This is a genomic window from Amycolatopsis halotolerans, from assembly GCF_042647905.1.
In the GTDB taxonomy this organism is placed as follows: Bacteria; Actinomycetota; Actinomycetes; order Mycobacteriales; family Pseudonocardiaceae; genus Amycolatopsis; species Amycolatopsis halotolerans.
This window is the reverse complement of sequence record NZ_JBHRWI010000001.1, coordinates 55,991-113,661: the sequence shown is the minus strand read 5'-3', so window position 1 is coordinate 113,661 and position 57,671 is coordinate 55,991. Positions and strand designations below refer to the sequence as shown.

Sequence of the window (57,671 nt, the reverse complement as noted above, 5' to 3'; positions counted from 1 at the left end):
CGGGGGCTCGCGGACGGTGCCCGGCACGCGTGGCGGGCGCCCAGTGTCACGGCTGGGTTCGTCGCGTTGTTCGCGCATCGCGCCGCGTACGGGATTTCGTTGCTGGTCAGCGTGTTGCTGATGCGCAATTACTTCACTGACGACGGGGTTTTCCGCGCGGGACTGCCTGGGCTTGGGCAGCTGGTCGCGTGTGCGGGGGCAGGAATTCTCGTCGCGGGTCTGGTGACGGCGAGGCTGATCCGGTCGGTCGGGCGGCTTCGGACGGTTCTCGGGTCGCTGCTCATCTCGGCGGTCACGCAGGCCGCGCTCGGGTTGCCGATGTTGCTGCCGTTGGCGGTGGTCGCGTCGTTCCTGATCATGGGGACCGGCCAGGTGCTGAAGCTGTCTGTCGATTCCTCGGTACAGCTGGACGTCGCAGACGAGGCTCGCGGGCGCGTCTTCGCCCTCTACGACACGCTGTTCAACATCACCCAGGTAGTCGCGGTCTCGATCGCGGCGGCGTTCGTCAAGGACAACGGGTACTCGCCGGAGCTGATGGTCGTCGCGACCGTGCTCTATCTGCTGGGCGGGGCCGGATATCTGCTGGCCCGCCGACGCCGCGGCGATTCGCTGCCGCAAACCGTTGAAGCCAAACGGGGGTAGTAACTCACCGTCTGGCATTAGGGTGACTTGTGACCCGGTCGAGTTAATCTCGGCACGCGCAACCGACACGAGGGGCCACCGTGAGCACCATCGGCGACGACCGTGCCCGTCTCGACGCCGCTCCAGCTGTCCTGACCTCGCCCGACGGGCTCGTCCGCGCGACCGCCGGGCCGGCCGGCACGCTCGGCCGGCTCGAATTCGCCCCGGACGCCTTCGAGCGGACAACGCCCGCGCAGCTCGCGTTGACCGTCCAGGCGCTCGTGCAGCACCTGGCCGACGCACCCGAACCGCAGCACACGTCCTCGATGCCTGCCCCGCGGCCGACTCCGCGCCGCGTCCGTCCGCGCGGAACCGTTCCGCAGAACCGCCGTCGCGGGTCCTGATGTCGTCCGCTCCGGACGAAATGATTCACGTGGAACCAACGAGTACCGGTCAGCAGGCGCTCGTCGAGCTCGGTCGGCTGATCAAGGCGCACCGGGCCGATCCGGACGCGGCGGCCGGTATCGGGTTCGCCCAGCTCGGCGACCATTTCGAGGTGCAGGCGCGCAATACCGTCGCCAGCACAGACGTCGTCCAGCGGCTCACCGCGTTGCGGGCTGAGATGTATCAGGAGGGGCGCGGCACCTGGGTTCAGGCGCGCTACGTGCTCACCCCGGACGGCGCGTTCGACTTCGAGTACTTCACCGACGGCGAACCCCCGTGGACCACGCCGCCCGATTCGACCGCCTACCTCGCCGAACTCACCACCTTCCCCCGCGACGACGAGCACCTTCCCGACTGGTGGCGGCTGCACGTCGGACTCCCGCTCGGCGTCAAGTTCCGGCGCGCCGCAGCCGGAGCCGGCGAACCGCTGTCGGAGGAAGAGCTGCCGCTCGTGCTTCGGTACCTCGAACGCGAGGCTGAGGTCGGCGAAAAACACCGCACCGACGGCACCTGGATCTGGCCGGTCGAGGTGGCCGAGCGCTTAAGAGAACACGGCACAGCGCCCGAGCCGGAACTCCTCCAGCACATCCGTGACCTGGGCTTTCACCCGCCGTACGTCGAGCACCTGGTGCGCCGCACAGCGGAAGCCGACCTGGCCGGGAAGCCCCGTCCGCGACCGACCCCGGACGACGTCCAGCGGACCGCGGGCGACATCGCGGCCGAGCGGGAGACCAACCCGGACCCGGTCCTGTCCGACGCCGAACTCCTGGCCCACCTCGGCCACCGGCTCGATTCCTTCGGCATCTGGCGCGACGTCCGCTGCCTCGGCGGCCGGGAAGCCGGAAAATGGAGCCTCTACCAGGGCAAAGCCGATTGGGCAGTGGTCGCGCCGGACGGTCGCGAACAGACCTTCGCCCGCCTCGAAGACGCCGCTCAGCAGCTGCTCGGCGCACTGCTGCTGCATCCCGCCCGCGCGACCGGCGGCCGCGAAACTCCGCTGGAAACCGCGCGGGAGGTCGCCGACTGGCCGGTCCAGCCCGTGCCGGGTGACCCTCCCCTCACGCTGCTGCGGAACAAGAGACTCACTCGGTTGGCGGAAGGTACCGTCGTCCTGCGATTCGGCGAAGAACCCGGCAACCTGGTCCACCACCAGGCGGTACGGTTCGCGACGACGTCCCTGCCACTCGAACGGGAGCGCATGACCAGCACTTTTCGCCTCCGAAGATCACTCCACGTGATCATCGGGGTGACGGTGCCCTGGGCGAACCTTCCCGGCGGCGCGGTGGCGTACGTCTTGCCCAAGCCGATCGCGGAGCACGAGTCCGACGGAAGCCTGGAGAGGATCGAGTAGGTGGAAGCGGCGGAAGCGGTAGACAAGGTCGGGAAGTGGTTGCGCGCCGTGCACGGCCCCGAGGTCTCCGGGCCGGGCGGCCTCCGGGTCGACCACGACCGCGTGCTGCGGGTCCCCGAAGGCTGGTCGATCCCCTACAACACCGTCGCGTTCCTCGACGACGGCCGTCCGGACAAGGAACTCTTCCCCGCTCCGTCGGTGCTCGTGCGCGAGCCGGACGGCGAGCTGCGCCAGGCGCATCCGCATCCGGGCGGGCTCAGCACCCCGGTCGCGTACCCGGGCCAGGAGAGCTGGCGCGAGGTCGTCGACCCGGAGTACGCGAAGGCCGGGCTCGGCGAGCTCGGCGTGCCGCTTCCCGCGGTCGCGGGCTGGGTGAAGGTCGACAACGACGGCCACCAGACCGGTGACGAACGCGAGAACCCGGAGTACAAGGCCGGTCCGATCCGCCGCGGCTACCCGAAGCCGGAAAACCCGCTGGAAACCCTCCTCGCCTTCGCGAGCGTCGGCTGGCTCTCGCGCGAACAGCTGCTGATCGGCCTGCTGCGCTGCGAGGTCTTCGTGCCGTTCGACCTCAAAACCGGCGCGACCGACCGCTTCTACTTCTCCGAGGAACGCAACGAGCTGCGTGTCTTCAGCTCGACCCGGCATCTGCCCTCCCGCGAGCACGCCTGGTGGCGCGTCGATCTGGCGACGCTCGCCGAGTTCGAGCACCCGCCGAACCTGGTGATCAACGGCGGGCCGGCGACGTTCGAGGACGTCGCGGGCGCCGAGCTGACCACGATCGCGAAGCGGTTCCCGCGGCACGAGCCGCGGGTCGACGAGAACGGCCGCTGCCCGGAGATCGAAGAAAACCTGGAGAAGTTCGCCGTCGAAACCGCTGCCCGGATCGGGCTGGAGAAGCCGGTCGACGTGCCGAAGGCGGCCGCGGAACGCGCACGGCGGCACGGTTTCGAGCTGACCGCCGACGAATGCCGCAAGACCGTCCTCGGCCGGTCGTGGCTGCGCCGGTTCGAACAGCCGGAACCGAGCCGCTCACGGCCGAACGACCTGCGCGCCAACGGTCTCGTGCCGTCCTGGGACAACGACGGCCGGGTCGTCCCGAGGCTCGACACCTTCGGCAAGTACCCCGAGACGAGCCTGGAGAACTTCCGCTACGGCTGGCAGCGGGTCGTCGGCGCGTGGGTCGGGTTCGCGCTCGGCGAGGCGCTCGGGTCGGCCGTCGACCGGATGCGGCTGGACGAGATCGTCTCGACCTACGGTCCGGACGGCGTCCGCGAACTGCCGCTCGCGTTCGACCAGCCGGGCCGGATCGGCTCGATGACGCAGCGGCTGCTTTTCCTCACCGAAGCGGTGATCCGCAGCCCGCACCGCGAACAGCCGGAGTCGCGCGACGTCGAGAAGCTGTTCCCCAGCGTGGTCCGCGGCGCGCTCGGCCGCTGGCTGCACACACAGGGCGCGGCGATCCAGAACGCCGACGGTTTCCTGGTCAAGGTGCCCGAACTGCACGCCCGCCGCGCCATCGACGACGCCGAGCTCAACGCGTACCACGCGCTGGTCACCGGCGATCCGCAAGCCGCGCCGCTGTCGGGCCCGGCCGCGCTGGTCGGCGCGCTGCCCGCGGTGCTGACCGCGGCCGGTCCGGGCACCGGGTTCAGCGGCGGCATCGGCCAGGTCGTGCGCGATCTGGCCGGCGTGACGCACCAGCCGGACGACGTGGCTGCCTCTACTTACCTGGCCTGGGTGTTCGAAAAGGCGCTCACGAAAGATTCGTTCAGCTATCCGGTGTGGAATCTGTCCCGCGAAGTCCTCGACGAGCACGACGGTCCGGAGTGGGGTCCGGTGCGCGATCTGGTCGCCGAGGCGGTGCCGTTCTTCGGCGAGCACGGCCTGCCGGACCTGCGGATGCCGGAGCTGATCGGCGACGGGCACAGCACGCTGTCCGTCCTCGGCCGTTCGTTCGCCGCGCTGTCCGGGTTCGAGAACTACCCGGAGCAGGCGATGCTGCGCGCGGTGAACCATTCCGGCCGCAGCGCGCTCAGCGGCGCGTTGACCGGTGCGCTGCTCGGCGCGCGGGTGGGCGTTCCCGGACTGCCCCGAAAGTGGGTCGAGCAGCTTGAACTGCACCACCTGATCGAACAGGTGGCGACCGACGCGCTGTGGCATTTCGACCGCCATTCGGCTCGGAACGCACTCGGCGACGCCTGGGTTCAGCGCTACCCACGGCACTGATCGGTCACCCGAGCAGGTATTTGTGGGCGCATATTCTCCCGTCTCCGGTGACCGATGGTCGGGTCGTGACACGGTCAGATAGGTTCGTTGCGGCTACACGGGGGACTTCGGGGAGGAACCAGACGTGCGGTACCGGGTGGAATCGGGAGAACGCCCAGACGGCCTGTACGCGACGCTCGACGATCGCACTTTCGCGGCACAACGCTCCACCACCGACGGCACGCTGCTGCTGACCGTCATCGGTGACGAGGAAGCGCCCGAGGGCTTCGACCGCGAGCACGAGGGCAAGCCGGCCAGAGTCGTACTCGCGAACGAGGTGCCCGCGACGTTCGACCTGCGCACCTATGTCGAATACGACGACGAGCTGTTCGAGGTCGCGCCGGGCGACCAGGCGAATCTGACCTTGCGCTGGACGCGGCACGATCCGGCGCGCGCGGCGCAGCTCGGGCTCACCGATTTCTCGGTGACCGTCCCGGGCAAGCAGCTCACCGGGCTGTGGCTGACCCGGCACGACTACGGCGAGCCGAAGGCCGAGACCGAGGGCGGCGACCAGACGCGGATCCTGCGCGGGATCGGCCGCACGCTGCGCCAGGTGCCCGGTGGGTGGTCGCGGGTCGCGGCGCAGTTCCGGCAGGTCGGCGACTACTCCGAGCTGGAGGTCCGCGCGGTCGGCGACGAGAACGGCCCGGTTTCGGTGTCGCTGCCCGGCACGCCGCAGCTGAGCACGCTGTTCACCCAGCTGCGCGCGTCGATGTACCAGCCGGAAAGCGGCACCTGGTTCCAAGGCACCTTCACGCTCGACGCCGATTCGCAGTTCGATTTCGACTTCGACGCCGACCAGGAGCCGGACTGGCGGCTGCCGCCCAACGACGGCGGCGAGCCCGCCCGCGAGTCCTACCTCGTCGAGCTGACCCGCTTCCCGCGCCCGGACAAGCACCTGCCGGACTGGCTCGGCGCCAAGGCCGGGCTGCCGCTGACTGTCGGCTTCCGCCAGGCGCGGCCGGTCGACGTGCACAACGAGGGCGAACGGCCCGTGGTGAACCGTCCGCCGGTGCCGCCGGACCAGGTCCGCGGCGTGCTCGACTACCTGTTCCGCTCGCCGGTCGTGCTGCACCGGCCGGTCCCGCAGCCGGACATCTTCGCGCCCGGCGCGCCGCCGGACGTGCCGCAGGCCTTCCACACCGACGGCACCTGGATCTGGCCCGCCGCCGTGCCGCATTACCTGCGCAAATACGGCGTTCCGCCGGAGCCGGAGCTGGTCGAGCACATCCGCGCCGCCGGGTTCCGGCCGCCGATCGTGCGCGATCTGGTGCGCGCGACCGCCGAGGCCGACGTGCTCGGCAAACCGCGCCCGGGGCGTACCGAGGCCGATCTCCCGGACGACAGCTCGCTCGCCCGCGCGGCCCGCGGCGAACAGACCCACGCCCTGCGCGGGGCCGAGACCTTGGCGCTGCTGCAGCAACGGCTCGTCGAGCACGGGGTGCCGTCGTCGGCGTACCGGATCGGCGCGGACGAGGTGCCCGCCGAGGGTGTGTGGACGTTGCGCCGCGCGGAAAACCGCTGGGAGGTTTCGCGTCCGCCCGCGGTGGAGCCGGTCGCGTTCGCCACTCTCGCCGACGCGGCCCGGTTCCTCCTCGGCACGCTGCTGATGCTGCCGCCGCAGGCCCCGGAGGAATCCGATCAGCCCGCGGACTGGCCGATCCTGCCGATGCGCGGCGAACCGCCGCTGTCGTTCTTCCGCGGCAAGCGGATCGTCGCGCTGCCCGCCGGCACGACGGTGGTCCGGTTCGGCCCCGAGGCCGGGAACCTGGTGCACGCGAATTCGGTGCGGTTCCTCGAGACCTCGCTGACGCCGGACCGCGAACGCGACCGGCACGAATACCGCGTGCAGCGCACGATCCGGGTGCTGACCGGCGTCACCACCCCGTGGGGCCAGCAGCCCGGCGGAGCGACGGCGTACCTGCTGCCGCGGCCGATCGCGCAGCACCTGGAGCAGGGAACGCTATCCCGGCTGTGAAGCCGTGATCAGCACGGCGGGCGACCACCAGTAGTCCGCGAGCGGTTCCACGGTCACGTCGGCGAACCCGGCGGCTTCGAGCTGCCGGGTCCACTGCGCGGCCGGATGCTCCCAGTTCGTCCGCGCCTTCCCGGCGGCGACGCCGAGCAGCACGGGCAGCAGAAACCCTTGCGCCACCAGGGAAGCCTGCTCGCCGTATTCGGCGACGCCGCGTTCGTACCGCCGCGCGAGCGACTCCAGGTCGGCAGTGTCCGGCACGTCGAATTCGGCCAGCACCAACCGTTCCGTCCGCGGCCGCAACGCGCTCAGCACCTCGGCCCGGGCGGAAGGTTCGATCGACTGCAGCGCGAACGTCGACTGCGTGAGGTTCCACGTGGAACCAGCCCCGGCGAGAAAGTCCTGCGCGGTCAACGAAAACCGGCGCGCACCAGCGACTTCGACGTCCGCGAGCAGCGCCTCCGACGGCTCCACGAGGTCGATCCGCTCCGGCCGGAACGAGGCCCGCGCCAACGCCGGTTCGATCGCCAACCCGTCGCCGCACCCGAGATCCAGCAACGCGGCCGGACGCCAGGAGTCGTACCGCGCAGCCAGTTCCTCGCTCAACCGCCGGTACAACCCGACGTTCCCGCCCCCGCGAATGAACGCCGTGAACGCGGCGGGCCGGTCATAAACCGGACCGCTCGACCCGTCCGCGAGATACGTCGCCAGCTCAGCGCCCAACGGGGTCCCGGAAGCCGAGGCAAGCGCACCCGCCCGCTCGGCATCGCCGTCCCGATACGCCGCCAGCGCACCGGCCACCCCGCTCACAGCGGCACCCACAACGTCACCCTCGTTCCGCTCCCGGGACTCGATTCGACCAGCGAAGTCCCGCCGACCTCGGACAACCGCGCGGTGATCGACTCGCTGATCCCGAACCCGGCAGGCCGATCCTGCGGACTGAAGCCGGTGCCATGGTCCCGCGTGATCACCGCGATCCCGCCGTTGCGTTCCTCCACGCGTACCACGACTTTGTCGGTCTCCGCGTGCTTCATCGTGTTGCGCATCGCTTCCCGCACCGCGTCGCGGATCGCGATTTGCCGGACCTCGGACAGCGTGTCGTTGTCCAGCTCCGCGATCACCAACTGCGCGCGCAGACCGTCGCGCGCCATCTCCGCGGCCAGCGCCGCGAGCTTCTCGCCGAGCGGCCGTGCGCCCTCCTCGGCCCGCTGCGCGGCGGCGGTCTCGATCGTCTGCCGCAGCTCGATCGCCTGCGCGCGGGCCAGCCGCTGCACCTCGACCAGCCGCTGATCCGAATCGCCCGGACCGCCGAGCGCGATCGCCTCCAGCGTCTGCAACACCGTGTCGTGCAGCATGCGGTGCTGCCGCGCGCGTTCGGCGAGCCGCCCGTTGCGGATCCCGTACGCCAGCGCCAGCCGGATCCCGAGCCCGAGCAGGACCAGCGCGCCGACCGCGGTGAACAGGACGCCGAACAGCGTCGGGTACAGCGACGCGGCCTGCTCGAAATCGAACGTGCCGTGGTTGAGCAGATCCGACAGCAGCCGCACCGGCAGGCTGAGCACCGCCAGCCCGATCCCGGACGGGATGCCGACGGCGAGCGTGAGCAGGGCGACGCTGCCGAGCAGGTGTTTGTCGGCGACACCGACCGCGTCGTGGAACACCGCGGGAGACACCGTCGCGCCGATGAACAGCTCGAAGGTGAGCGTGGCCACGAGGTCGACCAGCAGCAGCCGCCCCGCGAGATCGCTGCGGAACGGGGCTCGCCGCATCATCCAGAACAGGCCGAACGCACTCAGTGCCACCGAGCACACCGCGACGATCGCGACCGACGCCAGCCCGGCCGATCCGTGCTTGACCGCATAGGAAGCGAACGTCACCGGCACCACCAGCAGCCGGTAGACGAGCGGGACCAGCACCACGTACCGAGCCGCACGCAGCAGCAGTCCGTCGCGCTGCCGCTCGTCGACCGGACCGGCCATCCGCGAGATCCGCTGCAGCGCACGCACCGGGGTCGGATCGCCGATTTCGTCGGTCAGCCCGGTCGTCGCCGTCGCCAGCGCGGGCGTACCGCGACGCAGCAACATGACGAGAAAGCTGGCGCTTCGCCGGTTCCCGTCGTGCTGCCGCGTCATCGATCCCCCTGTTCGATTCAAGAAAGGGAGTATCTCGGCTGCCCGGTCGATGATCCAGAGGCCAAAGGGGGATCGTGGCGAACCCGCGATCCCGAATTCACTTCTTGGGACTATTCGCCCGAACCGAGCCCCTCCGCCTTGGCCCACTTCTTGAGCTCGGCGACCGCCTCGTCGTGCTCCAGCGGACCGCGGTCCAGCCGCAGCTCCTTGAGGAACTTCCAGGCCTGCCCGACCTGCGGGCCGGGCGGGAGGCCGAGCAGCCGCATGATCTCGTTGCCGTCGAGGTCCGGCCGGACGCGGTCGAGGTCCTCCTGCTCCTTGATCCGCGCGATGCGGGCCTCGAGGTCGTCATACGTCGCCTGCAGCGCGGCCGCCTTGCGCTTGTTGCGCGTGGTCGAATCGGCGCGGACGAGCTTGTGCAGGCGGGTCAGCAGGTCGCCGGCGTCGGTGACGTAGCGGCGGACCGCCGAATCGGTCCACTCGCCGCCGCCGTACCCGTGAAACCGCAGGTGGAGGAACACGAGCTGGGAGACCTGCTCGATGATCTCCTTCGAGTACTTCAGCGCGCGCAAACGTTTGCGGGCCATTCGCGCGCCGACCACCTCGTGGTGGTGGAAGCTCACGCCGCCGCCGGGAGCGAACTCGCGCGTGGCCGGCTTGCCGATGTCGTGCAGCAGCGCGGCCAGCCGCAGCACCAGGTCCGGCTCGCTCGTCGGCTCGTGCGATTTCTCGAGCGCGATCGCCTGCGCGAGCACGGTGAGCGAATGCTGGTAGACGTCCTTGTGCTGGTGGTGCTCGTCGATCGCCAGCCGCATGCCGGGCAGTTCGGGCAGCACGCGGTCGGCCAGCCCGGTGTCGACCAGCAGCTCCAGGCCCGGCCGCGGGTCCGGGGCGAGCATCAGCTTCGACAGCTCGGTCTGGACCCGCTCGGCGGTGATCCGGTCGATCTCCTCGGCCATCGACGTCATCGCCTCGACCACGCGCGGCGCGGCGGTGAAGCCGAGCTGCGCGGAGAACCGGGCGGCGCGCATCATCCGCAGCGGGTCGTCGGCGAACGACTCCTGCGGCAGCGCCGGGGTGTCGAGCACCTTCAGCCGCAGCGCGTCCATCCCGTCGTGCGGGTCGATGAACGTCTTCCCGACCAGGTCGATCGCCATCGCGTTGACCGTGAAGTCGCGGCGCAGCAGATCGCCCTCGATGGTGTCGCCGAAGGTGACCTCGGGGTTGCGGCCGACGCGGTCGTAGCTGTCCGCGCGGAACGTGGTGATCTCGAGCGTCGTGCCGTTCTTGGTGACGCCGACGGTGCCGAACGCGATGCCGACGTCCCAGACCGCGTCGCCCCACTCGCTCACGATCTGCAGCACCCGGTCCGGGCGCGCGTCCGTGGTGAAGTCGAGATCGTTCGACAGCCTGCCGAGCAGCGCGTCGCGCACGCTGCCGCCCACCAGGTACAAGCTGTGGCCGGCGCGCGCGAAGCGCTCGGCCAGCTCGTCGGCAAGCGGGGACACTCGCATCAGTTCCGTCACCGCGTTCTGCTGGGCGACCAGGTTGTTCACTCGAATCCCACCACGAAAATGGCGCCGCCACCGCGGACGCCGCCGGACACGGACACGGAGAGCCAGAGTACCCGGGCGGCCGTTTGCTCTAGCATCGCAGCATGTCTGGATCTGCCGGTCGCGCCGGACCGCCGACGCCGCGCCGGCGGCGACGGCGCCACCGCGGCAGGCGGCTGACCACGGTCGACGAGACCTCGGCGGGCGGACTGGTCGTCGACCCGGAGCGGGAACGCGCGGTGCTGATCGGGCGGCTCGACCGACACGGCAGACTGCTGTGGTCGTTGCCGAAGGGCCACATCGAGGACGGGGAGACGGTGGAGCAGACCGCGGTGCGCGAGGTGAAGGAGGAAACCGGCATCTCCGCGCGCGTGCTGCACCCGCTTGGCGCCATCGACTACTGGTTCGTCGCGCAGCAGCGCCGGGTGCACAAGACCGTGCACCATTTCCTGCTTGAGGCCACCGGCGGCGAACTGTCGGACGAGGACGTCGAGGTGACCGAGGTCGCCTGGGTCCCGCTGGCCGAGCTGGAGACCACCCTCGCCTACGCGGACGAGCGCAAGCTGGTTCGCGGGGCAGCAGAACTTTTCGCGCCCGACGAGCGCGGCTGAGAGGGAGCACCCGAGTGAAGCGGCCCGCCGCCTTCTTGCTGTCCTTGCTGATCGTCGCCGCCACCGCGTTGTTCGGTGCGCCGGCGGGCGCGCAGGAGAATCCGTCGCCGGAACCCGCCCGGCTGCGGCTCGACCTCGGCCAAGTGGCCCCGCGCCTGATCACCAGCTCGGACCAGGCGATCACGGTGACCGGGACGGTCACCAACACCGGGTCCCGGCGGATCGTCAAGCCGATGGCCCGGCTGCAGATCGGCGAACGGCTGGCCAGCCCGCGCGCGATGGACTCGGTGCTCGCCGGCAACCCGGTGCAGGACACCCCGCTCACCGATTTCGCTCCGCTCGCCGAGGACCTGGAGCCGGGGCAGAGCGCCCCGCTGACCATCACGGTGCCGCTCACCGGGCCGCGCGGCGCGGCGCTGCGACCGGGCGTGTACCCGCTGCTGGTGAACGTGAACGGCACGCCGGAGTACGGCGGCCCGGCCCGGCTCGCCGCAGTGAGCTTGCTCATGCCGGTGCTGTCGACTCCGGGCCACGCGAACAACCAGGCGACGCAGCGGCATTCGAAGCTGGCCGTGCTGTGGCCGATCACCGACAGCACGCCGCACATCCAGTCCGCGCCGTTCGGCGTGCCGATGACGCTCACCGACGATTCGCTCGCCGACGAGCTGGGCCCGGGCGGACGGCTGTATTCCCTGGTCTCGGCGGCGCGGGCGGCACAGGAGAACAACCAGAAGATCGGCGGTTCGCTGTGCTTCGCCCTCGATCCCGACCTGCTGCGCACCGTGGACGCGATGCGCGGCGGCTACCGGGTCAGCGGCGGGGTGACGGGCAAAGGCGCGGACGCCGCGTCGAACTGGCTGGCGTCGCTGCGCGCGCTGGTCACCGGCCGCTGTGTGATCCCGCTGCCGTTCGCCGACGCCGACCTCACCACGCTGGGCAAGATCCGCGGCGCTGACGGCAACCCGGACGCCAGCCTCATGACCACGGCGCTGAACGGCACCGCGACGATCCGCCAGGTGCTCGGCGTCGAATCGCAAAGCGGCGTGCTGTGGCCGGGCGGGACGCCGGACGACAAGGCACTGGCGGCGATTTCGGCGGGCGGCTTCCAGACCGTCCTCACCGACAGCGCGAAGCTGAAGGCAGGCGGTGACGACGAAACCGTCACCGGCGCGGCCACGCTTTCCGACGGCCTGCGCGCGCAGCCGACCAACTCGATGGCCACCACCGGTCTCACCGGATTCGCGCCGAGCCCGCAGACGCCGACCACCTTCAGCGGAGCGTCGCAGCGCGCGGTCTCCACGCAGAACGGGCTCGCCGCGATCGCCTTCGAAGCCGGGCTCGGCCGTACCGACGGCTCGACCGGCGGCCCGATGCTCATCGCTCCGCCGCGCCGCTGGGACGCCACCACCGACGAGCTGAACGCCTTCCTGTCCGGGCTCGGCAAGCTCACCACCGCGGGCGTGACGGCCGGGTCGACGCTCACCGACCTGCTGAGCAGCACTCCCGAAGGCAGCGCTTCGCTGGTCACGGGCACCCGTTCGGACGGCGGCGCCGCGGTCGCCGACCAGCTGTCCAGTCTCGACCAGGACAGCGCCGGCCTGCTGTCGGCGATGCAGATAGACCAGCGGAACCGGGTCGAGCCGAAGGCGATCGTCGGGCCGGTGCGCGACGCGCTGGTCCGCGGCAGTTCGACCGCGTTCGGGCCGTCGGGGACGTCCTCGTCCGCCTCGGCGAACGCGACCGCCGAACTCGCCGCGATCCGCGACCAGGTGACCGTCGAACAGCCGAAGCAAACGATTGCGCTCGCGTCCGGGTCCTCGCCGCTGCCGGTGTACGTGCACAACGACCTGCCGGTCGGCGTCACCGCACAGATCGCGCTCAAGAACAACATGGGCATCCGGCCCGAGAAGGCCAAGGACCTGCTTTTCCCGGCGAAGGGCGGGCAGACCCGATACGTGCAGATCGAGGCGCTGCGGGCCGGGCACCTGTCGGTCGATGTGTCGTTGACCACCCCATCGGGCACCGATCTCGGCGCGACCGCCCGGTTCGAGCTGACCTCGACCGAATACGGCCCGATCACCATCATCGTCACCGTCGCCGCTGGTTGCGCGCTGTTGCTGCTGGCGTCCCGGCGGATCTACCGGCGGATCAAGGAAAGCCGAGGCGGCACGCCCTGACATCCGAAGGGGCCGGGTGCGCGCGCCCGTTCCCGATTACCCTGGGTCGGCGCTGCCACAATGGCAGGGACCATGCGACCGCAGAGGATTGGGCACGCGTTGGACAAAGAGCCGGGTCAACCGCCCGAGCGTGCGGGTCGTCCTCGGCGGGACGGCGCGCCGCCGAGGCGGGACGACCAGCCTCCTCGCCGCGCGGTGCGGGACGCGCGCCGCCAGCCGCCCCCTCCGCCGCCGCCCGCCGACCGCAGGCAGCCGCCGCCCAACGGCACCCGCCGGATGCCGCTGCCCGAAGACCGTCCGCCCGCCCCTTCCGACCGGGCTCAGCCGCGCCGGATCGACCCGCGCGGCGGCGAACCACGGGAGCCCCGTGAACCACGGGACCGCGCGCCGCGCCGCGTCCCGCCGCCGCCTCCGCCGAACGGCCAGCGCCCGGCCCCGACCAGGGCCGCCATGCCGCCGGTGCGCAGGCCGCCCCCGCCGAGGCCGTCCGGTCCGCCGTCGGGCCCGCAGCAACTCCCGCCGTCGGGCCCGCAACCGCTTCCGCCGACGAACCAGCCGCCCAACCGCGGCACGCTTCCGCAGCCGACCCCGCCGCCCGCGAACGCGCCGGGCCCGCAGCCGCCGGTGCATCGCGGCCGCGGTCCGCGTCCCGGCGCGCCGGTCCGGCCGTGGCAGGAAGAAGCGATGCGGGACCCGGACGCCACCCGGTTCATCCCGCGCACCGCGGGCGTCCCGCTCGCGGCTCCTTCGCGCTGGCCGACCGCCGACCCGGACGTGCTGCGCCCGTACGACGCGCTGGCCACCCAGGTCATGCCGCGGATCAAGGACGCGCCGCTCGCGCGTCCGAGCGAGGCTCCGCAGCAGCCGAAGGACGAGGGTCCGTCGGTCGCCAAGGCGTCCGGCCGGATGGCGATCGCGTCGCTGATCAGCCGCATCACCGGCTTCCTGTGGAAGGTGCTGCTGGTCGCGGCGATCGGTTCCGGGATCGCGACCGACTCGTTCAACGTCGCGAACACGATGCCGAACATCATCTTCGAACTGCTGCTCGGCGGCGTGCTCACCAGTGTGGTGGTGCCGCTGCTGGTGCGTTCGCAGGACGACCCGGACCACGGGCAGGCCTACGCGCAGCGGCTGCTGACCACCGGCGTCACCGTGCTGTTCATCGGCACCGTGATCGCGGTGATCGCGGCGCCGGCGTTCACGTCGCTCTACATCGATTCGTCCGGCCACGCGAGCGCGGGCCTGACCACGGCGTTCGCCTACCTGCTGCTGCCGGAGATCTTCTTCTACGGCGTGTTCGCGCTGGTCTCGGCGATGCTGAACGCCAAGCACGTGTTCGGGCCGACCGCGTGGGCCCCGGTGATCAACAACCTGGTGGTCATCTTCACCATCCTCGTGGTGTGGCTGATGCCGGGTTCGATCGACACCGACCATCCGGCGATCACCGATCCGAAGGTGCTCACGCTGGGCCTCGGCGTCACCGGCGGCATCGCCGCGCAGGCGCTCATGCTGATCCCGCCGCTGCTGCGGTCGGGCTTCCGCCCGCGCTGGCGCTGGGGCCTGGACAGCCGGATGAAGGAGTTCGGCGGGCTGGCCCTGTGGGTCGTCGGCTACGTCGCGGTCAGCCAGGTCGGCCTCACGATCACCACCCGCGTGCTCACCAAGGGCACCTCGGGCGGCGTCACCGCTTACAACTACGCGTGGCTGCTGTTCCAGCTGCCCTACGGCGTGCTCGGCGTCTCGCTGCTGACCGCGATCATGCCGCGATTGAGCCGCGCGGCCGCCGACGGCGACACGAAGAAGCTGGTCAGCGACCTGTCCTATGCTTCGCGGATCTCGACGGTCACCCTCGTGCCGATTTCCGCGGTGATGACGATCGTCGGCACCTCGATGGGCATCGCGCTGTTCGCGATGGGCAAGGGGCGGCTCGAGGACGCCGAGCGGATGGGCCAGGCGCTGGCGATCACAGCGTTCGCGCTGCTGCCGTACGCGCTGGTGATGCTCCAGATGCGCGTCTTCTACGCGATGAAGGACGCCCGCACGCCGACGTTGATCATGATCGTGATGACCGTCGTCAAGGTGCCGCTGCTGTTCCTGTGCCCGGTGCTGCTGAACGCGGAGAACGTCGTGCTCGGCGTGATGATGGTCAACGCGCTGACGTATGTGATCGGCGCGATGCTCGGCCAGGTGTGGCTGTGGGTGACGCTCGGCAACCTCCGCAGCAAGCGGGTGATCGGGGTGATCCTGTTCACCGTCGTGGCGAGCGTCCTCGGGGTCGGCGCCGCGTGGGTCGTCGGGCTGATCGTGCCCTCGTCGCTGAGCCCGGTTCCGCATGCCTGGATCAAGCTCGTCCTGCAGGGAATCGTCGGGATCGTGGTCTCGTTCGGGGTGCTCATGGCGCTGAAGGTCGAGGAGCTGAGGCCCGTAACATCGAGGTTCACCCGATTGATCAAGCGCGGGTAACGATTGATTCACGACTCACGACGCTTCTACGGCTGATGATCCGGGTACCCTCGGTGCCGGGAGCGAAGCGGGAGAGAGCGTGGACACGAGACGAAGCGAGCAGGCGGGGGACGCCGCGGGCATTCGCGCCCGGGGCGGATCGCTCGCGCCCGGACGCGTCGTAGGCGACGGCCGGTATCGCCTGCTTGCCCAGTTCGGGGTGGACGAACGAGCCGCCGCGCACCTGTGGCGGGCGCGAGACGGGCAGCTCAAGCGGGATGTCGCACTGACCTTGCTGGTCGGCGATCCGGCGGATCCGGAGGCGGCCCGGCAGGCCCGGCGCACGCTGGAGCGGGCCGCGCACGCGTCCAAGTTCGGGCACGGCGGCGTCGCACGGGTGCTGGACGTGCTCAGCCTCGGCAGCGGCGTCACCTCGAGCGAGGGCTTGCTCGGCGTCGTGGTGGCGGAGTGGACCAAGGGCAGCGACCTGGTGGACCTGGTCGCGCAGCGCCCGGTGGCCCCCGCCGCGGCCGCCCGGATGGTGCAGGCGCTCGCCGAAGCGGTCGACCACGCCCATCAGAACGGTCTCGTCCTCGGCCTCGACCACCCGCAGCGGCTGCGGCTCACCCCGGGCGGCGCGCTCAAGCTCGCGTTCCCCGGCCCGCTGCCGGAAGCCACTCTCCGCGACGACGTCAAGGCGCTCGGCGCGGTGCTGTATTTGCTGCTCACCGGACGCTGGGCGCTGCCAGGCGGACCGCCCGCGATCCCCGCGGCCCCGCTCACCCCGCAGGGGCACGTCGTGCCGCCGCGGTCGCTGGTGCCCGCGGTGCCGCCGGAGCTGTCTTCGCTGGCCGTGCGCACGATCGAGGACGGCGGCAGCGGCGGGATCCGCACCAGCTCGGCGATCCTGCGCGTGCTCGGCCAGGTCGCCGATCAGGAGGAACGCACCCAGCTGATCAACGCGGTCGGCAAGGACGAGGCGGCGGCGGAGACCGACGGCACGATCTGGACCACGAAGAAGCCGGTGAAGGACGTCGCGCGGCGGCGGAAGCTGGCCTTCGGCGTCACCGTGCTGGTGGTCGCCACCGTGGTGATCCTCGCGTGGGGCGGGCTGATGCTGATCAACCTGTTCCAGGGCGACGGCAAGCCCACCGGTCCCGCGATCAACGTCGCGGCCCCGCCGAGCAGTGCTCCGGCGAAACCGGGCAACCAGGCGCCGCCGCCGGCGAACCAGCCGCCCGCGGCGCCGAAGATCGGCGACCCGGTGGCCCCGAAGTCGGCGTCGCTCTACAACCCGCAGGGCTCCGGCGACAACCCGGGCCGCGCGAAGAACACGATCGACGGCGACCCGGGCACGGTCTGGAAGACCGACCAGTACCAGCAGCAGCTGCCGACGCTGAAGCCCGGCGTCGGGATCGCGGTCCAGTTCGACAACCCGGTGAACCTCGCGCAGGTGAAGATCAGCGCGGACAGCCCGGGCACGAAGGTCGAGATCCGGTCGGCGGACAGCAAGAATCCGCAGCTCGACGACACCAAGGTGGTCGGAAGCGGCGACCTGAACGGGCCGGACACGACGATCACCCTGCAGCAGCCGACGCAAAGCCAGTACTTCATCGTCTGGATCACTCAGCTGGGCGACAACGGCGGCAACGGCTTCGTGAGCCAGATCGGAGAACTGAGCTTCCTGCCTGCGGCGTGAGCTGCGAGCACGACTCAGTAGGCTCTGCCGGGTGACGGCTGCAGCTCCCACGGATGCGGATCTGATCGCGGCACACGCCGCGGGCGATCCGCATGCGTTCAGTGAACTGGTCCGGCGGCATCGAGACCGCTTGTGGGCGGTGGCGCTGCGCACGCTGCGAGATCCGGAAGAGGCGGCGGACGCGCTGCAGGAGGCGTTCATCTCGGCGTTCCGCGCGGCGGGCAAGTTCCGCGCGGAGTCGCAGGTCACGACCTGGCTGCACCGGATCGTGGTGAACGCGTGCCTCGACCGGATCCGGCGAAGGCAGGCCCGCCCGACCGTTCCGCTTCCGGAGACCGGGGAGTTCAACGAACCGGCCGCGCCCGGCGATTCGATGGCGGAGAAGGAAACCAGCCTGCTGGTCCGCAAGGCGCTCGACGAGCTGCCCGAAGACCAGCGCGCGCCGATCCTGCTCGTCGACGTCGAGGGCTATTCCGTGGCCGAGACGGCGAAAATGCTCGGCATCGCCGAGGGCACGGTCAAGAGCCGATGCGCGCGCGGGCGGGGAAAACTCGCGAAGGTTCTCGGTCATCTGCGGAACCCGGACGGGGGTGGCGACGTCCCAACTAACGAAAGCAAACGCAAGCACGCCACTTCGGAGGGGTCCCGGAGTGCCGGGCGAGCCCAGCGCTCGCCGGGGAACGGGGAGGGACGATGACGGACGAGAGCCGGGGGGCAGGCGGAACCATCGGGCCGCCCTGGTCTGTCGACCTGCTCGCCGACCTCCACGCCGGGGTCCTCGACGACCAGGAGGCGGAGCGACTCTGGCCGCGGGTGAACGCGGATCCGGAGGCGCGCGCGATCCTCGAGGCCCTCGAAGCGACCACCGCGGACCTGTCCGCGCTCGCCGCGGAACCGGCCCCGCCGATGCCCGCGGAGTTCGCGGCCAGGCTCGACGCCGCGCTCGCCGCGGAGTCGGCGGCCCGGCAGGAGGCCACGTTTCCGGCGGCCGCACCGCAGCCCGCACCCGAGCCCGCTGAGCCGCCGGTCGCGCCGGTGGTGGACCTGTCGGCGGCGCGGAAACGGCGGAACCGGCAGCTCGGCTGGGGCGCGGGGATCCTGACCGCCGCCGCGGCCGCCGCGGTGGCCATCACGCTGACCGTTCCCGGGGCGACCAAGACGGACACGTCCGGCGTCGCCGCGCCCGCACCGTCCGCGGTGGGCGGCCCGTCCGTCGGCAGCGACGGCAGCGGTGCGGAATCGCTGCTGGGCGGCGGTCTTGGCGTGCGGAACTACGGCCCGCTGCAGGACTCGAAGCGGTTCGACGCGTGTGTCACCGCGGCGGGCATGGACCCGAACGTGCGGCCGGAAGGCGTGCGGCCGGTGACCGTCGGGGGCAAGCCGGGCGTGGTGGCGATTTACACCACCGGCAAGCTCGCGCAGTTCCGGCTGGTCGCGTTCGGCGCGGACTGCGGGCCGGGGAACGCGGACAAGCTGTTCGACAAGGTGGTCGGCAAGAAGTAGCGGCCCGGACGTAGCGGACGTCACCGCCGGGAACACCTCCACCTACGATCGTGTTGAGCCTGGAGCACAGGTCATGACGAGCGGAGGGTTGACGGGTGGCTGCCGAGGAAATCAGGAACCTGATCGTCGTCGGGTCGGGTCCTGCCGGTTACACCGCAGCGGTCTACGCGGCGCGCGCACAGCTCGAACCGCTGGTGTTCGAGGGCACGCAGTTCGGCGGCGCGCTGATGACGACCACCGAGGTCGAGAACTTCCCGGGCTTCCGCGACGGGATCCAGGGTCCGGACCTGATGGAGGAGATGCGCAAGCAGGCCGAGCGTTTCGGCGCCGAGCTGCGCGCGGAGGACGTCGAGTCGCTCGAGCTGACCGGCGACGTGAAGTACGTCGTCGCGAACGGCAAGCGCTACGCCGCGCGCGCGGTCGTGCTGGCCATGGGCGCCGCCGCGCGGTACCTGAAGGTGCCGGGCGAGCAGGAGCTGCTCGGCCGCGGCGTGTCCGCCTGTGCGACCTGCGACGGCTTCTTCTTCCGCGACCACGACATCGCGGTCGCGGGCGGCGGCGACTCGGCGATGGAGGAGGCGACCTTCCTGACGAAGTTCGCCAAGTCCGTGACGATCGTGCACCGCCGCGACGAGTTCCGGGCGTCGAAGATCATGCTCGAACGCGCTCGCGCGAACGAGAAGATCAAGTGGCAGCTGAACTCGCAGATCACCGGCGTCGAGGGCGACGGGACGGTGTCCGGCCTGAAGGTGCGCGACACGCGGTCCGGCGACGAGAAGACGCTCGACGTGACCGGGTTCTTCGTCGCGATCGGCCACGACCCGCGCAGCGAACTGGTGCGCGGACAGGTGGACGTGGACGAGGACGGCTACGTGCTCACCCAGGGCCGCACGTCCTACACGAACGTGCCCGGCGTGTTCGCCGCCGGAGACTTGGTGGACCGCACCTACCGGCAGGCGATCACCGCTGCCGGTTCCGGCTGCAGCGCGGCGATCGACGCGGAACGATGGCTCGCGGAGCACGGCGAAAACGAGGCACCGGAACTGGTCGGCGGCGCACCGATTCCCGCAGCCGCCGGCGAGCACTGACTTTCCCACCGAGTTGAAGGAGCAAGCGATGTCCGAACCCGTGAAGGTGACCGACAAGTCGTTCGTGGACGACGTCCTCACCAGCGAGAAGCCCGTTCTCGTCGACTTCTGGGCGACCTGGTGCGGGCCGTGCAAGATGGTCGCCCCGGTGCTCGAGGAGATCGCCAAGGAAAACGGCGACAAGATCACCGTCGCGAAGCTCGACATCGACGAGAACCCGAACACGGCGCGTGACTACCAGGTGATGTCGATTCCGACGCTGATCCTGTTCCAGGGCGGCAAGCCGGTGAAGCAGATCGTGGGCGCGAAGCCGAAGGCCGCGCTGCTGTCCGATCTCGCCGACGTGCTCTGAGCCGGTCCGCCTGCTGAGAACCCGGGCCAGCGACGATCGACTCGCCGGTCCGGGTTCTCGCACGTTCGGGAACCACCCGCACGGGGGTGTGCGCGCAGGTGCACTCGGCGTGTCCGCCGAGGGACCGCGCACCCCTCCGGGGGCGCACCGACCGGGCCTGCGTACTCACCGAGAGTTCACAGGGCACAATAGGTGCCTGGGTACACCCCTACCCAGGTTTCTGTTTCGCATCGAGCCGGTTTCGGTGCCTGAGGAAGAGCGAGGAGTGCATGCGGGTACTCCGCCGCGGTGACGCCGGTCCCGACGTCGCCGAGATCAGGTCGATCCTTGCCGGGATGGATCTGCTCCCGCCGGTGGCGGGGACCGAGCGGTACAACACGTTCGACGTCGCGGTGGAGCAGGCCGTGCGCGCGTTCCAGCAGCGCCGCGGGCTCATCACCGACGGCGTAGTGGGCCAGGCGACGTACCAGGCGCTCAAGGGCGCCAGCTATCACCTCGGGAGCCGCCCGCTCCAGTACCTTTTGTCGGCGCCGGTGAACGGCGACGACGTTTTCACTCTTCAGGAGCGGCTCACCGAGCTGGGCTTCGACGCGGGCCGCCCGGACGGCTACTTCGGCCCCCAGACCGAGCGCGCCCTGCGCACGTTCCAGCGCGACATGCGCCTGACGTCGGACGGCATCTGCGGCCCGGCCACCATCCGCGAACTGCACCGCCTGTCGTCCCCGCGCGCCCGCGGCGGCCGCCCGGTCTTCCTGCGCGAGCAGGAGCAGGTGCGCCAGGCAGGCCCGCGGCTGCGCGGCAAGCGCATCGTGATCGACCCGGGCCACGGCGGCGAGGACCTTGGCGTCGTCGCCGGCGGCCTGCGCGAAGCGGACATCGCCTGGGACCTGGCGCGCCGGCTCGAAGGCCGGATGCAGGCCACCGGCATGGAAGCCTTGATCAGCCGAGGCCCGAACCACAGCCCGACGGACTTCGAACGCGCCCGTTTCGCCAACGACGCTGGCGCGGACCTGTTCCTGTCGCTGCACAGCGACGGCAACCCGTCCCCGCGCGCACAGGGCGTGGCGAGCTTCCACTTCGGCACCGGCAACGGCACGACGTCCACCGTCGGCGAACTGCTGGCCGGCTTCATCCAGCGCGAGGTCGCCGCCCGCACCGGTCTGCTGGACTGCCGCACGCACTACAAGACGTGGGAAATCTTCACCCGCACGCGCTGCCCAGCCGTCCGGGTGGAAATCGGCTACCTGACCAACCCGGACGACGCCGCCCGCCTGGGCGACCCCGCCTTCCGCGACGTCGTGGCCGAGGGCATCCTCATCGCCGTGAAGCGCCTCTACCTCCTGGGCGAGGGCGACCAGCCGACCGGCACCTTCACCTTCGCCGACGTCCTGGCCCACGAACTCGCGAAGGCTGAATAGCGCTCCTTCGCGAGACCTCGGCCTTTCGTCATTGACCCCTGCCTGAGCCCTGAGTCGCCCTGAACCGGACTTTCCCCGCCGAAGACCGCCAGGGCCCCACTCGGCACGCCCCAACCGGCTCGTGCCCGTCTCAGCCCTCCGCGCCCCCTCCCGTTTACCCGTGCTGACCCGACCTCACCTCAGCCACCCACTACCCACAGTCACCACCGCCCGGCGCACCCCCTGCCCGGCACTCCCCAGCCCCACCCCACGCCTTGCACCCCACCCCACACGCCACCAACCGCGGCCCCAGCACCTAACAACCGGAGCCACCCCACCGCTTAACCGGCGCCACAAGAACTTGCGCCCAGCCGCTCCAGCCGCCACCACCCCTGGGGGCAGCCCCCACCCTCACCGGGGGGCGTCCCCAGATCCATTCTATCCATCCACAGCTTTTCCACGGCCTCTATCTGCAATCTGTGGATAACTCGGGGGTTCTTCCACAGTTGTGCACAGGTACCGGGCGTGGGTGTTTTCGCGGCGATCCGGAGGTGGTATGGGGTGCGTCGCGCACCGGCAGGCCACGTCCGGATGCGGAGCGGACCGGCGGGGGATCGGGCGCTGGCTGACCTCGGTCGATGCTGTTCAGGCGGCTGCGAGGCGGGTCAGGGAGGGCCCATCGCGGCGCTCGGAGCGAGGGGTGGGAGCCCCTGGGAAGCTCGGCGGGAAGCCGGGGACACCGGGCGATCGGCACGGAGAGTGACCATGGAGCCAGAGCGGGGCCGGGAGTTACGGATCGCGGCGAGCGAGTCAGGCGGGTTGTTCATGGTGGGTGCCAGCAAGGTCATTCTGGCTGATCTGAACAGACCTGGAATGGCGTAAGCAGCGAGGCGAAGGGTCAAGCGCGGCCGAGGCTCGGCTCCGCGGTCGTGATCGTCACCTGGCCGAGCAGCCGTTCCAGGGCCGCTTCGACGTCTTCCTTCCAGGTGATCGCCGAGCGCAGTTCCAGGCGCAGCCGCGGGTACTTCGGGTGCGGGCGCACCGTTTTGAAGCCCACGCTCTGCAGGAACGCCGCGGGCAGCACGCACGAGTGCTGGCCAAGCGGGTCCTGTTCGTCAGGAGTGGCGTCGCCGAAGGATTCGATCGCGCGGACGCCTCGTTTGGTCAGGTCCTTCGCCACGGCCTGCACCAGCATCCGGCCGAGGCCGCCGCCGCGGAATTCCGGCAGGATCTGGGCCGCGGTGAGCAGCACGGCGTCGGCGCTGGGCGGCGACGTCGGGAAGGCGAGCGAGCGGGGCACCGCGTTCGGCGGGGCGTAGAGCACGAACCCGACCGGCAGCGTGTCGCTGTAGACGATGCGGCCGCAGGAACCCCATTCCAGCAGCACGCTGGACACCCAGGCTTCCTTCTCGACCTCGGTGGAGCCGTATTCCTCAGCCTGCGCCTTCAGGTGCGGCGCGAGCTCCCAGTACACGCACTGCCGGCAGTTCTTGGGCAGGTGCTCGAGATTGTCCAGGGTGACGCCCACCACGCGACGTGACACCTGAAACCTCCCTGGACCCCGCAACTCCGGCCTCAGCGCCCGCAAGAGCGCAGGCAGCACCGGAAGAACCTCCCCGAGGATAGGCCGATGTGACAAGCGCCGGAAGAGCGGGGAGCCGGAAGAGGCCGCGGTTACACTCGATGGATCTACCAGCAGGTACCCACCGAGCCCTCAGGTGTCCGATGACCGAGAACCGCCCAGCCATGCCGCAGACCGGCCGCCACAATCTCGACCCGCATCTCGACCGGTACGCAGCCCGTACCGCCGGGATGACCGCATCCGAGATCCGCGCGCTTTTCGCAGTGGCAAGCCGGCCGGAGGTCGTCTCGCTCGCCGGCGGCATGCCGAACCTCGCCGCGCTGCCGCTCGACACGCTCTCGGCTCAGGTCGGCGAGATCATCGCCGAGGAGGGGCTCGTCGCCCTGCAGTACGGGTCCGCGCACGGAGTTCCGGCGCTGCGTGACCAGATCTGCGAAATCATGGCTCTCGAGGGCATCAAGGCGCACCCCGACGACGTCGTGGTCACCGTCGGTTCCCAGATGGGCCTCGACATGGTGACCCGGCTCTTCTGCGACCCCGGCGACGTCGTGATCGCCGAAGGCCCGTCGTACGTCGGCGCGCTCGGATCTTTCTCCGCGTACCAGGCGAACGTCGTGCACGTCGCGATGGACGAAAACGGTCTCGTGCCCGAAGGGTTGCGGGAAGCCTTGCGCCAGGCCGAAAAGGCCGGACAGCGGGTCAAATTCCTTTACACGATCCCGAATTTCCACAACCCGGCCGGCGTGACCCTGTCTGTCGAACGGCGTCCGGAGATCGTCGAGATCTGCCGCGAGCACGGCGTGCTGATCATCGAGGACAACCCGTACGGCCTGCTCGGTTTCGACGGCCAGGCCTACCCGGCGCTGCGCTCGCTCGACCCGGACAACGTCGTGTACCTCGGCTCCTTCTCGAAGACGTTCGCCTCCGGGCTGCGCGTCGGCTGGGTGCTCGCGCCGCACGCGGTGCGCGAAAAGCTTGTGCTGGCAGCGGAATCCGCGACACTGTGCCCGCCGACCTTCAACCAGATGATCGTCTCGCGCTATCTCGCGACGCACGACTGGAAGGGCCAGATCAAGAAGTTCCGGGAGAACTACCGCGAACGCCGCGACGCGATGTTGTCGGCGCTGCAACAGTATCTGCCGCCCGGCTGCTCCTGGACCAACCCCGACGGCGGCTTCTACGTCTGGGTCACCGTGCCGGAAGGCGTTGACACCAAAGCGATGTTGCCGCGTGCGGTCACCGCTCGGGTGGCGTACGCGTCCGGCACCGGTTTCTACGCCGACGGTTTCGGCTCCCGCCAGATGCGGTTGTCGTACTGCTACCCGACGCCGGAGCGCATCCGGGAAGGCGTGCGCCGCCTCGCCGCGGTGCTCGAGTCCGAAATGGACCTCAGCCGCACCTTCGGTAGCGTGAAGGCGCGCACCATCCCGGGGCCCGAGACCCCGTCTCCGGACACGGTCTGACCGGCCCTGCGACACTAAGGAGTTCCCACGGTGGTCGACCGTACCGTTGCCGTGCTCGCCGGCGGGCTTTCCCACGAACGCGACGTTTCGCTCCGTTCCGGGCGCAGGCTGTCCGCCGCGCTGCGGGCCGAGGGCCTCACCGTGGAGGAGTGGGACACCGACGCCGGACTGCTGGAACGGCTGCGCACGCAGCGTCCGGACGCGGTTGTCGTCGCCCTGCACGGCGGCGAGGGCGAGAACGGCTCGGTGCAGACCGTGCTGGAGATGCTCGACGTGCCGTTCGTCGGCACCCATTCGCAGGGCTGCCGCCGGGCTTGGGACAAGCCGACCGCGAAGGCGTTCGTGCAGCAGGCCGGGTTCTTCACGCCGGACTGGGTTGTGTTGCCGCACAGCACTTTCCGGGAGCTGGGCGCCCAGTCGGTGCTCGACGCGATGGTCGAGCGGCTCGGTCTTCCGCTGATCCTCAAGCCGGATCAGGGCGGGTCCGCGCTCGGCACGCAGGTGGTTCGGGAGGCATCCGAGCTGCCCGCAGCGATGGTCGGCTGCTTCGCCTACGGCGACACCGTGCTCGCGGAACGGTTCGTAGACGGCGTTGAAGTGGCCGTCACGGTCATCGAAGGGGAGAACGGGGCCGAGGCCTTGCCCGCGGTGGAGATCGTGCCGGAGAGCGGCGTCTACGACTACACCGCGCGCTACACCGCGGGTCTTACCGACTTCTTCACCCCGGCGCGGATTTCCGACGAAGCCGCGAAGGCGGTCAGCGAACTCGCCGTCGGCGCGCACCGGTGGCTCGGGCTGCGCGACATCTCGCGCACCGACGCGGTGATCACGCCGGACGGGGGAGTCCACTTCCTCGAAGTGAACCTCTCGCCGGGTCTCACCGAAACCTCGACGGTGCCGATGGCCGTCGAAGCCGCCGGCACCACCCTCGGTTCAGTTTTCGCGGACCTCGTCGCGCGCGCCGTCGCTCGCGCGAACTAAAACCTGGCGGACGGGGGCGGGCGGCGGTCTGCCGCCCCTCCCCGCGCCGGTCGATTCCGGCGGCCACTCCGGGTGACCATGGCCGCCTCGATCCGCAATCATCACCGTGACGAAACGACCCTGGGTGATCCCTAATCGGTTTCGTCGGTCTGATTCGCCGATTTTTCCCCGGAATTCGCGTCGATGATCCCGACGATCCGCTCGAGGTCGTCCACCGAGCCGAACTCGAGGACGATGCGCCCCTTGCGTCGGCCGAGGTCGACCTTCACCCGGGTGTCGAACCGATCGGACAGCCGGTTCGCGAGTTCCTGCAATCCGGGCGCCTGAATCGGCTTGCGGGGAGCGGCCTTCGGCTTGGCCGGCTTCTCGCTCTTCTTCAGCGTGACGGCTTCCTCGGTTGCGCGCACCGACATGCCCTCCGCGACGATCCGCGCCGCCAGTTCCTCCTGGCTTTCCGGATCCTCCAGCGACAGCAGCGCCCGCGCGTGCCCGGCGGACAGGACGCCTGCGGCCACCCGCCGCTGCACGGCGAGGGGGAGTTTGAGCAGCCGGATGGTGTTCGTGATGACCGGACGACTGCGGCCGATGCGGCTGGCCAGCTCCTCGTGCGTCACCGCGAACTCGTCGAGCAGCTGCTGGTAAGCGGCCGCCTCTTCGAGCGGGTTCAGCTGCACGCGGTGGATGTTCTCCAGCAACGCGTCCCGCAGCATCGACTCGTCGGCGGTCTGCCGCACGATCGCGGGGATCGCCTCGAGTTCCGCCTGCTGCGAGGCGCGCAGCCGGCGCTCGCCCATGACGAGTTCGTACTCGTCGTCGCCGAGTTCGCGGACGACGATCGGCTGCATGAGCCCGAACTCGCGGATCGAATGCTCGAGTTCGGCGAGCGCTTCCTCGTCGAAAACCTGGCGAGGCTGCTTCGGGTTCGGCTTGACCGAGCTGACCGGGATCTCGCGGTACACCGCGCCGGCGACCTCGCCGCCCGCGACCGGCTGGCCCGCGGCACCGTTCGCCGCGAACCAGCCCTTGTCCTCGCGCACCGCTTGCTCCGAGGGCGTGGCCTCGGTCGCGGCCGGAGGAGGCGTCGCCGGTCCGGTCGGGATCAGGGCCGCCAGCCCGCGGCCGAGCCCTCCTCTGCGCTCAGTCATGTGGTGCTGCTCCTCTCGTTCACACCCCGCTCGGCGATCTCCTTCGCCGCGTCGAGATAGCTCATGGCACCACGTGAACCGGGGTCGTAGGCGAGGACGGTCTGGCCGTAGCCGGGTGCCTCGGACACCTTCACGCTGCGCGGGATGACGGTCTTCAGCACCGTGTCGCCGAAGTGGTTCCGGACCTCGTTGGTCACCTGGTCGGCCAGCTTGGTGCGACCGTCGTACATGGTGAGCAGAATCGTCGACACGCTGAGTTCGCGGTTCAGGTGCTGCTGCACGAGTTCGATGTTGCTGAGGAGCTGCCCGAGACCTTCGAGTGCGTAGTACTCGCACTGGATCGGGATGAGCACTTCCTGCGCCGCCACCATCGCGTTGACGGTCAGGAGACCGAGCGACGGCGGGCAATCGATGAAGACGTAGTCGACGCCGATCTGGTCGAGCACCTCGGCCGACAGCGCCTCCTTGAGCCGCGTCTCGCGGTTCGCCATGGAGACGAGTTCGATCTCGGCGCCGGCGAGGTCGATCGTCGCGGGCACGCAGAACAGGTTGGGGGACTGCTCGCTCTGCTGCGCTGCCTCAGCGATCGAGACCTCGCCGATGAGCACCTCGTAGATCGAGGGCGTCCCGGAGCGGTGGTCGATGTCGAGCGCGGTGCTGGCGTTGCCCTGGGGGTCGAGGTCGATCACCAACGTTTTCAGCCCGTGCACGGCGAGCGCCGCGGCCAGGTTGACGGTGCTGGTCGTCTTGCCGACCCCGCCCTTCTGGTTGGCGACGGTCAGCACCCGGCGGCGAGACGGCCGGGGGAGCACCCCTTCCTTGGGGTGGAGCACGCTCGCGGCGCGAACGGCTTCTTCAGCGATCGGCGTCCAGCCCATCTCCTGGCTGGCCTGCGCGGAGTCGGACGGCGGGGGATTCACCGGTCTCGACACCTCCTCCTGGTAGACGATTCGGGGCGTTCACACCGCGATGTTTCACGTGGAACGGCGCGGCTCTTGTCGTTCGCTAGCTCCGTCTGCCGCGTGGCCGGGTCGGCTTCGGCGGCAGGCGACGGATCAGGACCACCGTGCTGGGGACTTCGAGTACTGCCTTCCCGCATTCAGCGACCTGTGGTTCGGCACCACCGGCCTTGCGCACCGCGTCGCGGTCACGGGAGATCTCTTCAGCGGCGCTGGCGCCCTTGAGGGCAACCAGTCGACCTTCGGGACGAACCAGGGGAAGGCACCAGCCCGCGAGCCGAGCAAGAGGGGCGACCGCGCGGGCGGTGACGACGTCTGCGCCACTCAGCTGCTCGCGTACGGACCGCTCCTCGGCGCGTCCACGGACGATGGTGATCGGGAGTTCCAGCTTCTCGGCGACCTCGGCTAACCAGTCAACCCGGCGAGCCATGGGTTCCAAGAGCACGATATCGAGGTCCGGTCGAGCGATCGCCAGCGGTACTCCCGGAAGCCCGGCACCCGACCCGACGTCGACCACGCGTGCCTCGGACGGGATCTGCTCGCCGATCACCGCGGAGTTCAGCACGTGCCGCTCCCACAGCCGGTCCACCTCACGCGGACCGATCAACCCTCGCTCGACCCCATGAGTCGCCAGCAGCTCCACGTACCCGGCGGCTTGCTCGACGCGCTCCCCGAACACCTCCACCGCCGCGGTCCGGACCGTCCCGGTGGCGCCGTCCAAGCTCACTACTCCCACTCCTCGCTCCGCGCGTTTCACGTGAAACGCGCTCGGTTGATTGTCCCTGATGCCGACGCCAAATCGAGTCGACAGACCGCAACTGTGGACAACTCCACTCGAGTCGCCGAGCGATCCACAGGTCGTTTCACGTGAAACCCGGCGACCCGGGTGAGAGGGGCGGCGAGTTTCACGTGAAACGCCACGCTTGTAATTCGCTCCGCAGGACCGGCACCCCAACAGCCCGCACATCTCATCAGAGACACCGGGACCACTGACGCTCCACCGTGCCGCCGATCCGGATCTCAGCGGCGGGGCCGAAGCGCGAGTCGGGATGGGGGACACCGGCGCAACGGCGCCCCGGCGGCCGTCCGGATGAGGACGAGAACTTCGCCTTCGCATCCCGCGGCATCGAGGCGGCGGCAACAGCAGCCAAGCAACTGAGCGACGGTCGACTGCCGAACCGGGCCGGTCGTACTTCGGCGGCGCGGGGGAAGACTCTCCTCAGCGAAGGCACCATGCCAATGCGCTTCGAGGGACCGATCGCGGCAGTCGAGAAACTCGACGTGACTCGCCTCCGGAACCGGAGCGCGAAGCAGGCACAAAAGAAGCGGCCCACCGGAATCACTCCGGTGGGCCGCTTCGGCTCAGTGCTCTATGCGGTTCAACGCGTCCGAGAGGCTCAGTCCTCGGGGAAGATCACCACGCGCCGCTTGGGGTCTTCGCCCTCGCTCTCGCTCGTGACGCCCTTGACCGTCGCGACCGCGTCGTGGACGACCTTGCGCTCGAACGGGCTCATCGGCTGCAGGCGCACCCGCTCGCCGCTCGACAGCACCGACTCGGCGGTGGACCGGCCGAGCTCGCGGAGCTCCTCACGGCGGTCCGCGCGCCAGCCGGCGATGTCCAGCATCAGCCGGCTGCGCGAACCGGTCTCCTGCTGGACCGCGAGGCGGGTCAGCTCCTGCAGCGCTTCGAGCACCGTGCCGCGGGGGCCGACCAGCTTCTCCAGGTCGTCGCCGCCGTCGATGCTGACGATCGCGCGGCCCGCCTCGACGTCCAGGTCGATGTCGCCGTCGTAGTCGAGCAGGTCCAGCAGGCGCTCGAGGTAGTCGCCGGCGATGTCGCCCTCTTGCACGAGAGCGTCGTCACCGCCCGCCTTCGGCTCGGCCGGTGCGCTCGTCTCTTCCTGATCGGCGTCGATCGTGTCGACCGTCTCCGACATCTTTAGTCTCCTCTCCGAACCCGAAGCGTCAGCGACGCTTCCGGCCCGACTTCCTGTTCGAGTCCTTGAGGAGCCCGGGCACTCCGGTGCCGTTCTCCTTCGATCCGTTCTGGTTCGACGTCTGCTCCGGCGCGCTCTCCGCCGGTTCGGCTGCCTTCGTCTCGGACGACGCGGTGTTGTCGGACTTCGCGTTGCCGGATTTGCCGCCGGCGGAGGTCTGCGCGAAACCGTGCGCCGAACCCGCCTTGGTCACCTTGCCCTGCTGACCCTGCTGCTGGTTCTTCTTCTGCTGCACCGGCTTCTGCCCGACCTTCGGCGCGGTCGGCTTCTGGCCCGGCTTCGGGCCGAGCGACGCGCGCTTCTCCGCCGCCTCCTCCTTGCGAGCCGCCTCTTCCTTGTCGATCTTCGTGTAGACGAGGCGCTGCTGCATGAGCGTCCAGCCGTTGTTCGCCAGCCAGTAGAAGAGAAGGCCGAGCGGGAAGAACGCACCGAACACGAGCACGCCGAGCGGGAAGACGTACATGGTGAGCTTGTTCATGATCGCGGTCTGCGCGGTGCCCGCGGCCGACGCGTTCTGCCGGGAGACCGAGTGGCGCGCGGTGAGGTGCGTGGCGATCGAGGCGATGATCATCAGCGGCAGCGCGACCGGGAGGACCTCCCAGTGCCACCCGCCGTTCGCGACGTGGCCCGCGACGGCGCCGACGCCGTTGTTGACCGCCTCGCCCATGTTGACGCCGAAGAGCTTGGCGCTCGTGTACGACAACACGTCTTGCGCGTTGAAGAAGTAGTTCTCGGTCTTCGCGCCGCCGCCGGCGGGCGGCATGGTGAACGCGCGCAGCACGTGGTTCAGGCCGATGAAGACCGGGATCTGAAGAATCATCGGAAGGCAGCTGCCGAGCGGGTTGACGCCGTGCTCGCGCTGGAGCTTCTGCATCTCCTGCGCCTGGCGCTGCCGGTCGTTCGCGTACTTCTTCTGGATCTTCTTCATTTCCGGCGCGAAGTCTTGCATCTTCTTCATCGACCGGACCTGGTTCACGAACGGCTTGAACATGATGCCGCGGACGGTGAACGTCAGGAAGATGATGCCGAGGATCCACGAGATCGCGGTCGCTTCCCCGAAGACGAACCCGAAGACCTTGTGCCAACACCACAAGATGAAGGACACGGGGTAGTAGATGAAATCGAGCACTGAGCTACTCCTCGATCGGTGTTTCAGGCGTGCGGTGTCGCCACGAGAACTTCTCGGGCACCGGGTCGCGGCCGGACGGGGTCCACGGGCCGCAGCGAAGCAGCCGGCGCAGCGCGAGGTAGGAGCCCTTGGCCGCGCCGTGGCGGGTCAGGGCTTCGACTGCGTACGCGCTGCAGCTCGGGTAGAACCGGCAGGCCGGGGGAAGGAAGGGCGAGATCGCCTTGCGGTAGAACCGCACGGGAAGGAGCAGCACCCACGCGACCGGTCCCGGCCGGGGCGGCTTGCCTTCCTCGGGTGCTTCGGTGGTGCTGTGCTCGGAGGTGGCGTCCATAGCCGTTTACACCGCTGATCCGTGGTCGGGTGCCGCGCCCTGTTGACGCGGCTGCCGGGGAGCATCGGCCCCGGCCGGGCGGCCGGACGGCGCGAGGCCGAGCCGGCGCAGCGCGGCGTCGAGGTCGGAGTCAAGCTCCGCGCTCGACGCGGACGCCGCCGGAGGCAATGCCCGTACCACCAACGAAGTGCCCGCGGGCAGTGTTCCGAGACGCGCGGAAACAAGGTGGCGCAACCGGCGGGTCACCCGGTGGCGCACCACCGAGTTGCCGACGGCCTTGCTCACCACAAAACCCGCCCTGGCCGCGAACGAGGCGGCCACGGACGGGTCCGTGGTCAACGCATGAACGACGAGGCGGCGCCTGCCGGCTCGGGACCCCCGGCGGAGGACGACCCGGAAGTCCTCGCTCCGCCGCAGACGTGCGCCAGCGGGCAGCACGACGCGGTTGCGCGGAGCCGGATCAGGCGGACAGCTCGGCGCGGCCCTTGCGACGGCGCGCCGCGAGGATGCCGCGACCCGCGCGGGTCCGCATGCGCAGGCGGAAACCGTGGGTCTTCGCGCGACGACGGTTGTTCGGCTGGAAGGTGCGCTTGCCCTTGCTCACTGCTTCTCCTGTGTCTCGGCCGTCGGGCGACGGCGGATTCCCCGGCGCCCGGCGTGTCGTGCGGGTCGCACGGAAGTTCGTGCTGTCTCCTACCACCGGGTGGTCTCGTCACGACGAGCGACGACATACGTAGGCACGCGAAACGCACCCGTCGCATACGGGAGACCTTACGAGGGTACGCACCCCGGTCGTGAACGCCGCAGGCGCCCCTCCGCCACCCTCGGCGACCGGCCCGCGAGACTGCCTCCCGGCACGGCGCGGCACCGAATGGCAACACGCCGTACACCGTGAAATGCTTGCGCAGCACCACGCCTTGTGGCATCGGGCAGGGCTTGTTAGCGTGCCTCTCTCGGCCTCCGGGCAGGACTGATGCCGCTTCGCCGGCGCCGGGGGGTGTGGAGGCGCCCGGGGAGTACGCCGAGCCCGCAGGTGGCGTGGCTGCGGACGGCCGTACATTAGTGCACAGCTGTGGACAACTTTGTGGATATCGCTGTGCCGTCGCGCGGGTGAGTCCGGACCGCGTGCTTCGAGGCGAGCTTCCAGGACGTGCTCGGGGTGGGTCCGAGGCGTGCGCGCCGACGAGGGGAGGGGAGTCAGACCGGTGTCGGAGCACCAGCACAATCTGGGCGTCATCTGGGAGCAGGTGGTGCGGGAGCTGTCCGACGGCACCCTCTCCCCGCAGCAACGAGCCTGGATGCGGGTGACCCGCCCGATCGGTCTCCTCGACGGCACCGCGCTGCTCGCCGCGCCGAGCGACTTCGCGAAGGAAGCCATCGAACGCGCGCTGCGCACTTCGATCACCGAAGCGCTGTCCCGCCGGCTCGGCCGTCCCGTGTCGCTCGCGGTGAAGGTCGACAGCACCGAACCGGTAGCGCCGGTACCCCGTTATGCGGCGTCACCCGCCCGGGTGGAAAACGATGTCCCGCATCCGGAGCCGATGCCGGCGCCGCCCGCGAGCCCGCACACGGGGAACGGCCAGGCCGACCACGTGCGCCCGGAGCGCCCGAAGCCGAAACCGCCGCCGCGACGGCCGCAGGTCGAAGCCGCCGGTCTTCCGCCGGCGCGGGTCGACCCGCCGCCGCCCCCGCCTCAGCAGCCGCTGCACCCGTCCCACCCCGGCCTTGACGACATCGAGGACCCGGACGAAGAAGTCGACGAAGAGGGCGAAGCGCTGGCGACCGCCAACGAGATCTGGCCCCGGTTCGCCGGGCAGCCGATCGCGGGCCAGCCCTACACCGCGCCCGCGCAGCCGCAGACGTCGAAGACGAAGCTGAACGAGAAGTACAACTTCGACACCTTCGTCATCGGCGCGTCCAACCGCTTCGCGCACGCCGCCGCGGTCGCCGTGGCCGAGGCTCCGGCCCGCGCGTACAACCCGCTGTTCATCTGGGGCGAGTCCGGCCTCGGCAAGACGCACCTGCTGCACGCCGTCGGGCATTACGCGCAGCGGCTGTTCCCCGGCATGCGCGTGCGGTACGTCTCGACCGAAGAGTTCACGAACGACTTCATCAACTCGCTGCGCGACGACCGCAAGGTCGCCTTCCAGCGGCGCTACCGCGACGTCGACATCCTGCTGGTGGACGACATCCAGTTCCTGGAGGGCAAGGAAGGCACCCAGGAGGAGTTCTTCCACACCTTCAACACGCTGCACAACCAGAACAAGCAGATCGTGGTCAGCTCCGACCGGCCGCCCAAGCGGCTGGAAACCCTGGAAGACCGGCTGCGGACGCGGTTCGAATGGGGCCTGATCACCGACATCCAGCCGCCTGAGCTGGAAACCCGGATCGCGATCCTCCGCAAGAAGGCGGCGCAGGACCGGCTCGCGGTGCCCGGCGACGTGCTGGAGTTCATCGCGTCGCGGGTCGAGGCGAACATCCGCGAGCTGGAGGGCGCGCTGATCCGCGTCACCGCGTTCGCGTCGCTGAACCAGCAGCCGGTGGAAGCCGGGCTCGCCGAGATCGTGCTGCGCGATCTGATCCCGGATTCGCACACGCCGGAGATCACCGCGCCGACCATCATGGGCGTCACCGCCGAGTTCTTCGACGTGACGCTCGACGAGCTGTGCGGGCCCGGCAAGACGAAGGCGCTCGCCACCGCCCGCCAGATCGCGATGTACCTCTGCCGCGAGCTGACCGAGATGTCGCTGCCGAAGATCGGGCAGACGTTCGGCGGCCGCGACCACACGACCGTCATGCACGCGGACAAGAAGATCCGCAAGGAGATGGCCGAGCGCAGGCGGATTTACGACCAGGTGCAAGAGCTGACGTCGCGGATCAAGCAGCGCGCGCGTCAGTAGCCGACTGCCGCGTTTGGACACTCGCTTGTAGACAGTCCTGTTTCGACGCTCAAGGCCGCCACGGACCCCCGTGGTGGCCTTTTTGTTGCCCTGACGGGCTTCTCGCCCGTACGCAGCTGAAGCGTGTGTACGGAGCGGCGTAGGAGCGAAGCACGCGTACGCATCCACAGACGTCCACAGCCTGTGTACACAAAATTTCTCAAACTCATTGATACACAAGGGGTTTTCCCCAGGGTGTGGGCAGTTTGCCCACAGTGCCAACGGATCCCGGAGCTGCGACGACCCGGATTTGATCCACATCCCACTCACACCGAATCCACAGGTTGTCCCCAGGGTTGTCCACGCTGATTCCCCAGGTTGCCCACAGGTCATCCACAGCTGTGGTTCGTCACTCACCAGGGCGATCCCGAGCGCTCAGACCGCCCCCAGAGCCTGGGTACAACTCGGCCTCAACCTGGGGACAACCCTGGGGACAACTCGGCCCGACTGTGGATGAATCGGGGACCGCCCGAAACCATCCACGGATCGGCCGAACCATCCACCGATCCGCCACCAGGGCTGCCCACAGGCCCGCGCCCGCCACGACCAGCGCGAACGAGCCCTGTCCACACAATCCACAGCCCCTATTACTGCTACTGGTTTTTCATCTCTTCTAAGAAAGAACAGAACAAAAACAGGCGGAGGACGAAACTGGGGACAAGCCGAGATTCGTGTCGTCTTGTCGACAAACTGAAGGGGAGGCCGAGGTGACGGCGACCCCGGCGACGGCCTAACGTGGATGTCTGCAGCTGGTCCGTTCCCGCGCGGGGCGGACCGGACCGGCGGGGACCCGGTCGCACGCGGTGCTCACGACCGGTACCCGGCGACCCCTTCACGAGCCGAGGGGCTCGGCTGTCGAAAGGAAGCGCGCATGAAGATCCGCGTCGAGCGCGACGGGCTCGCCGACGCCGTCGCGTGGGTGGCCAGAAGCCTCCCCTCCCGGCCTCCGGTGCCGGTCCTGGGCGGCGTCCTCCTCGACGCGGGCGCGGACGGGGAGTCCGACGCGCTCACGGTCTCCGGCTTCGACTACGAGGTCTCGGCCACGGTCGGCGTTCCCGCGACCATCGCCGACGGCGGACGGCTGCTCGTCTCCGGCCGCCTCCTCGCCGACATCACCAAGGCGCTGCCCGCGCAGCCGGTGGAGATCTCCGTCGACGGCGCCCGCGCCACCATCACGTGCGGCAGCGCCCGGTTCAGCCTCCCGACCATGCCGGTCGAGGACTACCCGCAGCTGCCGTCCCAGCCCGCCCACGCGGGCGAGCTCACCGGCGACGTCTTCGGCCAGGCGGTCACCCAGGTCGCCACCGCGGCCGGCAAGGACGACACGCTCCCCATGCTCACCGGCATGCGGCTGGAGATCTCCGGCGAGACGCTCACCCTCGTCGCCACCGACCGGTTCCGGCTCGCCATGCGCGAGTTCACCTGGAAGCCGGCCGAGGGCCTGTCCGACGCCGCGGTGCTCGTCCCGGCGCGCACGCTCGCCGAGGCCGCCAAGACGCTCGGCGGCGCGGGCACCACCGTGCAGCTCGCGCTCGCTTCCGGCGACGGCCTGCTCGGCCTGTCCGGCGCGGGCCGCTACACGACCACCCGGCTGCTCGACGCCGAGTTCCCGCCGTACCGCCAGCTGCTGCCCGCGAACCACACCTCGCGCGCGGTCATCGAGGTCAGCGCGCTCACCGAGTCGATCAAGCGCGTGTCGCTGGTCGCCGAGCGCGGCACCCAGGTGCGGCTCGAGTTCGGCGACGGCTCCCTGCGCCTGTCCGCGGGCGGCGACGACGAGGGCAGCGCCGAAGAGGAACTGCAGGTCGACTACGAGGGCGAGCCGGTCACCATCGCGTTCAACCCCGGCTACCTCGTCGACGGGCTCGGCGCGCTGCACAGCGACCGGGCCGAGCTGACCTTCACCACGCCCAACCGGCCGGCGCTGATCAAGCCCGCCGACGCCGAGGGCAACGTCGTCCCCGGATATCTCTACCTGCTCATGCCGGTCCGGCTGCCGGGCTGAGCGGGCGCGTCCAACCGAGGAAAACCGATCCAATCCAAAGGGGATCTCATGGTTCAGCTGGGTCTCGTCGGCCTGGGCAAGATGGGCTTCAACATGCGCGAGCGGCTGCGCGCCGCCGGGCACGAGGTGGTCGGCTACGACCGCAACTCCGGCGTCAGCGACTCGACCTCGCTCGAAGACCTGGTCTCCAAGCTGTCCGGTCCCCGGATCGTGTGGATCATGGTCCCGGCCGGGGAGCCGACCCGGCAGACCGTCACCGCCCTCGGGCAGCTGCTGTCCGAGGGCGATCTGGTGATCGACGGCGGCAACTCGAAGTTCACCGACGACAAGCTGAACGCTGATCTGCTGGCCTCGCACGGGGTCGGCTACCTCGACTGCGGCGTCTCCGGCGGCGTGTGGGGCAAGGACAACGGCTACGGCCTGATGGTCGGCGGCGCGGCGTCCGACGTCCAACGCGCGATGCCGATCTTCGACGCGCTGCGTCCGGAGGGCCCGCGCGAGGAAGGCTTCTCGCACGCCGGCTCGGTCGGTGCCGGGCACTACGCGAAGATGATCCACAACGGCATCGAGTACGGCATCATGCAGGCCTACGCCGAGGGCTTCGAACTGCTCGAAGCCGCGAAGACCGTCGACGACGTGCCCGCCGTGATCAAGGGCTGGCAGCGCGGCACCGTGGTCCGCTCCTGGCTGCTCGACCTGCTGGTGCGCGCCCTGGACGAGGACCCGGAGCTGGACGACCTCGAAGGCTACGTCGAGGACTCCGGCGAAGGCCGCTGGACGCTGGAGGAAGCGGTCAACAACGCGGTTCCGGCCCCGGTGCTGTCGGCGGCGCTGTTCGCCCGGTTCTCCTCGCGGCAGAAGGACTCCGCCGCGATGCGCGCCGTCGCCGCGCTGCGCAACCAGTTCGGCGGCCACGCGGTGAAGAAGGCCGGGAGCTAGCTCCCGCGGTCCCCGCCCGTGTATCTGCGACATCTCCAGGTCACCGACTTCCGGTCCTGGCCGCTGGCCGACCTCGCCCTCGAACCGGGGCCGGTCGTGCTCGTCGGCCAGAACGGCCGGGGGAAGACGAACCTGCTCGAAGCGATCGGCTACGTGGCGACCCTCGGTTCGCACCGGGTCGCCACGGACGCCCCGCTCGTCCGCCATGGCTGTGAACGCGCGCTCGTCCGGGTCGCGGTCGTCAACGAAGACCGCGAGCTGACGGTCGAACTCGAGATCACGCCTGGCCGCGCCAACCGTGCCCGCGTGAATCGGGGCGCGGTCGGCAAGCCGCGCGACGTGCTCGGCATTCTGCGTACGGTGCTGTTCTCTCCCGAGGACCTCTCGCTCGTGCGCGGCGATCCGAGCGAACGCCGTCGGTTCATGGACGAGTTACTCGTGCTTCGCGCACCTCGGTACGCAGGCGTGCGCGCGGACTACGAGAAGGTGCTTAAGCAGCGCAACGCGCTTCTTAAGACTGCGGGCAAACGCCGTACTGGTCGCGAAGATCCGTACGCACTGTCGACGCTCGACGTGTGGGACGACCATCTCTCGGTGGCTGGCGCGCAGCTGCTGGCCGCACGGTTGAACCTCATCGCGGACCTCGCGCCGTACACGGCTGACGCTTATATGGGCGTCGCACCGGACTCTCGCCCGGCGAAGATCGCGTACAAGTCTTCGCTCGGCGACGCGCTTCCGCCGTCGTACGGCGTGCCTGACGGAGAGCGTGCGGACGCAGAGGTACTGCGCGAGCTGTTGCTGAAGGCGTTGGCTGACTCGCGGCGGCAGGAACTGGAGCGAGGCATCAGTCTCGTCGGCCCGCATCGGGACGAACTGGAGCTGATCCTCGGCGAACTCCCGGCGAAGGGGTACGCGAGCCACGGCGAGTCGTGGTCGTTCGCGCTCGCTTTGCGGCTCGGAAGTTACGAGCTTCTGCGTGCCGAAGCGGGCGAACCGGTGTTGTTGCTGGACGATGTCTTTGCCGAACTCGACCGCAAGCGCCGGGCCCGGCTGGCCGAGGTCTCCGCGAGTGCCGAGCAGGTGCTCATCACCGCGGCGGTGGCCGAGGACGTGCCCGCCGAGCTCGCCGGTGCGAGGTTCACGGTGGCCGACGGGGAGGTGAACCGTGCCTGAACAGCCACAACGACCACGCCGGGTGACCGGGGTCACGCGAGTTGCCCACCGATCTGGGGACAAACCTGTGGACAGTGTGGATAAACCCGGAGCCGCGTTATCGCCGCGCGTGACGAACCGGCCGGATGGCCGTCTTGACACCTCGAAAGCGGACGACGCCCCCCGGAATCCCGCGCGTGGCGCGACTGAGCGTGACAGTTCCACTGGGCCGAACGAGACGCCCGCTGGGGACGCTCCGAGCGGCCGCGACCTCGCGCACGCCGCGCTCGAAGCGGCGAAGGCGAAAGCCCGCGAGCGCGGTGCCCCGCCGAACCTCCGCCGCGGCCGGATCACCGGGGGCGGCGGACAGAACCGGGCGCGCCGGCGGTGGTCCGGTCCGGGCGCGGATCCGCGCGACCCCCAGCCGCTCGGCCGGCTCGTGTCGAGGCTGGTCTCCGACAGCGGCTGGCAGAGCACCGTGACCAACGCGCGCGTGTTCGGGCAGTGGGCCCGGCTCGTGGGCGAGGACGTCGCCGAACACGCCCAGCCGATCGCGCTCAAAGACGGCGAGCTGACCGTTCGGGCGAGTTCCACCGCGTGGGCGACGCAGTTGCGGTTGCTGCAGGGCAAGTTGCTGGCGAAGATCGCCGCGGGCGTCGGCAACGGCGTCGTGAAGCGGATGCGGATCCAGGGTCCGACCGCTCCGAGCTGGCGGAAAGGACCCCGGCACGTGCCTGGCCGCGGACCGCGTGACACGTACGGCTGACGGGGGTTGCGGTCGGGCGGGTCATTGCCCCGAGAACCGGGTCGCGCCGGTTCGGATACGACCTGACTCGCCTGAGGGTGATTTCGTGCCTCTGCGACAGACTGAGAGGTGTCCTTGCCGCATGTGAGCGCGCGCGGCCAAGTACACTGTTGTAGTAGCGGGCGTCCGCTCGGGCGAGACGAGGAGAAACAACGCCGGTGACCGAGAACAAGAGCGAGTACAACGCGTCGTCCATCACCGTGCTCGAAGGCCTCGAAGCGGTTCGCAAGCGCCCCGGCATGTACATCGGTTCCACCGGTGAGCGCGGTCTCCACCACCTGGTCCAGGAGGTGGTGGACAACTCCGTGGACGAGGCGATGGCGGGGTACGCCACCAAGGTCGAGGTTACCCTGCTCGCCGACGGCGGGGTGCGGGTAGTCGACGACGGCCGCGGCATCCCGGTCGACATCCACCCCAAGGAGCAGAAGCCGACCCTCGAGGTCGTGCTCACCATCCTGCACGCGGGCGGCAAGTTCGACAGCGACTCCTACGCGGTGTCCGGCGGTCTGCACGGCGTCGGCGTCTCCGTGGTGAACGCGCTCTCCACGAAGCTGCTCGCGGAGATCAAGGTCGGCGGCCGCAGCTGGCGCCAGGAGTACACCGACCAGATCCCCGGCCCGCTCGAAGACCTCGGCCCGGCCACCGACACCGGCACCACCATCACGTTCTGGGCCGACGGCGACATCTTCGAGACCACCACCTACAACTTCGAGACCATCTCGCGCAGGCTGCAGGAGATGGCGTTCCTCAACAAGGGCCTCACACTGTCGCTGCGGGACGAGCGCGTCCCCGACGAGGAGACCGAAGAGGACGCGGCGGGCAAGCCGATCCGGGTCAAGGAAAAGGTCTACTGCTACCCGGGCGGGCTCGAGGACTTCGTCAAGCACATCAACGGCAGCAAGGACCCGATCCACCAGAGCGTGATCTCCTTCGACGCGAAGGGCACCGGCCTCGAGGTCGAGGTCGCGATGCAGTGGAACAACGGGTTCACGCCGTCGGTGTACACCTTCGCCAACACGATCAACACGCACGAGGGCGGCACGCACGAAGAGGGCTTCCGCGCCGCGCTCACCCGCGTGGTCAACGCGTACGCGCGCGAGAAGAAGCTGCTCAAGGAGAAGGACGCGAACCTGACCGGCGACGACGTGCGCGAGGGGCTCGCCGCGATCGTGTCGATCAAGCTGTCCGAACCGCAGTTCGAGGGCCAGACCAAGACCAAGCTGGGCAACAGCGAGGCCAAGACGTTCGTGCAGCAGCAGTCGAACGAATGGCTCGGCGACTGGTTCGAGCGCAACCCGAGCGAAGCCAAGACGATCATCAACAAGTCGATCTCGTCCTCACAGGCCCGGCTCGCCGCCCGCAAGGCGCGCGACCTGGTGCGGCGCAAGGGCGCGCTGGAGATCGGCGGCCTTCCCGGCAAGCTCAAGGACTGCCGCTCGAACGACCCCGGCGAGTGCGAGCTGTACATCGTGGAGGGCGACTCGGCGGGCGGTTCGGCCAAGGAGGGCCGCGACTCGATGTACCAGGCGATCCTGCCGATCCGCGGCAAGATCATCAACGTCGAGAAGGCCCGCATCGACCGCGTCCTCAAGAACACCGAGGTCCAGTCGCTGATCACCGCGCTCGGCACCGGCATCCACGACGACTTCGACATCTCGAAGCTGCGGTACCACAAGATCGTGTTGATGGCCGACGCCGACGTCGACGGCCAGCACATCACCACGCTGCTGCTCACCCTGCTCTTCCGCTTCATGACGCCGCTGATCGAGCACGGCCACGTGTTCCTGTCGCGGCCGCCGCTGTACAAGATCAAGTGGCCACGGTCGGAGCCGGACTACGCGTACTCCGAGAAGGAAAAGGACGTCGTCATCCAGGCCGGGGTCGAGGCGGGCCGCCGTCTCCCGAAGGACGACGCGATCCAGCGGTACAAGGGTCTCGGCGAGATGAACGCCGACGAGCTGTGGGAGACCACGATGGACCCGAGCAACCGGCTGCTCGGGCAGGTCACCCTCGACGACGCGGCACAGGCCGACGAACTGTTCTCCGTGCTGATGGGCGAGGACGTGGAAGCCCGCCGCTCGTTCATCACGCGCAACGCCAAGGACGTGCGCTTCCTGGACGTGTAGGCGTCCCCCGTAACTCACTTCCCCAGGACTGCTCACCGAGAAGGACCCCATGACGGAAACCTTGCCGCCGGAACACGACCGGATCGAACCGGTCGACATCCAGCAGGAGATGCAGCGCTCCTACATCGACTACGCGATGAGCGTCATCGTGTCGCGGGCGCTGCCGGACGTGCGCGACGGCCTCAAGCCGGTGGCGCGCCGGATCCTGTACTCGATGTTCGACTCCGGGTTCCGCCCGGACCGCGGGTACAACAAGTGCTCCCGCGTCGTCGGCGACGTCATGGGCAACTACCACCCGCACGGCGACTCGGCGATCTACGACGCGCTCGTGCGGCTCGCCCAGCCGTGGTCGCTGCGCTACCCGCTGATCGACGGCCAGGGCAACTTCGGCTCGTCGGGCAACGACCCCGCCGCCGCGATGCGGTACACCGAGTCCCGGCTCGCGCCGCTCGCGATGCAGATGCTCGCGGACATCGAAGAGGACACCGTCGATTTCCGCGACAACTACGACGGGCGCACGCAAGAGCCCGACGTGCTGCCGTCGCGGTTCCCGAACCTGCTGGTCAACGGCGGTTCCGGGATCGCGGTCGGGATGGCGACGAACATCCCGCCGCACAACCTGCGCGAGGTGTCCGAAGGCGTCGTGTGGGCGCTGGAGAACCCTGAGGCGACCGACGACGAACTGCTCGCCGCGCTGCTCGTGCGGGTCAAGGGCCCGGACTTCCCGACCAAGGCGATGATCCTCGGCACCTCGGGCATCGAGGACGCCTACCGCACCGGCCGCGGTTCGATCCGGATGCGCGCGGTCGTCGAGGTCGAAGAGGACGCCAAGGGCCGCACCATCCTGGTCGTGTCCGAGCTGCCGTACCAGGTCAACCCGGACAACCTGGTGGAGAACATCGCGCACCTGGTGCGCGACGGCAAGATCACCGGGATCTCGGACATCGCGGACGAGTCCAACAGCCGCTCCGGCATGCGGATCGTCGTCACGATCAAGCGCGACGCGGTGGCGAAGGTGGTGCTGAACAACCTGTTCAAGCACACCCAGCTGCAGCAGAACTTCGGCGTGAACATGCTGGCGCTGGTCGACGACGTGCCGCGCACGCTGCGGCTCGACCAGATCATCCGGCACTACGTGAAGCACCAGGTCGACGTGATCGTGCGGCGCACCCGGTACCGGCTGCGCAAGGCCGAGGAACGGGCCCACATCCTGCGCGGTCTGGTCAAGGCGCTCGACATGCTGGACGAGGTGATCGCCCTGATCCGGCGGTCGCCCTCGGCCGACGAGGCCCGGCCGGGCCTGATGTCGCTGCTCGAGATCGACGAGATCCAGGCCACCGCGATCCTGGACATGCAGCTGCGCCGGCTGGCCGCACTGGAGCGCCAGCGGATCATCGACACCCTGGCCGAGATCGAGCTGGAGATCGCCGACCTCAAGGACATCCTCGCGAAGCCGGAGCGGCAGCGGTCGATCATCCGCGACGAGCTGATGGAGATCGTCGACAAGTACGGCGACGAGCGGCGCACGCAGATCATCCCGTTCGACGGCGACGTGTCGGTCGAGGACCTGATCGCGCAGGAAGACGTCGTCGTCACCATCACCCGCACGGGCTACGCCAAGCGGACGAAAACCGATCTGTACCGGTCGCAGAAGCGCGGCGGCAAGGGCGTGCAGGGCGCGACGCTGAAGCAGGACGACATCGTCCAGCACTTCTTCGTGTGCTCCACGCACGACTGGATCCTGTTCTTCACGAACAAGGGCCGGGTGTACCGGGCGAAGGCCTACGACCTGCCCGAGGCCAACCGCAACGCGCGCGGCCAGCACGTGGCGAACCTGCTCGCGTTCCAGCCGGACGAGCAGATCGCCCAGGTCATCGAGATCCCGAACTACGAGGTCGCGCCGTACCTGGTGCTCGCCACGCAGCGCGGCCTGGTGAAGAAGACGAAGCTCACCGACTTCGACTCCAACCGCGCGGGCGGCCTCATCGCGATCAACCTGCGCGAGGGCGACGAGTTGATGGGCGCGGTGCTGGCGGCGGCCGAGGACGACCTGCTGCTGGTGTCCGCGGGCGGCCAGTCGATCCGCTTCCACGCGACCGACGAGGCGCTGCGCCCGATGGGCCGGCCGACCTCGGGCGTGCTGGGCATGCGGTTCAACGAGGGTGACGAACTGCTCGGCATCAGCGTGGTCAAACCGGACAAGTTCCTGCTGGTCGCCACGGACGGCGCGTATGCGAAGCGGACGCCGATCGAGGACTATCCGGTACAGGGCCGCGGCGGCAAGGGCGTGCTCACCATTCAGCACGACAGCAAACGTGGCAGGCTGGTGGGGGCACTCATCGTCGACGAGGACGACGAGCTGTTCGCCATCACGTCCAGCGGCGGGGTCATCCGCACGCCGGCGCGGGACGTGCGCAAGGCGGGCAGGCAGACCAAGGGCGTTCGGCTGATGAACCTGGGTGACGGAACCACTCTTCTCGCGGTCGCACGCAACGCGGACGAGGGTTCGGACGTCGCCAATGGTGGCGAGGACTCCGCCGAGGACGGTTCCGAGGTTTCGGAAGTTGTGGCTTCCGAGACGGTTTCGGAGGAAGCGGCCGAGGCTACGCCAGAGGAGCCCACAGCAGAAGACGGCACGGCGCCGGAGCAGTGATCGGCGCCCCACGCACGGGTAAGGACTGACTCAACGTGGCACCATCCGACAAGGCCGACGACGCGTCGGCCAACCCGCCCTGGCAGCGCACCGCCAAGGACGGCGGCGGCGACTCCGAGGCCATGGCCACGGCGCGGATCGCGACCGAGGACGTGCCCACCGCGGCTCCGGAACCGGCCGCGGCCGAGAACGACTACCCGGTGACCGGCTCGGCGGCGCCCCGGCTCTTCGGAGGCGAGGCACCGCCGCCGGCGGACGACGTGCCGCCCGCGGGCCGCACCCGGCCGACGCCGAGCGCGCTGCGCCGTCCCGGCCGGGGCCCGCGACGGGCGAGCCTGCAGATCAAGCGGTTCGACCCGTGGTCGGTGCTGAAGCTGGCACTGGTGCTCGGCGTCGCGATGTTCTTCGTCTGGCTGGTCGCGGTCGGCGTGCTCTACACCGTGCTCGACGGCATGGGCGTGTGGGACAAGCTGAACGGCACGTACTCGTCCCTGGTCGGCGGCGAGGGCGCGAACGCGTCCCCGGAACCGCTGATCAGCGCCGGTCGCGTGTTCGGCATCGCGGCCATCCTCGGGGCGATCAACATCGTGCTGGTGTCCGCGCTGGCCACGGTGAGCGCGTTCATCTACAACGTGTCGGCGGACCTCGCGGGCGGGCTGGAAGTCACCCTGTCCGAGCGGGAGTAACCCGGTTGCAAGTGCGGATGGGGAGTCCGGTAAAGTACTCCTCGTTCGACGGGCCCATAGCTCAGGCGGTTAGAGCGCTTCGCTGATAACGAAGAGGTCCCAGGTTCAAGTCCTGGTGGGCCCACATTTCTCGGAAGGCCGGTTCGCAGCTCCTGCGGACCGGCCTTCTGGTATTTCGGATGACTGACCGGTGGTGCGGTCGCCAGAATCAGCCGCATGCAGACCCCGGCGGAGATCCTTTATCGGCTGAGCCTCGGCGTGGTCGCCGCGCAGTGGGACGACTACGAAGGCTTGGCCGAAACCTCGGCCTGGTTCGAGTCGGCGACCGCGCGCGAGCTGCTGCGGATCGACTACTACTCCCGCCAGTCCCGATCCGAGGAACCGGTGATGGGACGGGTGACGGACCGGAAGCTGAAGCGCGCTCCGCTGGTCGCGCTGGTGCTGGCTTCGATGCATCGCGACGGGCGCCTGCGGGAGCGGGCGGTTCGGCTGTTGTGCTCTTCGGACAGTGCGTTGAGCGACCGGGCGCTGGCGATCCGGGTTGCCGACTACGTCGAGGCGGTCCGGGAACTGGCCGAACAAGAGGTGCTGCGGCGGACGACGTTGGCGCAGGCGGCGCGGATCATGCCGCTGCTGCAGCGGATTTCGCAGCGCTGGCGGGGTTCGGAAGTATTCGCGCGCTATCTGCGTGCGCTGGTCGCCGTGCACGGCGAGGCGACAATATGGGCGTGCTTGCGAAACTCCGAGGGCTTCGAGGTCCGGCGGGCAGCGTTCCGGCACAGCTTCGAGTCTGGATTGCTCGGCTTGCCGGACGCGGTCCGGTTGCTGCCTCGGGAACGGGACCAGATCGTCCGGCGGCAGTTGATCGGTGTCGTCGCTGAATCGGCGACGCCGGACGTCATCGCCGAGTTGTTGCTTCGCGGGCGGTCCGCGGAGAGCCGGGTGCTGGGATTGGTGAAGCTGACCGCGGCGCAGCTCGATCCCGTTGAGGTGGAACGACTTCTGGTCGACCGGTCGGTGCTGGTGCGGTTGTGGGCGCGGCTGCGCTGGCGGGAAATGGGGCGACCCGGTCGAGGTTTATACGGCGCTCGCTCGTTCCGCCGCCAAGCCGGTGGTGCGGGCTCGGGCTTACGTCGGGCTCGCGGAGACTGGGACTGAGCTGGACCGTTCGGAGATCGTCGGTCTCGCTCGGAGCGCGGACCTGCCGTTGAAGAAGATCGGGTTGGCGTTGCTCCGGGGCAAGGCGATCGCTTCGGAAGTGCCGTGGCTGCTGCGGGAGATGGCCGGCGATCACTCGCGCGTGGCCCGGTTGGCGGGGGAAGTGCTCAGCAGCAGTCCGCAGCTGTGGTCGCCGGCGGATTTGGCTGTGTTGAAGGGTTCTCCGGAGACAGTGCTTCGGCGTCGGGGATGGTGGTTGCACCGCAGTCGCGGCGGATGGGAGGCGGTGATCGCCGACCTCGAGTTCGGGGAGGTTCGGGGCAGGCTTGCGCTGCCGATGTATTTCCAGCCGACTGACGTGCAGCGGCAACGGATCGTGGACCTGCTCAGCACGCTTTCCCTTGACCGGCACAAGGTTTCGGAGATCGCGTTCGCCGCCGGGATTCCGGGGTGATCAGCGGGTCTGCCGGTACAGGTCGCGCAGCAGGGCGATTTCCGCACCGTGGTGCAGGACTTCCTGGTTGACCCACCAGACGATCTCGAGGAAGGGGCTTTCGGCGTCGCTGCCGTGCGGGTAGGTGCAGTAGCCGACGGTGTCCAGCGCGGCGTCGTCGACGGTCAGCAAGGCTTCGCGCCAGGCTGTCGCACCGGCGTCGAAAGCGGCGACGGCGGTTGTGACGTCGCCGGCGATCGGGTAGTCGTCGCGGGTTTTGGTGTGCGTGCCCGAGGTGTGGTCGGCGCGGAGGGCGAGCATTTCGCTGAGATGGCTGAGCCGCCAAGCGATGGTGGTGAACGGCGGTGGCACCGGTTGCGGGTACGGGGCAGCGTCGCGGCCCCACTCGCCGGTTCCGGCCAGGTGCGTCGCGCGCGGTCCGGGTCCGTCGGCGCGGCGGCGCACCGACCAGTGCCCGGGGACCGGCGGCCAGTGGTACTCGGCGTCGGTCATCGGGCTGACCGGTGTTTCGGAGCCGTCGCCGCTGTCCAAGTACGGACCGGTGAGGCGGTTCGCGAGGCGGGTGCGGGCGAAGTCGAACTGGTCGAGCAGCGGTGCCAAACGGGGTGGCGGCACGGAAAACTCCCTGGGCCGATGCCGGGAAGACCTGGTTCAGTGTGGCATGACCGGCGAGGATTTGGGCGAGGGTTGGGACAGCGTCGCGACGCTTGTCGACGGACGGTGGGTAGAGCGGCGGCCCAAGCGGGACGAGGTGCGTGCTTGGCTGCTTCGGGAGACAACGGTGCTGCCGTGGCTGGCTCCGCAGCTGCCGTTGGCGGTGCCGGTTCCCGTTGTGTGGCAGGAAAATCCGCTGGTCGTGCGGCACGAATTGGTGCCAGGCGAGCCGGGCGAACTGACCGCTGACGATGGCCGCGCGCTCGGCCGATTCCTCCGCGCGTTGCACAACGCGGACGTATCCAAGGCACGCGAACTTGGTGCGGTGCCGGAAGATCTGGCCCTCGATGCCGTTCCGCCGTTGCTCGGTCCGCTGGCAGATCGCGCTCGCGCTTTGCTGGCGGAGGCTGAGGACTATCCAGCAAACACCGTGGTGCACGGAGATCTCGGGCCCGAGCATCTGCTCAAGCAGGACGGCCAGTTGAGCGGAGTGATCGACTGGTCCGACGTGTCGATCGGCGACCCTGCGCGGGACCTGGCGTGGCTGCTGTTCTGGACGTCGGCGGAGTGCGTCGCGGCGTTCTCCGCGGAGTACGAGGTCACGCCCGAACTGCGTCGGCGCGCGGGGGCGTGGAACCAGCTGGGCCCGTGGTACGAGGTGACGTACGGACTGGAGAACGACCGGCCTGACCTGGTCGAATCGGGTCTCGCCGGCACCCGCGCGCGGCTCGGGGAGACGAGTCAGCCCTGCCGGGAAGAGAAGGACCGGCAGGGCTGAGTGATGCGCGGTCACTGGGACCGTCTGATTCAACGGATCGATCACTCCGGATATTCCCGGTGTTCCACGTGGAACGAGAGACGGAACCGCCGGACGGGACGCACGGCGGGTCCGGTAGCATCGAGGGGTAGCGCAAGCACTCAGAAGGGGGCTTCAGGTGAAGAAGCTGTTGGCACTCGCGGTCGTCGCGGGCGGCGTCCTGTTCGTCGTCAAGCGGAACAAGGCCGCCAAGGCCGAGGCTGACCTGTGGCGTGAGGCCACCACGCCTGCCGCCCCGTCGGCGAACGGCAGCGCGCCGGCCAAGGCCGCGGACGCGTCCCGCAACTGACCCACACTCGCGGACCCCGGTCCGCACTGGGCCTGTAGCTCAATTGGTAGAGCACCGCCTTTGCAAGGCGGGGGTCAGGGGTTCGATTCCCCTCAGGTCCACCCGCGATCCCCGTTCGGCCAGCGCCGGGCGGGGATTCGTGCGTTCCGGGGGCGCTGCGGAATCTGCTTCAACCGGTCGATGATCTTCAGGACGGCACCCCCGAACACCTGATTGAGCGCGGGTTCCTGGTAGTCCTCGCTTCGGAAAGCCGACCTGGTGACCAGGTGGCGGCCCACTTTGAAGGACAGATCCCGGTGACGCGCGCGGGTGGCAGGTCGCGTGGTCGGCGTAGGCGGTGCCGTCCTGACACGTTGTACTCGTCCGAGTGGACGAGGCCGCCCATGGTCACGTAGGTCTGCAGGTCGCCGCAGGTCTCGCGGCTGACCGGATGGGACTTGACCGACTTTGCGATTCCGGGTCGGTGGCCAGCCGCCAGACGATGTCCCGGTCACTCGACATGCCGTCGCTCTGGTACTGCTTTTGGCCGATGCCGAGGGACAGTTTTGTACGTTTCGTTCTTGCATCAGGAACGGGTTCATGACCGCGCAGGCGTCGTAGACCGGGTGTCGGCCGGAAGAGCCTTGCCCGCGACCGCGGTGCCGCGTCCGGCTGCCAGCAGTGCTGACGCCGCGAGACAGCCCAAAATCCTGGCCTACTTGGAAACCATCAAGACCCTTGCGCTCGTGCCCGTCAGAGTAACGAATGATCCGGCCGATGGCTTGACTTCAACTTCTCTTGAAGTTCCATCCTTCGGGAGTCATCGCTGAACTCGAAGGGATACCGAAGATTCATGACTGTCAACCAAGTCGCGCGTCCTGACTTTGCCCGCCAGGACGTTCGAGCTGTACTGGTCGCAGAGACAGCCGTCGGGGCGACGGATGTGCTTGCAGAGCTGAAAAACGAGCAGTGGCCTGGGGGGCTGATTTCGTTTAGTGCGTTGGCCAGTACCGACGGGGAAGCGTCGTTGGTCTACACCCAGTGGGCGGAGGGAACCTCGGACCCCGGGTTCGTGCGTCGGGTTTCCGGAGGCGACCCCGTTGAGTATCGCTTGTACCGCAGCGGAATTCGGGAGGATTCGGCGGTTCCGGGGTGCGTTGTCGTGGTGAGTGTCGAGTTCGACGGTGCTGATGCGCAGCGGCAGCGGCGTTGGGTGGACACCGTGTTCGGTGCGTTGGGCAGTGAAGAAACGCCCGCGCCCGGCGGGCTCTCCGGGCACTTCCATGTCAGCGCCGACGGGACTCGGGTGCTCAACTATGCGGAGTGGACTGACGAGCAGGCACATCGCGACGCGTTGGCACGGTCCGGCCGAGGGACCGTCGGGGTGTCTGACGAGTGGCGGAAGGTGCAGGAATTTCCGGGAGTGCGTGGTAGCGGATTCCGGCGTTATCGGATGGTGCGCAGTCTGTCGCTTGGAATGTCCGCGAAGGAATCAACGGTCGCATAGCTTTGTCGGCGTGGGGCTGTCCGGCTAGCGGTTGTATGGGGGCGAAGCCATCGGCAACGGGGTCGGGTTGAGCCGGACCCATGCGACGGCGAGTTCGGACAGCCGCGACAGTTCTTCGTCGGTTCCGTTGCCGGAGCGGGTGCGCTTGGCGAGAGCCTGTGCCTCTTCAAGTTCGGGCAGCGGGGTGCCCGACGCGAAGTAGCCGGGGAGTGCGTCGGCCATCGCGCGGAAGGATCGGTCCCAGTTGCCGCTGCCGTTGTCGAGGATCTCGCGAGCGATTTTCCCGGTCACGCGGATCGCTTCTCCCTGCACGGTTTCCGCCGCGCCCGAGGACGGTACGAGCAGTTCCCACAGCTGATCGTGCTGCTTCTGCCAGGCACCGTCGGGCACCGTGATCGGGGAGGTTCCGTCGTGGATTAGTCGCGGCGGGACCGGTTCGACGTCGAATAGGCGGTACAACTCCTGCAGTCCGGCGTCGGTCTCGTCGAGGAAGTCGCGGTTGAAGCTCTTGCGGTGGAACTCGAAGTTGGTGCCGATCCGGCGGACCAGGTCTCGCGCCGCGTCCGGCACGGGTGCGCCGGCTTCGAGGAGAAGCGCGGCAGTTTCGGCCATGCCCGCGATCCCGATGTTCTCGGTGTGCCGCAGTCCGAACAGGAGCGGCGTGAGGTTCGGCTTGCCGTCGATCGTGGCGTGGACATTCGCGCCGTGTTCGATCAGTACTCGCACGGTTTCCGGTCGCTGTCGGCTGGCCGCGCCGTGCAGTGGGGTGCCGCTGTAGCCGCGTGACCGTTCGATGTCAGCGCCGAGGGAGAGCAACAGCGGGATCTGCGCTGCTGCGCCTCTTGCGGCACGTGTCCACAGTGGAGTTTCGCCGTATTGGTTGGCCGCGTCTACGTCGAGGCCTTGCTCGACTAGCCAGACGATGAGTTCGTCCGGGCAGCCGAGGTATCCGATCGCTGTTTCCTTGCCGTATCCGCCGCGAGCGTCCAACTCGGTGCGTTCGAACACCGCCTGGAGTTCGGCGAGCGACGCGGACGTCAGCATCTCGTCGAAGTTCTTCGGCAGCGTCTTTCGCTTGCGCATCGGCGGTTTCTCCTTGGCAGGGCGTCCAGAGCCGCCAGCTTAGTGATCAGGAGGGCAGTTCGGATTTCAATCGGTGCTGCAGTTCGATGAGCGTCTGCCGGACCAATTCCAGCCGTGCCAGGTCTAGGCCGTCGGTGGTGCGCAGTGCCAGATCGTCGTACGCCGCTTGCATTCGGTGCAAAGCGGCGCGGCCGGTCGGGGTCACCTCGAGCAGTTTGGCGCGTTGGTGCGCGGGATTCGGACGGTAGCTGGCCAGGTCGTCGTCGACGAGCAGGTCGGCGACTCGTTGGACGCTTTGCCTCGTGTGGCCCAGCTGCGTGGCGATGGTCCCGACCGGGGCGGGTTCCGCTTCGACCGCGGCCAGCACTTGGTACCGCGCGACGCTCAGGCCGGTGGGGCGGGCGATGCCGTTTCCGACTGCTTCCAGGACGTCGGAGAGCCGGATGACCTCGTCCATCAGGTCATTGTAGGCGTCGCAGGCCTTCTTGACAGCATGCTGTCGTATCGCTAGCTTGTCGGACATGACAGCATGCTGTCATTCACTGCGGGGCAATGCAACAGCTCGAGAGGATCATCTGGTGCGGATCGGCATAGGACTTCCGAATCAAGTGCGCGACGTCGACCCCACGGTCGTGCCGCGGTGGGCGGCGCGGGCGGAGGAGGCGGGGTTTTCCTCGCTGGCGACGATCGGCCGGTACGCGTATCCGGGCGTGAGCGACACGGTTGCGCTGGCGGCCGCGGCTGGGGCGACGGAGCGGATCGGGCTGCTCAGCGGCGTGTTGCTCGCGCCGACGTGGCCGGCTGCGTTGCTGGCCAAGGAAATCGCGAGTATCGACGGCGTTTCCGGGCACCGGCTGACGTTCGGCGTCGGGGTGGGGCTTCGGGAGGAGGAGTTCACCGTGCCTGGGCTTGGGGCGCGTGGGCGCGGGGCGCGGTTCGATGCTGACCTGGAGATTTACCGCGAGGTGTGGGACGGCGAACCGGTCGGGGAGAACGCGGCGGTGCCGAGCGGGACGCGGCAGGTGCCGATGTTGTTCGGCGGCTATACCGAGCAGGCGTTGCAGCGAATGGTGCGGTGGGGCACGGGTTACATCGCCGGTTCGGGCTCGGTGGCGGCAAGCGCGCCTCGGTTCGAAGCGGCGAAACGTGCCTGGAGCGAGGGTGGTCGGGCTGGGGTGCCGCGGCTGGTTTCGTTGGCCTACTTCGTTTTGGGGGACGTCGACGCTGGGTTGGCGAATGTGCGGGACTTCTATCGGTTGGCTCCGAAGGAAGTCGCGGACAGTGTGGTGCCTTGCTCGTCTCCGGAGCTGGTGCGGAAGTCCATTGCGGATTTCGCCGAGCTGGGTGTGGATGAGTTGATCTTCGTGCCGGTGACTGACGAGGTGGACGAGGTCGCTCGGCTGGCGGACGTCGTCAGCTGACCATCGTCCAGGAAGATGACTCCGACATCGGGGGCTCATCCGGGACATCACCGATGTTCCCGGTGCCGGGCGGCTCCAAGCTGAAGTCATGAGACTACGCGTAATAGCGATCATCGCGGCGATGCTTGTCGTCGTCGGGGCGGGGACCGCGCAGGCGGCACCGAGATTGGCGTTGCCACAGCCTGGCGGGGCCAGTCTGATCGGGACCAGGACCTTTCACTTCACTGACACTTCCCGTGCGGATCCATGGGTTCCTTCGCAGCGGCGGGAAATGATGGTCACGCTCTGGTACCCGGCGCAGTTTCCGGGATGGCGGGGCACGCAGTACCTCACGCAGCGGGAATCGGAGCTGATGGTGAAGGCGGCGGGCGATCCGCCCCTGCCCAAGGACCTGCTGACGAAGGTTCGTACTCATTCCACTGTGGACGCTCTGCCGCAGTTCCGGCGGATGCCGCTGGTGGTGCTCTCTCCTGGGTTTACGTTGCCGCGCGCGACGTTGTCGTCGCTGGCGGAGGAGCTGGCCAGTCGCGGGTACGTCGTGGCGGGGATCGGCCACAACTACGAGGCGGTCGCTACCACCTTCCCGGACGGGCACACGACGGAATGCGTGGCAAATGACATCAAGGACTGGAAGAAGCTCGCCAAAACCCGGGCGGCGGACGTGTCGTTCGTGCTCGATCAGTTCGTCGGACCGCGTCCGGTGTGGGGCGGCGGACGGCTGATCGACGAGCGGCGGATCGCGATGATCGGGCATTCGATCGGCGGAGCCAGCACCGCGCCGGCGATGCTGGCCGACCGGCGGATCCGCGCCGGGGCGATGCTGGACGGCATGTACTACTTCCCGGTGACCGGGCTGGATCGGCCGTTTCTGCAGTTCGGGGCTCCGGTGCATCAGCCGGGCGGGACGGTCGATCCGTCGTGGGACGCGGCGTGGCGCGAGATGACCGGATGGAAGCGGTGGATCACCGTCGACCGTGGCGACCACAGCATGTTCACCGATGAACTGCTGCTCTTCCAGCAGGCTGGGAGGCAGTTGCCGGGGGTCGAGATCGATCCGTTGCGGGGGATCCGGGTCGGCGAGGCGTATCTGACCGCGTTCCTCGACGAGCACCTGCGCGGCGTGCACCAGCGGCTGCTGGACGGCCCGTCGCCGCGGTTCCCTGAAGTGCGGTTTTGGGGCTGAAAGTCGCCGCTGGAAAAGTCCGCGGAATTTCTTCGCAACCCCCTCCGGCGGTGTGCGTCTCTATAGGCAAAGGGAAAGCCAAGAGCTGGTCAGGGGAGAATTGAAATGCTCATGAAGACTGTCAAATTGGCCACCGTCGGAGCGGCTCTCGGCGCGGTCGCGCTGCTTTCCGCGTGCTCTGGCCAGAATTCGGCAGCCCCGGCGAGCAACCAGTCCGCCCCGGTCAACGTCGCGGCTAAGAGCCAGGTCCAGCAGCCGAATACGCCGGTCAAGAAGGGCGGCAGCGGCGGCGGCGGGGCCAGTTCGGAGGACGTTAATTGCAGTGCGCTTGGCGGAACTGTCGGGCCGCGCAAGGTTGATTTGATCGCGGACGCAACCAAAGCCGGTACCGTTGGATGCACTGAGGCGTTCAATGTTATGACTGAATACTTCGACAAAATCGACAAGGCCGTCGGATCCAACTACATGCTGACGGTCCAGGGCTGGCAATGCCTGACCGACACCGGCGCGGAGGGCACGCACGAGATCCGTTGCGCGAAGGACGGTCTCAAGATGCACACGACTCCGCCGAAGGACGAGAACACGCCGGACCCGCAGGAGCAGGGCACGGGGTACAACGGGGTGCCGATCGACCCGCCCACGGCGCAGGACCAGGGGACCGGCTACCACGGGGTTCCGGTTGACCCGCCGAACGCGCAGGACCAGGGGACCGGGTACAACGGCGCGCCGATCGACAATCCGGACCAGAACTGAGTTGCGCCGCTGAGGAAGCAGGGCCAGGCCTTCCGGGGCCTGGCCCTTTTCGTGCGGCGGGTAGCAAGGCGAAGATGGGTTTCGTCCAGCCCGTCGACGCCATCCACCGCAGCTGCCAGGCCAGACTGTCGCGCGCGGCCCGGGCGGAGAACCGGGGCGCGTTTCTCGCGGACGCCGAGGCCAGCGGATTCGTTCCGTCCGCGTCCGTGGAAGTCCGGTTCGAGCAGGCGGATGCCCGAGTGGCGCAGCATCTCGCCATCGACGAAGGCGCCGAAATCACGGTGCGAGATCGGGTCATGCGGGCGGCCGGTTCAGCTCCGGCTCGAAGAGGCTGGTCATCCGCTCGGATCGGTTGCCGAGCAGGTCGGCGCGCGGATGCCGACCGCTGGAGGTCAACGACATGGTCCTCGCCGCTGACCGCTACCGGCTCTCTTATGAATGGCCCGCGGACTGACCCAGCACCGAAGACAGCCCATCCCTCAACACCCGATAAGCCGCCTCCGCTCGCGCAACTGCGTCTGGGTAGGTCTCATCAGCGCTCCGACCAGCACGAATCTCTCGGGCGTTGTGAAACCCCAAGATCCGCTGCGCCCCGAAAATCTGCGCCGCCACCAACCGCGCGGTGAACTCGTCCTCGATGCCGCACGAGGCCTGCAGTTCCTCCACCAGTTCCTGTTCCTTCGCCAGCAAGTAAGTGGCAAGCCGAGCCAACAGCGCTGGCGTTGAGTACAGGAGGGTGTGGCACGTGATCGCGTCCGGCGAGTCGTTCAGGCCGGTCAGCGGGTCTTGTTCGGCCAGACGGTCCAGGAAAGACCGTTCCAAAGCGGACAGCGCCGACACTCCGTCCGGGCGGGCACGGACGATCTCCGCGGGGCCGTTGTCGTCGGCGAACTGGTGGATGACCAGGTCTTCCTTCGTCGGGAAGTACGCGAACAGCGTCGGCTTCGAGATCTCGGCTTCGGCGGCTATGTCGGCCACCGAGACGCCGTCGAAGCCGGATTCCCGGAACAGGCGCAGCGCCGCCGAGGCGATGGTTTCCCTCGTGCGGCGGCGTTTGCGCTCGCGCAGTCCTGACACGGGCGTCAGCCTAGCCGGAACTCCAACCCGGATAAAAACTTGACTCGGTTGTATATTTAACTTAGTCAAGAAACAGGGGGCGGGGAGTGGAACCAGAGATCCGGGCGGAGCGCGAGTATCTCCAGGCCTGTCACGCGGAACTGGACCGTATGCGGGAGGAGATCAAGACCGCCATCGCGACGGGGACGGGCGAGGGCGACGCGGTCGACGACAAGTACTTCAACCACGTCCTCAGGCAGTTTCGCATCGAGATCGCCGAGGAGCTAGCGGATATTGACGAGGCACCGCTCTTCTTCGGTCGGCTCGACTACCCGCCGGGCGAGGTTTACGAGGCGGCGCGCGGGTCGCATACTCGGTCGCCGCGACATGACCTGGTTTACCTGGGGCGCAGAGGAATCCGCGACGACGACGGCGAACCGCTGGTGATCGATTGGCGGGCGCCGCTCGCCAGGGCGTTTTACGAAGCCGATCACGATCATCCGATGGGGGTGCGGGTCCGGCGTCGGTACGGGTTCGACCAGGCCGGGGTGCTCAGCGCGTTTGAGGACGAGCCGCTCGATCGGCCTGGGTCCGCAGCGAATCGGCTGCTCACCGCGGAGATCGAGCGGCCGCGGCAGGGGCCGATGCGGGACATCGTCGCCACGATCCAGCCGGATCAGATGCGGTTGGTTCGTGCGCCGGTTGACCGGACGCTTTGCATTCAAGGCGCGCCGGGGACGGGTAAGACCGCGGTGGGGCTGCATCGGCTCGCGTATCTGCTCTACACCGAGCGGGTGCGGCTGCAGAAGGCCGGCGGGGTCGCGGTGATCGGGCCGAACCGGTCGTTTCTCGCTTACATCGCGGGCGTGCTTCCGGCGCTGGGCGAGGTGGCGGTTTCCCAGGCCACGATTGACGAATTGACCGGGGCGGGGCAGCTGGCCGAGCACATTGACGATCCGTGGACGGCGCGGATCAAGGGTGACGTCCGGATGGCGGAGGTCGTTCGGAGACATCTGTGGGCGCGGATCCAGCCGGTCGATCGGACGCTCGAAGTCAAGTACCAACACCGGACTTGGCGGTTGTATCCCGAGGACATCGCCGAGGAATTAAGGGAAATCCTCAGTCGCGGCGCGGACTACAGCGCGGGGCGCGAATTGCTGGCTCAGCGGCTCGCGCATCGGGTCTTGCGCGAGATGGAGCGGTCCGGCGGCACGAGCGCGACACTCCATCAGCTCCGGCGCAACGCTGCGATCAACAAAGCGGTCCGTGACATGTGGCCTGCGGTTGAGCCTGCGCGGTTGGTTTATGACCTGCTTACGGACCGAACGACGCTTGCTCAAGCGGCCGAAGGGATCCTCACCAATGAGGAACAGGATGCTCTAATCCGGCCAAGGCCGCGCAGTCGTAAGGCGATGACCTGGTCCACGCTCGATCTGGCGTTGCTGGACGAGGTCGCGGCGCTGGTCGAGCGTCCGGCGAAACTTGGGCACGTCGTGGTGGACGAGGCGCAAGACCTCAGCCCGATGCATCTGCGGGCGATCGCGCGCAGATTGGCGGGGGCATGCACGGTTCTCGGCGATGTCGCGCAGGCGACCAGTCCGTCCGCGGTCCGCGAGTGGACCACCGTGCTCACCCATCTCGACCGGCCCGGCGGACGGATCGAAGAACTCACGCACGGCTACCGCGTTCCGGCGGATGTCCTCGACTTCGCTGCTCGGCTGCTTCCGCACATCGCGCCGGAGCTGCGCAGTCCCACGTCGTTCCGGCATTCCGCGGATGCCTTGCACCTGACCGAAACGGACGAGACAGTCGCCGCCGCGGTCGACGCTTGTGCGAAGGCGCTGATCCAAGAGGGATCGATCGGGTTGCTTGCGGCGGACGCGGATGTTCCGGAGTTAAGCCAGGCTCTCGCCGAGCGAGGGTTGGACCACGCGGTGTTGGGTACCGAGGGGACCGCGCGGATCACGGTGGCGCCGGTGAGTTTGGCGAAGGGACTGGAGTACGACACGGTCCTGGTGGTCGAACCGGCGCGCATTGTGGCGGCGGAAGAGCGTGGGCTGCAACGGTTGTACGTCGCGCTCACTCGCGCGGTCAGCACGTTGCACGTCCTCCACACCGATCAGTTGCCGGAGCCGTTGCTGGCTCAGACCGCAGCGGTTTGACGGCGCGTCGAGAAGAACTGCCAGCCGAGGAATCCCAGCGCTAGCAGCAAATAGCTGTTGCCGATCAGGTGCTCGACGGGACCCCAGGACAGCTCAAGGTACCCGTTCTTCGGCAGCCACGAGTGCGGTGCGATCACGAAAATCGCGGCCACGGCAGCCAAACCGGCGACCGCGATCCGGGTGTGGGCGCGAGCGGCGAACAGGACGATCGCGGGCACGATCCACACCCAGTGGTGCGACCACGAAATCGGCGAACACACCAGAATCGCCGCCGTATTGAGCAGAAACGCCATCGGCGGGTCGGCGCGCAGCATCGCGGGAACGGTCAGCGCGAGCGCGGCCAAAGTCAGCACTGCGACCAGGATCAGCGTCGGGGTGTCCGGAAGTCCGAACCGGTGCACCGCGCCCTGGATGGTCTGGTTCGTCGCGAAAATCGACCCGCTCATGCCGGACGCGCCGGTCAGTCCGCCGCCGAACCAGTACTTCATCGACGCTTCCGGCGCGATCACGAATCCGGCCACGCCAGCGAGCACGAAGGTGACCACTGTGGTCACGATCGCACGGAAGTCCTTCTTCAGCAGGAAGAACAGCAGGAACCCGGCCGGAGTGATCTTCATGGCGGCGGCGAGGCCCAGCAGGACGCCGCGTGG

At 68.9% G+C, this 57,671-nt stretch carries 50 protein-coding genes and 2 tRNA genes (2 of these 52 running past the window's edge); 35 read left to right on the top strand and 17 right to left on the bottom strand.

The features are described from left to right. The 5 genes from ACFORO_RS00540 to ACFORO_RS00520 all read left to right on the top strand — a co-directional run. On the top strand, nucleotides 1-642 hold the 3' portion of the coding sequence (locus ACFORO_RS00540) for an MFS transporter (protein WP_354735849.1). Its footprint begins 669 nt before the window's first position; the window shows 642 of its 1,311 coding nt (coding positions 670-1,311); its start codon lies beyond the left edge, outside the window; its stop codon occupies nucleotides 640-642. An 80-nt stretch (nucleotides 643-722) separates the two neighbouring features. Next, a complete protein-coding gene (locus ACFORO_RS00535; protein ID WP_370932785.1) occupies nucleotides 723-1,025 on the top strand; it encodes a hypothetical protein in 303 nt (100 codons plus the stop codon). 20 nt (nucleotides 1,026-1,045) lie between these two features. After that, a complete protein-coding gene (locus ACFORO_RS00530) occupies nucleotides 1,046-2,416 on the top strand; it encodes a TNT domain-containing protein (protein WP_377872847.1) in 1,371 nt (456 codons plus the stop codon). Further along, entirely contained in the window at nucleotides 2,417-4,645 is a 2,229-nt protein-coding gene (locus ACFORO_RS00525) for an ADP-ribosylglycohydrolase family protein (RefSeq protein ID WP_354735855.1), read from the top strand. Between the two features lie 124 nt (nucleotides 4,646-4,769). Then, on the top strand, nucleotides 4,770-6,662 hold the full coding sequence (locus tag ACFORO_RS00520) for a TNT domain-containing protein (protein WP_377872848.1): 1,893 nt from the start codon (nucleotides 4,770-4,772) through the stop codon (nucleotides 6,660-6,662). Here ACFORO_RS00520 and ACFORO_RS00515 read toward each other — a convergent pair. The 3 genes from ACFORO_RS00515 to ACFORO_RS00505 form a co-directional block, all read right to left on the bottom strand. After that, the gene (locus tag ACFORO_RS00515) at nucleotides 6,648-7,481 is read right to left on the bottom strand and encodes a class I SAM-dependent methyltransferase (protein WP_377872849.1); all 834 of its coding nucleotides are present in this window, start codon (nucleotides 7,479-7,481) and stop codon (nucleotides 6,648-6,650) included. The genes ACFORO_RS00520 and ACFORO_RS00515 overlap by 15 nt on opposite strands. Beyond that, nucleotides 7,466-8,791, bottom strand: a complete 1,326-nt coding sequence (locus ACFORO_RS00510) for a sensor histidine kinase (protein ID WP_377872850.1) — start codon at nucleotides 8,789-8,791, stop codon at nucleotides 7,466-7,468. Before ACFORO_RS00510 ends, ACFORO_RS00515 begins: the two co-directional genes overlap by 16 nt. A 110-nt stretch (nucleotides 8,792-8,901) precedes the next feature. Next, nucleotides 8,902-10,347, bottom strand: a complete 1,446-nt coding sequence (locus ACFORO_RS00505) for a CCA tRNA nucleotidyltransferase (RefSeq protein ID WP_354735862.1) — start codon at nucleotides 10,345-10,347, stop codon at nucleotides 8,902-8,904. Nucleotides 10,348-10,448: 101 nt separating this feature from the next. On the opposite strand from ACFORO_RS00505, the gene ACFORO_RS00500 reads away from it, so the two are divergent. The 9 genes from ACFORO_RS00500 to ACFORO_RS00460 all read left to right on the top strand — a co-directional run bounded on the left by ACFORO_RS00500 (nucleotide 10,449) and on the right by ACFORO_RS00460 (nucleotide 21,634). After that, nucleotides 10,449-10,955, top strand: coding sequence for an NUDIX hydrolase (locus tag ACFORO_RS00500; protein ID WP_354735864.1), 507 nt, complete (start codon nucleotides 10,449-10,451; stop codon nucleotides 10,953-10,955). Between the two features lie 14 nt (nucleotides 10,956-10,969). Then, on the top strand, nucleotides 10,970-13,132 hold the full coding sequence (locus ACFORO_RS00495; protein WP_377872851.1) for a DUF6049 family protein: 2,163 nt from the start codon (nucleotides 10,970-10,972) through the stop codon (nucleotides 13,130-13,132). Between the two features lie 684 nt (nucleotides 13,133-13,816). Next, a complete protein-coding gene (gene murJ, locus ACFORO_RS00490) occupies nucleotides 13,817-15,595 on the top strand; it encodes a murein biosynthesis integral membrane protein MurJ (RefSeq protein ID WP_377872914.1) in 1,779 nt (592 codons plus the stop codon). A 79-nt stretch (nucleotides 15,596-15,674) separates the two neighbouring features. Further along, on the top strand, nucleotides 15,675-17,273 hold the full coding sequence (locus ACFORO_RS00485; protein ID WP_354735869.1) for a protein kinase family protein: 1,599 nt from the start codon (nucleotides 15,675-15,677) through the stop codon (nucleotides 17,271-17,273). Between the two features lie 31 nt (nucleotides 17,274-17,304). Beyond that, nucleotides 17,305-17,970 carry an RNA polymerase sigma factor SigM gene (sigM, locus tag ACFORO_RS00480; RefSeq protein WP_354735871.1) on the top strand — a complete coding sequence of 222 codons (666 nt, stop codon included), beginning with the start codon at nucleotides 17,305-17,307 and terminating at the stop codon, nucleotides 17,968-17,970. Then, complete coding sequence (locus ACFORO_RS00475) at nucleotides 17,967-18,776, top strand: hypothetical protein (RefSeq protein ID WP_377872852.1); 810 nt, start codon at nucleotides 17,967-17,969, stop codon at nucleotides 18,774-18,776. Before sigM ends, ACFORO_RS00475 begins: the two co-directional genes overlap by 4 nt. Before the next feature lie 95 nt (nucleotides 18,777-18,871). Next, entirely contained in the window at nucleotides 18,872-19,864 is a 993-nt protein-coding gene (trxB, locus tag ACFORO_RS00470; RefSeq protein WP_377872853.1) for a thioredoxin-disulfide reductase, read from the top strand. Nucleotides 19,865-19,892: 28 nt separating this feature from the next. Continuing rightward, on the top strand, nucleotides 19,893-20,216 hold the full coding sequence (trxA, locus tag ACFORO_RS00465) for a thioredoxin (RefSeq protein WP_009085330.1): 324 nt from the start codon (nucleotides 19,893-19,895) through the stop codon (nucleotides 20,214-20,216). A gap of 269 nt (nucleotides 20,217-20,485) precedes the next feature. Continuing rightward, complete coding sequence (locus ACFORO_RS00460; RefSeq protein ID WP_354735877.1) at nucleotides 20,486-21,634, top strand: N-acetylmuramoyl-L-alanine amidase; 1,149 nt, start codon at nucleotides 20,486-20,488, stop codon at nucleotides 21,632-21,634. Nucleotides 21,635-22,511: 877 nt separating this feature from the next. On the opposite strand, the gene ACFORO_RS00455 is transcribed toward ACFORO_RS00460, so the two are convergent. Then, on the bottom strand, nucleotides 22,512-23,156 hold the full coding sequence (locus tag ACFORO_RS00455) for a GNAT family N-acetyltransferase (RefSeq protein ID WP_354735879.1): 645 nt from the start codon (nucleotides 23,154-23,156) through the stop codon (nucleotides 22,512-22,514). Nucleotides 23,157-23,338: 182 nt separating this feature from the next. Between ACFORO_RS00455 and ACFORO_RS00450 the strand changes: the two genes are divergently transcribed. Both ACFORO_RS00450 and ACFORO_RS00445 read left to right on the top strand, forming a co-directional pair. Beyond that, nucleotides 23,339-24,658, top strand: coding sequence for an aminotransferase-like domain-containing protein (locus tag ACFORO_RS00450; protein ID WP_377872854.1), 1,320 nt, complete (start codon nucleotides 23,339-23,341; stop codon nucleotides 24,656-24,658). A 30-nt stretch (nucleotides 24,659-24,688) separates the two neighbouring features. Continuing rightward, on the top strand, nucleotides 24,689-25,639 hold the full coding sequence (locus ACFORO_RS00445) for a D-alanine--D-alanine ligase family protein (protein WP_377872855.1): 951 nt from the start codon (nucleotides 24,689-24,691) through the stop codon (nucleotides 25,637-25,639). 131 nt (nucleotides 25,640-25,770) lie between these two features. Here ACFORO_RS00445 and ACFORO_RS00440 read toward each other — a convergent pair whose 3' ends face one another. The 8 genes from ACFORO_RS00440 to rpmH all read right to left on the bottom strand — a co-directional run bounded on the left by ACFORO_RS00440 (nucleotide 25,771) and on the right by rpmH (nucleotide 31,804). Next, nucleotides 25,771-26,784 carry a ParB/RepB/Spo0J family partition protein gene (locus ACFORO_RS00440; RefSeq protein WP_377872856.1) on the bottom strand — a complete coding sequence of 338 codons (1,014 nt, stop codon included), beginning with the start codon at nucleotides 26,782-26,784 and terminating at the stop codon, nucleotides 25,771-25,773. Further along, a complete protein-coding gene (locus ACFORO_RS00435; protein WP_377872857.1) occupies nucleotides 26,781-27,704 on the bottom strand; it encodes a ParA family protein in 924 nt (307 codons plus the stop codon). The genes ACFORO_RS00440 and ACFORO_RS00435 overlap by 4 nt, the downstream gene beginning before the upstream one ends. 85 nt (nucleotides 27,705-27,789) lie before the next feature. Continuing rightward, the gene (rsmG, locus tag ACFORO_RS00430) at nucleotides 27,790-28,470 is read right to left on the bottom strand and encodes a 16S rRNA (guanine(527)-N(7))-methyltransferase RsmG (RefSeq protein WP_377872858.1); all 681 of its coding nucleotides are present in this window, start codon (nucleotides 28,468-28,470) and stop codon (nucleotides 27,790-27,792) included. A gap of 670 nt (nucleotides 28,471-29,140) precedes the next feature. Beyond that, nucleotides 29,141-29,680 (bottom strand): Jag family protein, encoded by a 540-nt coding sequence (locus tag ACFORO_RS00425; RefSeq protein ID WP_067578310.1) that lies wholly within the window; start codon nucleotides 29,678-29,680, stop codon nucleotides 29,141-29,143. Between the two features lie 28 nt (nucleotides 29,681-29,708). Then, complete coding sequence (gene yidC / locus ACFORO_RS00420) at nucleotides 29,709-30,869, bottom strand: membrane protein insertase YidC (RefSeq protein WP_377872859.1); 1,161 nt, start codon at nucleotides 30,867-30,869, stop codon at nucleotides 29,709-29,711. Between the two features lie 4 nt (nucleotides 30,870-30,873). Further along, nucleotides 30,874-31,200 (bottom strand): membrane protein insertion efficiency factor YidD, encoded by a 327-nt coding sequence (gene yidD, locus ACFORO_RS00415; RefSeq protein ID WP_377872860.1) that lies wholly within the window; start codon nucleotides 31,198-31,200, stop codon nucleotides 30,874-30,876. A gap of 6 nt (nucleotides 31,201-31,206) precedes the next feature. Next, nucleotides 31,207-31,638, bottom strand: a complete 432-nt coding sequence (gene rnpA, locus ACFORO_RS00410; RefSeq protein ID WP_354735891.1) for a ribonuclease P protein component — start codon at nucleotides 31,636-31,638, stop codon at nucleotides 31,207-31,209. Between the two features lie 22 nt (nucleotides 31,639-31,660). Then, nucleotides 31,661-31,804: a 50S ribosomal protein L34 gene (gene rpmH, locus ACFORO_RS00405; protein ID WP_116205226.1), complete on the bottom strand. Its 144-nt coding sequence runs from the start codon at nucleotides 31,802-31,804 to the stop codon at nucleotides 31,661-31,663. Between the two features lie 601 nt (nucleotides 31,805-32,405). Here rpmH and dnaA point away from each other — a divergent pair. The 11 genes from dnaA (at nucleotide 32,406) to ACFORO_RS00350 (ending at nucleotide 46,117) form a co-directional block, all read left to right on the top strand. Next, nucleotides 32,406-34,100, top strand: coding sequence for a chromosomal replication initiator protein DnaA (gene dnaA / locus ACFORO_RS00400; protein ID WP_377872861.1), 1,695 nt, complete (start codon nucleotides 32,406-32,408; stop codon nucleotides 34,098-34,100). Between the two features lie 910 nt (nucleotides 34,101-35,010). Next, a complete protein-coding gene (gene dnaN, locus ACFORO_RS00395) occupies nucleotides 35,011-36,144 on the top strand; it encodes a DNA polymerase III subunit beta (protein ID WP_037809143.1) in 1,134 nt (377 codons plus the stop codon). A 48-nt stretch (nucleotides 36,145-36,192) separates the two neighbouring features. After that, nucleotides 36,193-37,083, top strand: coding sequence for a phosphogluconate dehydrogenase (NAD(+)-dependent, decarboxylating) (gene gnd, locus ACFORO_RS00390; protein ID WP_377872862.1), 891 nt, complete (start codon nucleotides 36,193-36,195; stop codon nucleotides 37,081-37,083). Nucleotides 37,084-37,101: 18 nt separating this feature from the next. Beyond that, nucleotides 37,102-38,256 carry a DNA replication/repair protein RecF gene (gene recF / locus ACFORO_RS00385; RefSeq protein WP_377872863.1) on the top strand — a complete coding sequence of 385 codons (1,155 nt, stop codon included), beginning with the start codon at nucleotides 37,102-37,104 and terminating at the stop codon, nucleotides 38,254-38,256. A 109-nt stretch (nucleotides 38,257-38,365) separates the two neighbouring features. Next, the gene (locus ACFORO_RS00380; RefSeq protein ID WP_377872915.1) at nucleotides 38,366-39,001 is read left to right on the top strand and encodes a DciA family protein; all 636 of its coding nucleotides are present in this window, start codon (nucleotides 38,366-38,368) and stop codon (nucleotides 38,999-39,001) included. Nucleotides 39,002-39,198: 197 nt separating this feature from the next. Then, nucleotides 39,199-41,166, top strand: coding sequence for a DNA topoisomerase (ATP-hydrolyzing) subunit B (gene gyrB, locus ACFORO_RS00375; RefSeq protein WP_377872864.1), 1,968 nt, complete (start codon nucleotides 39,199-39,201; stop codon nucleotides 41,164-41,166). 49 nt (nucleotides 41,167-41,215) lie between these two features. After that, on the top strand, nucleotides 41,216-43,819 hold the full coding sequence (gene gyrA / locus ACFORO_RS00370) for a DNA gyrase subunit A (protein ID WP_354735902.1): 2,604 nt from the start codon (nucleotides 41,216-41,218) through the stop codon (nucleotides 43,817-43,819). Nucleotides 43,820-43,854: 35 nt separating this feature from the next. After that, nucleotides 43,855-44,505: a DUF3566 domain-containing protein gene (locus ACFORO_RS00365; protein ID WP_344282393.1), complete on the top strand. Its 651-nt coding sequence runs from the start codon at nucleotides 43,855-43,857 to the stop codon at nucleotides 44,503-44,505. Between the two features lie 50 nt (nucleotides 44,506-44,555). Beyond that, nucleotides 44,556-44,629: transfer RNA gene (locus tag ACFORO_RS00360), tRNA-Ile, on the top strand. A gap of 92 nt (nucleotides 44,630-44,721) precedes the next feature. After that, on the top strand, nucleotides 44,722-45,663 hold the full coding sequence (locus ACFORO_RS00355; RefSeq protein WP_377872865.1) for a hypothetical protein: 942 nt from the start codon (nucleotides 44,722-44,724) through the stop codon (nucleotides 45,661-45,663). Then, nucleotides 45,620-46,117, top strand: coding sequence for a hypothetical protein (locus ACFORO_RS00350; protein WP_377872866.1), 498 nt, complete (start codon nucleotides 45,620-45,622; stop codon nucleotides 46,115-46,117). Before ACFORO_RS00355 ends, ACFORO_RS00350 begins: the two co-directional genes overlap by 44 nt. Here the strand turns inward: ACFORO_RS00350 and ACFORO_RS00345 are convergent, their stop codons facing one another. Then, nucleotides 46,118-46,732, bottom strand: coding sequence for a DinB family protein (locus ACFORO_RS00345; protein ID WP_377872867.1), 615 nt, complete (start codon nucleotides 46,730-46,732; stop codon nucleotides 46,118-46,120). It abuts the gene before it with no gap. Between the two features lie 46 nt (nucleotides 46,733-46,778). On the opposite strand from ACFORO_RS00345, the gene ACFORO_RS00340 reads away from it, so the two are divergent. The 4 genes from ACFORO_RS00340 to ACFORO_RS00325 all read left to right on the top strand — a co-directional run bounded on the left by ACFORO_RS00340 (nucleotide 46,779) and on the right by ACFORO_RS00325 (nucleotide 49,363). Next, nucleotides 46,779-47,549: a phosphotransferase gene (locus ACFORO_RS00340; RefSeq protein WP_377872868.1), complete on the top strand. Its 771-nt coding sequence runs from the start codon at nucleotides 46,779-46,781 to the stop codon at nucleotides 47,547-47,549. 157 nt (nucleotides 47,550-47,706) lie between these two features. After that, the gene (locus tag ACFORO_RS00335) at nucleotides 47,707-47,877 is read left to right on the top strand and encodes a DLW-39 family protein (RefSeq protein ID WP_020663676.1); all 171 of its coding nucleotides are present in this window, start codon (nucleotides 47,707-47,709) and stop codon (nucleotides 47,875-47,877) included. A gap of 28 nt (nucleotides 47,878-47,905) precedes the next feature. Beyond that, nucleotides 47,906-47,978 (top strand) — tRNA-Ala (locus ACFORO_RS00330). A 731-nt stretch (nucleotides 47,979-48,709) separates the two neighbouring features. Further along, nucleotides 48,710-49,363, top strand: coding sequence for a hypothetical protein (locus ACFORO_RS00325; protein WP_377872869.1), 654 nt, complete (start codon nucleotides 48,710-48,712; stop codon nucleotides 49,361-49,363). Between the two features lie 24 nt (nucleotides 49,364-49,387). On the opposite strand, the gene ACFORO_RS00320 is transcribed toward ACFORO_RS00325, so the two are convergent. Both ACFORO_RS00320 and ACFORO_RS00315 read right to left on the bottom strand, forming a co-directional pair. After that, a complete protein-coding gene (locus ACFORO_RS00320; RefSeq protein WP_377872870.1) occupies nucleotides 49,388-50,446 on the bottom strand; it encodes an ankyrin repeat domain-containing protein in 1,059 nt (352 codons plus the stop codon). 46 nt (nucleotides 50,447-50,492) lie between these two features. Continuing rightward, a complete protein-coding gene (locus ACFORO_RS00315) occupies nucleotides 50,493-50,903 on the bottom strand; it encodes a MarR family winged helix-turn-helix transcriptional regulator (protein WP_377872871.1) in 411 nt (136 codons plus the stop codon). A gap of 121 nt (nucleotides 50,904-51,024) precedes the next feature. Between ACFORO_RS00315 and ACFORO_RS00310 the strand changes: the two genes are divergently transcribed. The 3 genes from ACFORO_RS00310 to ACFORO_RS00300 all read left to right on the top strand — a co-directional run bounded on the left by ACFORO_RS00310 (nucleotide 51,025) and on the right by ACFORO_RS00300 (nucleotide 53,803). Further along, nucleotides 51,025-51,867 carry an LLM class flavin-dependent oxidoreductase gene (locus ACFORO_RS00310; protein ID WP_377872872.1) on the top strand — a complete coding sequence of 281 codons (843 nt, stop codon included), beginning with the start codon at nucleotides 51,025-51,027 and terminating at the stop codon, nucleotides 51,865-51,867. A gap of 271 nt (nucleotides 51,868-52,138) precedes the next feature. Beyond that, nucleotides 52,139-53,050: an alpha/beta hydrolase family protein gene (locus tag ACFORO_RS00305; protein ID WP_377872873.1), complete on the top strand. Its 912-nt coding sequence runs from the start codon at nucleotides 52,139-52,141 to the stop codon at nucleotides 53,048-53,050. 111 nt (nucleotides 53,051-53,161) lie between these two features. Next, nucleotides 53,162-53,803 (top strand): hypothetical protein, encoded by a 642-nt coding sequence (locus ACFORO_RS00300; protein ID WP_377896476.1) that lies wholly within the window; start codon nucleotides 53,162-53,164, stop codon nucleotides 53,801-53,803. Between the two features lie 432 nt (nucleotides 53,804-54,235). Here the strand turns inward: ACFORO_RS00300 and ACFORO_RS00295 are convergent, their stop codons facing one another. Beyond that, a complete protein-coding gene (locus ACFORO_RS00295; RefSeq protein ID WP_377872875.1) occupies nucleotides 54,236-54,880 on the bottom strand; it encodes a TetR/AcrR family transcriptional regulator in 645 nt (214 codons plus the stop codon). Nucleotides 54,881-54,966: 86 nt separating this feature from the next. On the opposite strand from ACFORO_RS00295, the gene ACFORO_RS00290 reads away from it, so the two are divergent. Continuing rightward, on the top strand, nucleotides 54,967-57,021 hold the full coding sequence (locus ACFORO_RS00290; RefSeq protein WP_377872876.1) for a HelD family protein: 2,055 nt from the start codon (nucleotides 54,967-54,969) through the stop codon (nucleotides 57,019-57,021). Here ACFORO_RS00290 and ACFORO_RS00285 read toward each other — a convergent pair. Then, nucleotides 57,003-57,671, bottom strand: the 3' portion of a protein-coding gene (locus ACFORO_RS00285) for a glycosyltransferase 87 family protein (protein WP_377872877.1). The gene runs 531 nt beyond the window's last position; 669 of the gene's 1,200 nt are visible here — the last part of the coding sequence; the start codon falls outside the window, past its right edge; it ends in the stop codon at nucleotides 57,003-57,005. The two genes, ACFORO_RS00290 and ACFORO_RS00285, sit on opposite strands and share 19 nt — an antisense overlap.

Coding starts and splice junctions, on each gene's coding strand:
- gnd (WP_377872862.1), top strand. CDS start 36,193: ATGGTTCAGCTGGGTCTCGTCGGCCTGGGCAAGATGGGCTTCAACATG.
- ACFORO_RS00475 (WP_377872852.1), top strand. CDS start 17,967: ATGACGGACGAGAGCCGGGGGGCAGGCGGAACCATCGGGCCGCCCTGG.
- ACFORO_RS00300 (WP_377896476.1), top strand. CDS start 53,162: ATGAAGACTGTCAAATTGGCCACCGTCGGAGCGGCTCTCGGCGCGGTC.
- ACFORO_RS00510 (WP_377872850.1), bottom strand. CDS start 8,791: ATGACGCGGCAGCACGACGGGAACCGGCGAAGCGCCAGCTTTCTCGTC.
- ACFORO_RS00425 (WP_067578310.1), bottom strand. CDS start 29,680: ATGTCGGAGACGGTCGACACGATCGACGCCGATCAGGAAGAGACGAGC.
- ACFORO_RS00460 (WP_354735877.1), top strand. CDS start 20,486: ATGCGGGTACTCCGCCGCGGTGACGCCGGTCCCGACGTCGCCGAGATC.
- ACFORO_RS00450 (WP_377872854.1), top strand. CDS start 23,339: ATGACCGAGAACCGCCCAGCCATGCCGCAGACCGGCCGCCACAATCTC.
- ACFORO_RS00315 (WP_377872871.1), bottom strand. CDS start 50,903: ATGGACGAGGTCATCCGGCTCTCCGACGTCCTGGAAGCAGTCGGAAAC.
- murJ (WP_377872914.1), top strand. CDS start 13,817: ATGCGGGACCCGGACGCCACCCGGTTCATCCCGCGCACCGCGGGCGTC.
- ACFORO_RS00530 (WP_377872847.1), top strand. CDS start 1,046: ATGATTCACGTGGAACCAACGAGTACCGGTCAGCAGGCGCTCGTCGAG.
- ACFORO_RS00305 (WP_377872873.1), top strand. CDS start 52,139: ATGATGGTCACGCTCTGGTACCCGGCGCAGTTTCCGGGATGGCGGGGC.
- ACFORO_RS00325 (WP_377872869.1), top strand. CDS start 48,710: ATGACTGTCAACCAAGTCGCGCGTCCTGACTTTGCCCGCCAGGACGTT.
- gyrA (WP_354735902.1), top strand. CDS start 41,216: ATGACGGAAACCTTGCCGCCGGAACACGACCGGATCGAACCGGTCGAC.
- ACFORO_RS00340 (WP_377872868.1), top strand. CDS start 46,779: ATGACCGGCGAGGATTTGGGCGAGGGTTGGGACAGCGTCGCGACGCTT.
- dnaN (WP_037809143.1), top strand. CDS start 35,011: ATGAAGATCCGCGTCGAGCGCGACGGGCTCGCCGACGCCGTCGCGTGG.
- trxA (WP_009085330.1), top strand. CDS start 19,893: ATGTCCGAACCCGTGAAGGTGACCGACAAGTCGTTCGTGGACGACGTC.
- ACFORO_RS00355 (WP_377872865.1), top strand. CDS start 44,722: ATGCAGACCCCGGCGGAGATCCTTTATCGGCTGAGCCTCGGCGTGGTC.
- yidD (WP_377872860.1), bottom strand. CDS start 31,200: ATGGACGCCACCTCCGAGCACAGCACCACCGAAGCACCCGAGGAAGGC.
- ACFORO_RS00320 (WP_377872870.1), bottom strand. CDS start 50,446: ATGCGCAAGCGAAAGACGCTGCCGAAGAACTTCGACGAGATGCTGACG.
- ACFORO_RS00500 (WP_354735864.1), top strand. CDS start 10,449: ATGTCTGGATCTGCCGGTCGCGCCGGACCGCCGACGCCGCGCCGGCGG.
- ACFORO_RS00440 (WP_377872856.1), bottom strand. CDS start 26,784: ATGACTGAGCGCAGAGGAGGGCTCGGCCGCGGGCTGGCGGCCCTGATC.